This is a genomic window from Stappia albiluteola (genome assembly GCF_014050225.1).
GTDB classification, from domain to species: Bacteria; Pseudomonadota; Alphaproteobacteria; order Rhizobiales; family Stappiaceae; genus Hongsoonwoonella; species Hongsoonwoonella albiluteola.
The window spans coordinates 229,339-276,691 of record NZ_JACFXV010000064.1 but is presented as its reverse complement, the minus strand read 5'-3'; the positions used below and the strand labels follow the sequence as shown (position 1 = coordinate 276,691).

Below are 47,353 nucleotides of genomic sequence, written 5' to 3'. Positions count from 1 at the left end.
CCCGCGCCACGCTCCATCGTCACCCCGGCCCGCATGAGCGCCGGCCGCGCCGCCAGTGCCGGGGCCAGATATCTTCCGCCCGTGGGCCACGGCTTGAATTGGGAAGGAAGCAGGCTCACGCCCGCGCTGATTGCTGGATCCGGGTCATCGTTCGGCTAAGCCTCACTCGCCCGGGATGACGGCCAAGGGCTGGGGCCGGCGCTTGCCGCAGAAACAAGCGTCATCTCGGCGCGGGATCAAGTCGCGCCCCCTTGCACGACGGCCCGCCGCGCACTAATCAAACGGGCAGTGGCGGGACGAACGTCCCTGCGATGCCGGAAGCGGAAATGCTCATGCTGGATGCCGTCGAAACCTCCCGCGACCAGGCCGGCCCCGCGCCGCGCCGTCAGTCGGTCGCCGTCTCCGTCGGCGGGGTCGTCATCGGCGGCGGCCATCCGGTCGTCGTGCAGTCGATGACCAACACCGATACCGCCGATATCGATGCCACGGTGGCGCAGGTTTCGGCGCTGGCCCGGTCAGGCTCGGAAATCGTGCGCATCACCGTCGACCGCGACGAGGCCGCCGCCGCAGTGCCGCGCATCCGCGACCGGCTGGAGCGGATCGGCGTCAACGTGCCGCTCATCGGCGACTTCCACTATATCGGCCACAAGCTACTGGCCGATCATCCGGCCTGTGCCGAGGCACTCGCCAAATACCGCATCAATCCGGGCAATGTCGGCTTCAAGGGCAAGCGCGACACGCAATTCTCGCAGATCATCGATATCGCGCTGAAGCACGACAAGCCGGTCCGCATCGGCGTCAATTGGGGGTCGCTCGACCAGGAGCTTCTGACCCGCCTGATGGACGACAATGCGGCGAGCGACGCGCCGCTGTCGGCTGCCGCCGTCATGCGCGAGGCGATCATCCAGTCCGGACTTCTTTCGGCCGAGCGCGCCGAAGAACTCGGCATGGGCCGCGACAAGATCATCCTGTCTGCCAAGGTCAGCCAGGTGCAGGACCTGATCGCCGTCTACGCCGACCTCGCCAGGCGCTGCGACTATGCGCTCCATCTCGGCCTCACCGAGGCCGGTATGGGGTCGAAGGGCATCGTCGCCTCGGCCGCTTCCATGGGCATCCTGCTGCAGCAGGGCATCGGCGACACGATCCGCGTGTCGCTGACGCCGGAGCCGGGCGGCGACCGCACCCGCGAGGTGCAGGTGGCGCAGGAACTGCTCCAGACCATGGGCTTTCGCGCCTTCATTCCCATCGTCGCCGCGTGCCCCGGCTGCGGGCGCACCACCTCGACCGTGTTTCAGGAGCTTGCCCGCGACATCCAGGAGAGTATCCGCGTCTCCATGCCGCAATGGCGCGAGAAGTATCCCGGCGTCGAGGCGCTCAACGTCGCGGTGATGGGCTGCATCGTCAACGGTCCGGGCGAAAGCAAGCACGCCGATATCGGCATCTCGCTTCCCGGAACAGGTGAAGTGCCGGCGGCTCCCGTGTTCATCGATGGAAAGAAGGTCGCGACGCTGAGGGGCGAAGGCATCGCCGACGCCTTCAAGGAGATGGTCGCCGACTATATCGAGACCCGCTTCGGGCCCGGCGCCTCCGCGCGCCGCTCCGCTTCCTGACGCCCGGAACCTGCATGCTGCCGCCACGCGAAACCGCACCCGCCGCAAGATTTCAGCCCCGCCCTCCCGTCATCGTGGTCACTTCGCAAGTGGTCAACGGCGCGATCGGGGGCAGAGGCGCCGTCTTCGCGCTGGAGCGTCTGGGCTTTCCCGTCTGGTTCGTGCCGACCATCCTGCTGCCCTGGCATCCGGGTCAAGGCCCGGGCACCCGCATCGTGCCGCCGGCGGAGGATTTCGCAAGGCTCATCGGCGACATTGCGGGCGGGACCGGATTGGGTTCCTGCGCGGCGATTCTCACCGGCTATCTGGGCGAGGCCGGCCAGGCGGCGGAGGTTGCGAAGCTGGTCGATGCGCTGAAGGCCGCCAATCCGAAGGCCTGGCACATCTGCGATCCCGTGATCGGCGACGGCGCCGGCCTCTACGTTCCCGAAGCGACTGCCAACGCTCAGCGGGAGCACCTGATTTCGCGCGCCGATATCGCGACACCCAACCGCTTCGAGCTTGCCTGGCTGACCGGATTGCCCGTCGAGACGGAGGCGGAGGCGATCGTTGCCGCCCGCACGCTCGGGCCGGAGCGTGTGATCGTTACCTCGTCGCCGGCCCTTCGGCGCAATTCGGTCTGCAATCTCCTGGTCGGACCGGGCGGCTCGCTTGCCGCCGAACACGGGCTCGTCATCAACGCGCCCCACGGCACGGGCGATCTTTTCTCCGCTCTCTTCACCGCAAGGCTGCTTGAAGGTCATGGCGAGGAAGGTGCGCTGAAACGCGCCGCGGCCTCCACATTCGAGCTCGTCGCCCGCAGCGTGAAGCAGGGGTCCAGCGAGCTGCTGCTTTCGTCCGAACAGAGCTCGCTCGTCGGACCGATGGCGCTCGTTTCCTCGCGCCGCATCCTCGACCGGCCGAAACCGGCCTGACGGCGAGGGAAGCGGATGCTGGTTGCGGGCGTGGATGGCGCAAGGGCTGGCTGGATCGCCGTTCTCCGCGATCTTGCCTCGGACGCGTCGCCCGACGTGCTGCTGGTGCCGCGCTTTGCCGACCTGCTCGAACGTCCCGAAAGCCCGACACTGATTGCCGTCGACATGCCGATCGGCCTGCCCGAACGCGCGGGATCAGGCGGACGCGGGCCCGAGCGGTTGGTGCGCCCGCTGCTGGGCGAGCGGCAATCTTCGGTCTTTTCGATCCCCTCTCGCGCCGCCGTCTATTGCGACGACTATCGCGAGGCCTGCCGCGTGGCGCTGGAAACCTCCGACCCTCCGCGCAAGGTTTCAAAGCAGGCCTTCAATATCTTCCCCAAGATCCGGGAGATCGATGCGCTGATGTCGGCGCAGATGGAAGCCGTCATCTACGAGGTCCATCCGGAAGTCGCCTTCTGGCGGTTGAATGGCGAAAGGCCGATGTCGCTGCCGAAGAAGGTCAGGAGCCGAGCGAACGGGCCCGGCCTCGACGAGCGGCGCGACTTGCTTGAACGCCACGGCTTCGAGCGCGCCTTTCTGGATCAACCGCCACCGCGCGGCGCCGGCCGCGACGATTTCATCGATGCCTGCGTCAACGCGCTGATCGCGGAGCGCATCATGCGGGGATTGGCGCGGCCCTTCCCGGAGCCTCCCGAGAGGGACGCACGCGGCTTCAGGATGGCGATCTGGGCGTAAGTCCCGTCAAGGCTTCGCGTCAGGCTTGGACTGCGGCGCTGGTGCCGCGGCAAGCGCGGGATCGGGAGCGCTTCTTTCCTCGTCATCGCCGCCGATCAGCCCGAAAGTCGGGATGAAGCGGGTGAAGAAGCCGCCTTCGTCCGAAGGCTTCTTGGCTTCGGGCGCGAAGGCAGTTGCCGTCGGCACGCCCAGGCGCTCGGCCTCCGGCTTTCCGCCGCGCTGATCGCTGTTGGTGGCAATTGCGGCGATGGCTTCGCTTGCCGATGCCGGAGCGGTAACCTTCGCCGGCTCGCCGGCCGGGTTTGCGGCTGGCGCGGCAGCAACCGTGACGGGAGCCGTCGCGGCATCACCCTCGGTCTTCTGCGCCGTTTCCTCGTCGGAGCCGAAGATCGCGGCGAACTGCTTCTTGCGTTCTTCAGAGCGCTCGATGCTGGCGACGATCTGGTTGAACTTTTCCTCGTCCTTGCGTTCCTTCGCCGCGACCGCCTGCTCCACTGCGTCCGGCACGTCGAGATCCGGGCACTTGCCGACGGCATTCAGCGGCACGCCCTCCACGACCTGCGTCGCGTCGAAGACATAGCGTTTCTCGCAGACGCCGATTTGCGGCGGAACCTTGGTCACCTCGAAATGATCGGTGCCGCGCTTCAGCATCTTCCAGAATTCGAAATGCTCGCTGTCGCGGTGCTTGACCATGTTTTCCGGCGTCATGCGGAAGGGCAGGGCCTGGACCTGGAACGAGCGCTGGCCGCCCCGGAAGGAGTCGCGGGCGAGGGCGTAAATATCCTGGATCTGCTCGTCCGTCATCGCGTAGCAGCCGCGCGACGAGCAGGCGCCGTGCACCATCAGGTGGGAGCCGGTGCGGCCATAAGCCCGGTCAAACTTGTTCGGGTAGCCCATGTTGAAGGCGAGATGATAGCTGGAATTCGGGTTCATCAGGGCCGGCGTGATCTCGTAGAAGCCTTCCGGCGCCTGGCGGTCGCCTTCCTTGATCTTCGGTCCCAGCTCGCCGGACCACTTGCAGATCTCGAAGCTCTTCAGCAGCGCGTAGCGCCCGCTCTTGGTCTGCTTCCAGACCTCCAGCTCCGAATCCTCCTTGTAGATGCGGATCATGATCGGCGACTCGGCCTTCATGCCGAGCTCCTGCATCTTCTCCTTGATGGAGGCGCTGACGGGGCGCAGGTGCTTGGGACCAGACGACACGAATTCGTCCGCCTGACAGGCGGCGAGCGTGAAGCCGAGCGCCACGGCCATGCCGAGTTTCAGCCAGCGCGTCTTAAGGGACTGATGAACCGCCATCTCAAGAACCTTCGCTTGTTGCGGTTTTCCCGCATGCAACCTTGATAGCCCGTGCCCCCGGATCGGCCAACTCCGAGGCTACTCAATCATGGTTGAGGAGTGGTTACTCCGCTTGTGCCGATGCAATCGGCGACCCATGCGGGGTGAATCCGGCGATTTGGCGGCAACCGGCGGAAATCGGGCGAAGCCATGTCGATTTGCGGCGCACTGATGCGCCGCATCAACAAAAACGGGACCTTAGAGCGTCCGGCCGATCTTCAGGAACTTGTCGCGGCGATGGCGACGGATGTCCTGCGCGGACCAGCCGTCGAAGCGGGCCAGCGCCTTCTCGATCACCGACCCGGCACGGTTGATCACCGTTTCCCTTGCCCGGTGCGCACCGCCCAGCGGCTCCTCGACGATCTCGTCGACGATGCCGAGCTTGATGAGATCCTGCGCGGTGATCTTCATGTTGGTGGCCGCGTCCTGCGCCCGGGCGCTGTCGCGCCACAGGATCGAGGCGCCGGCTTCCGGCGAGATGACGCTGTAGATCGCATGCTCCAGCATGGCGACGTGGTTGCAGGTGGCGATCGCGATCGCCCCGCCCGAGCCACCTTCGCCGATCACCAGCGCAACGTTCGGCGATTCAAGCGCCAGGCAGGCATCGGTGGAGCGAGCGATCGCCTCGGCCTGACCGCGCTCCTCCGCACCGATACCCGGATAGGCACCGGCGGTGTCGACGAAGGAAATCACCGGAATCTCGAAACGGCCGGCCATCTCCATGATGCGCACGGCCTTGCGATAGCCCTCCGGCCGGGCCATGCCGAAATTGTGCTTCAGCCGCGACTGGGTGTCATTGCCCTTTTCCTGTCCGAGGACCGCGACCGAACGGCCGCGGAAACGGCCGAAACCGGCGATCACCGCCGCATCCTCGGAATATTTGCGGTCGCCGGCCAGCGGCGTGAAGTCCTCGATCAGGCCGTTGACGTAGTCGGCGGCATGCGGACGGTCGGGATGGCGGGCGACCAGCGTCTTCTGCCAGGGCGTGAGCTTGGCGTAGATGTCCTTCAGCGCCTGGTCGGCCTTCACCTGCAGCCGGGCGATCTCCTCGTCGACATCGACCGCCTCGCCGCTGTCGGCCAGCGCTCTCAATTCGTGGACCTTGCCGGCGAGTTCGGCGACCGGTTTTTCGAATTCAAGGAAGCTGTGCATGGCCTGATTGTCTCGTTCTTGCGCCGGCTCGGCTTTTGCCAACCGGTGTTCGCGCCGGATCTGCGTCCCTCGCCGCGACCGCATCGCGCGGGGGAGCGAAAACGGCCGGAGACTGGCGACAGCAGCCGCCTGTGTCAAGCCGCCCGTTCCGTCTGCGAATTATCGATGGTCAGCGCCAGGCCTGGTCGCTCACCGCACCCGAAAGTTTCAGCGCCTGCGGCTCCACCACCAGCGTGCCGGAGCGCGTCGCCATCTGGATGCGGTAAGGCACGAAGAGACGGCCGGCGGCAAGCGGCGCGAGCCAGGCCTCCATGCTGTCCTTGTTCTTCATGTAGCTGGCATTCGCCCGCGAGGGGCGATGGCCGGCCACCGGCACCCAGCGCGCCTGGCAGACGATCACCGGGCCATCATAGCCGTGGCCCGAAACCTCGCGCGTTTCCTTGTAGGAAAGTTCGATATCGAAGCGCGTCCAGCCGTCGAAGACCGGGATCTTGCGATTGCAGGCCGCGTTTTCGGGACTGCTCTTGCTCCGACCAACCGGCAGCAGGATCGCGCTCAGGGGATCGACGATCTGGCGGGTATGCGCGTCCGTGATCTTGATGCGCTCCGGGTTCGGCTTGAACTTGGGGCTGACTTCCATCGCCTTGACGTTTCCGGAGCCGAGCGAAAGATCGACGTAGAAGTCGCGGTTGGACGCTCTCGAAGCCATGGTGTAGCGCGACGGGCGAACCTTCGAGCCGCTCAGCCAGCCGGAGGCTTCCGCCCCGCCCTTGCCGGTCGAAAACAGCGTGCCGATGCCGGCCGGTTCCATGCCGGCCTTGGCCGAATAGGCATTGCCCTGCACGACCAGAGACAGCGAACCGCGCGCCACCGTGAAACCAGCGACCGATATGTCGTAGACGCCGCCAAGGCGCTGCGTTTCCGCCGCCACCGAGGCTGGCGCAAGGGAAAGTGCGAAAACCGCCGCCGTCGCGAAACCCGCGGCGCGGCTGAGAATACCGTTCTTGAACGACGACGAAAGCCTGGGCACCCTGTTACCCTCCTGACGTCGCGCATGGCCCGGCGATCATGCCGTACCGATCCGCGACCGACGCGAATACTCCGCCTTTGCTGCCCTGCCCTCTACGGGGCTTGGACGGCGGCGATACGGGAGCGGCGCACCCCCCGCAACTTCGATCCGCCGCCCGCAGTTTGTGCCCAGCCCGGTAACCGTATGGTTAATGTAATCCAAACGGCACCACCGAGGCCATGACACTCCACGATTTCCCGCGCGCCCCTTTCAAGATCGCTTGACCTTGGAAGGCGCGCCCCTTATACGATGCCGACTTTCCAATCAGCGCCGGCGCGAGAACGCCGGGTCTGAAGCGGATTTCGCCGACGGAAAAACCGCTTGGCGAAGACTGCCGCAGTCAGCACCCGCGCCGCACCGGAACCAACCGCAGAATGCCGGTTTCGTCAGAATAGCTGAAAGACGGGCATTCAGGAACACGACAGTAACAAGAAGGTGATACCATGGCCCGCCGTTGCGAACTGACCGGCAAGGACGTGATGTCCGGCAATAACGTCAGCCATGCCAACAACAGGACGCGTCGGCGTTTCCTGCCGAACCTGTGCAACGTGTCGCTGATCTCCGACACGCTCGGCCAGACCTACAAGCTGCGCATTTCCGCGCACGCGCTGCGCTCGGTTGAGCATCGCGGCGGTCTCGACGCTTTCCTCATGAAGGCGTCCGACAGCGAGCTTTCGCCGCGCGCCCGTCTGCTGAAGACCGAGATCCGGCGCCGCCAGGCCGAGGCCGCCTGATTTAACCGATCAGTACGCACGGGATGCAAGAGGCGCCTCACAGCGCCTCTTTTCGCATGCCTGCGCGGCCGCGGATCGCGCCCTATTGTTTGCAAAATAACCAGTCGGAATTCGACCATGACCCCGTCCGCACGCTTCTCTCCCCTTGCCGCCCTGACCGCCATGGCGGCGATGGTGGTGGTTGTCGTTTCCGCCAATATCCTGGTCCAGTATCCGGTCAACGGCATGCTCGGCCCGATCAACCTGGCCGATATCCTGACCTGGGGCGCCTTCACCTATCCGGCCGCCTTCCTCGTCAACGACCTGACCAACCGCCGCTTCGGCCCGGCTGCCGCGCGCAAGGTGGTGCTGGTCGGTTTCGTGCTTGCCGTCGCGCTTTCCTTCCTGCTGGCCGAGCCGCGCATCGCGCTCGCCTCGGGCAGCGCCTTCCTGCTCGCCCAGCTTCTCGACGTGACGATCTTCGACCGCCTGCGCGCCTCCGCCTGGTGGAAGGCTCCGGTCGTCTCCTCCATCATCGGCTCGGTGCTGGACACGGTGCTGTTCTTCGGCCTTGCCTTTGCCACGGTCTTCACGCCGGTGCTTGGCGCCGACAATCCGTTCGCCACCGAAAGCGCGCCCTTGTTCGGCGTCTTCGCGCTTGAAGCCCCGCGCTGGATTTCCTGGGCACTGGGTGATTTCGTGGTGAAGCTGCTCGTCGCCGGCGCGCTGCTTGCGCCCTACCGGGTGCTGCTGGCCGTATTCGGCATGTCGCCGCGCCCGTCCGTCGCCTGAGATGTCCGTCGCCTGAGGGGCAACCCTTATTCGGCGAGCCTGAAACGCAGGAGCAGCGTCCGCTGCAGGATCGACCGGTTGTCGTCGGAAATGACCGTCAGGATGACGTCACCCGCCGGCAACCGATGGACGGCCAGTCCTTCCATATTGTCGATCTGATGAGTGAAACCGGCCTCGATCAGCACATCCCCGTCGACGACCGCACCTGGCATCAGGCTTGCAGCCGCAATCCGGCGGATGCGCATGCCGATGCCGTGGCGCAGGTTGAAGCGTCGCTCCAGCAGCAGCAGGTCGCCATCCGGCAAAAAGGCGGCGTCGGTCGCATCGAAGTCGCCGCTGCGCCGGACGGTGAACTGTCCGGGCCTTGCTCCCCCGACCAGAAAGCCCGGCATGTCGTCGTCATAGCTCTGGCCGCGCTCGGCAATCGCTACCAGCGCGCCCTTGAGCGGGCCAGACGACGGGCTTGCCGCCAATGCTTCCAGCCCCTTGTTGTACCTGAGCTTCGAGATTCCTTGAGGCAGGGCGATCGGCCGCGCGCGCTCGTTCAAGTCGAAGGGGGCAGGGAAGGCCAGGATCGAATGCCGCCCTTCGACGGAGACGAAGACCTCGCCCTTTTCATTACGGGTCACGGCTTCCGTGTCGGCCAGGCCACCCGAAAGCAGCGGCTTGCCGTCCGGCCCGACCATCGGCGCGATCGAGGCATTGCGGATGGCAAGCGGCCTAGCCGCGGCGTCCTGCTCCAGCTCGGCGCGAAACCACAGGCCGTTGTCGGTGACCGCAAGCAGCGATCCGCCGTCCGGGCTGACCACCAGTCCGGACAAGCCGCCGACATGGCGGTTGCCCGCCAGCAATTCGATACCGCCCAGATAGTCGAGCTTGCCGAAGCGAACCTGCTCGGCCCGCCCGATCCCGAAATTCAGGATCGGCTCGGCTGCCACCGTGACGTTCTCGTTGACGATTCTGGGCGCGGCCGCCGCCCCGCCGCCCACAATCGCCAAAAGGCAGAGGGAGGCGAGGAGCGCTTTTCTCATCGCCGTCCGGCGTGCATCCGGCCACGGCGCGCGTGGCTTGCCTGCATCGCTTCCTCGTCGAAAAGGTCGGCAAGCTGGTTTGTCATCGCGCCCGCCAGTTCTTCCGCATCGACGATGGTCACCGCGCGGCGGTAATAGCGGGTGACGTCATGGCCGATGCCGATGGCGATCAGTTCCACCGGCGAGCGGGTCTCGATTTCCTCGATCACCCAGCGCAGGTGCCGTTCCAGATAATTGCCGGGATTGACGGAAAGCGTGCAATCGTCGACCGGCGCGCCGTCGGAGATCATCATCAGGATCTTGCGTTGTTCGGGGCGCGCCAGCAGGCGATGATGCGCCCAGTCCAGCGCCTCGCCGTCGATATTCTCCTTCAGCAACCCTTCGCGCATCATCAGGCCGAGATTGCGCCGCGCCCGCCGCCAGGGCGCGTCCGCCGCCTTGTAGACGATATGCCGGAGGTCGTTCAGGCGCCCGGGTTGCGCCGGCTTGCCGGCCGCAAGCCAGGCTTCGCGCGCCTGCCCGCCCTTCCAGGCACGGGTCGTGAAGCCAAGGATCTCGACCTTCACGCCACAGCGCTCCAGCGTGCGGGCAAGGATATCTGCGCAAGTGGCGGCAACTGTGATCGGCCGGCCGCGCATCGAGCCGGAATTATCGAGCAGCAGCGTCACCACCGTGTCGCGGAAATTGATGTCGCTTTCCTGCTTGAAGGCGAGCGGCTGCATCGGGTCGGTGACGACGCGCGTCAGCCTCGCCGTGTCGAGCAGGCCTTCCTCGAGATCGAAATTCCACGAACGGTTCTGCTGCGCAAGCAGCTTGCGCTGCAGGCGGTTGGCAAGCCGCGCCACGGCGCCCTGCAGGTTGGCGAGCTGCTTGTCGAGATAGCCGCGCAGCCGATCGAGCTCGGCCTGGTCGCACAGATCCTCGGCCGTCACCACTTCGTCGAAGGAGCGGGTATAGACCTTGTAGTCGGGCCCAGGCGGCTGGTTGGAGAACGGCAGGTCGCGACGCGGGCTTTCGCCCGGTTCCTCGGCCTCCATGTCAGCCGTATCGTCCATATCCTGGAAGTCGCCGTCGAGCGCTTCCGTCTCGCCGGCTTCCTGCTCCTCGCCGGAGCTTTCCATCTCCTGCGGCGCGCCCTCTTCCTCGCCACCTTCCTCTTCGCCCTCGGCCGACGTCTCGGCGCGCTCGTTGCGGCCTTCTTCGTCGTCGCCCTCTTCCTGGTCCTCGTCCATGTCGCCGCCGAACTCGTCTTCCATGTCGAGCGCGGTCAGGACGTGCTTGAGTTCCTTGGCGAAGGCCGACTGGTCCTCGAGCCGGGAGGCGAGGCGGTCGAGATCGGCACCCGCCTTGTCCTCGATCCACTCGCGCCACAGATCCACGACGCGGGAAACGGCGATCGGCGGCCGGCGGCCGGTCAGCCGTTCGCGCACGATCATCGCCAGCGCGTCCTGCAACGGCGCATCGGAACGGTCCGTCACCTCGGCGAAGCCCGCCTTGGCGTAGCGTTCCTGCAGCATGGCGTCGAGATTGGAAGCGACGCCCGGCATGCGGTTGGCGCCCACGGCATCGCAGCGCGCCTGTTCCACCGCCTCGAAGATCTCGCGGCCCATCTGGCCATGCGGCATGAACTTGCGGTGGATCGCCTCGTCATGGCAGGCGAGCTTCAGCGCCATGGAATCGCCGAGGCCGCGGGTCACCGCGATCTCGGCGGCCGACAGCCGGCGCGGCGGTTCGGGCAGGCGTGCGGTATTGCCGATCAGCGACGGCCGGTCGGAGGAGAACAGCACCTCCAGTTCCGGCTCGCCGGCGATCGCCCGCATGGCGCCGGCGACGGCCTGCTTCAGCGGCTCCGTCGTCGGCTGCTTGGGCTTCTCCGAGGGTGGCTGGCGCATGGCGCTTCCGTCAGCTCATCACCACGTTGGTAGCCGATTCCGGCAGGTCCTCGCCGAAGCAGCGCTGATAGAACTCGGCCACGAGGGTGCGTTCCAACTCGTCGCACTTGTTGAGGAAGGTGACGCGGAAGGCGAAGCCCATGTCGCCGAAGATCTCGGCGTTCTCGGCCCAGGTGATCACCGTGCGCGGGCTCATCACCGTCGACAGGTCTCCGTTGATGAAGGCGTTGCGGGTCATGTCGGCCAGCCGCACCATCTTGGAGACGATCGCCCGCCCTTCGGTGCCCTGGTAGTGCTTGGCCTTGGCCAGCACGATCTCCACCTCGTTGTCATGCGGCAGATAGTTCAGCGTGGTGACGATCGACCAGCGGTCCATCTGGCCCTGGTTGATCTGCTGGGTGCCGTGATAGAGGCCGGACGTGTCGCCGAGACCGACGGTGTTGGCCGTTGCGAACAGGCGGAAGGCGGGGTGCGGACGGATGACGCGGTTCTGGTCGAGCAACGTCAGGCGGCCGGACACTTCCAGTACGCGCTGGATCACAAACATCACGTCCGGGCGGCCGGCATCGTATTCGTCGAAGACCAGCGCCACGTTGTTCTGCAGCGCCCAGGGCAGGATGCCGTCCCGGAATTCGGTGATCTGCTGGCCGTCGCGGATGACGATCGCGTCCTTGCCAACAAGGTCGATACGGGAGATGTGGCTGTCGAGGTTGACGCGCACGCAGGGCCAGTTGAGGCGGGCGGCCACCTGCTCGATATGGGTCGATTTGCCGGTGCCGTGGTAGCCGGTTACCATGACGCGGCGATTGCGGGCAAAACCGGCGAGGATGGCGAGCGTTGTCGCCCGGTCGAACAGGTAGTCGGGATCGAGGTCGGGCACATGCTCGCTCGCCGTCGAAAAGGCCGGAACGACCAGGTCCGACTGGATTCCGAACACGTCCTTCACCTTGATCTTCGTATCGGGCAGGCCTTCAACCATCGTCGTCTTCTCAGTCATCGTACCTCCGCTGCCCCGGCCCGTTCGCTGCGGGAGGGCGCTTTATCAGACAAGGCGCAAGCGCACGAAGACGCACGCATGCGCGAAACCGCGATCGGCGGTTCTAGATCACGATGAGATTGGATGGAATCGATCCAATCTCATGAAACGTGATCGATACTAATAATTTAGAGCGGGATTTTAGGCGAAAACCGCTCACACTTTTCGCCATCCCGCTCTAACAAAAGCCGGCCTTCTTCAAGAGGGTGTAGGCCTGAATGATCTGGCGAAGCCGCTCTTCCGACGACCGGTCGCCGCCATTGGCGTCCGGGTGGTGCCGCTTCACCAGTTCCTTATAGCGCGACTTGATCGCAGGGCCACGCGTGTTTTCGGCAAGGCCGAGGGTTTCGAAGGCGCGTGCCTCCAGCGCCTTCAGCTTGGGCTGGCGCGGTTCAGCGGACTGCCGGCGCCAGGTTCCATAGGCATGGGCACGACTGAAGCCGCCATTTGCGGAAGCGTTCTGCGCGTTGACGCCTTCCGCCTTGGCGTTGACGCCCATCTTCCAGGTCGGGCGATGGCCGGTCAGGGAATCCTTCTGCCAGGCACGCACGCGATCATCGTCCATGCCGATGAAATAATTGTACGACTTGTTGTATTCGCGCACATGGTCGAGGCAGAAGTGAAAATACTCGCCCTCGCGGTCGCGGCCCTTCGGCGCGCGATGCGTACCCGGCTTGTCGCAGTCGCCGAACTCGCACTGCGGATGCAGATCGGCATTCAGCCGATCCTGATCCGGCTTCACGCGGATGCGGTCGAATATTTTCGAGTCGAGCTTCATGTGCCGATTATGGAGACCCTGAAAGGTAGGAACAAGGCGGGCGATGCCAGCACGTCCATCCGGTCGGATTGATAAGCCTTCGCATCCTGCTTCGGCAAGCCCGCCTGCCCTCCGCGGACCGGCGCCTCTTGACGGAATGAGACGGAAGTGGACAAAAAGCGACATGACAATGCGCCAAATAATCACTGAAAAGCTGACCCGGACCTTCTCACCCGAGACACTTGAGGTCATCGACGAGTCCGAACGCCATCGCGGCCATGGCGGCTGGCGCGAGGGTGGGGAAACTCACTTTCGCGTGCGCATCGTCGCCGAGGCCTTCGCTGGCAAGAGCCGCCTCGACCGGCACCGGGCGATCAACGCCTGCCTCGATGACGAGTTGAAGGGCGGCGTCCATGCGCTGGCGGTCGAGGCCCGTGCACCGGGAGAAGCCGATCCGCGCCAGGCGAGCGTTTCGCCTCCGAAAGATTAGGCCGCCTCAGATCGTCGCGGCCTTGGGCATCGGCGGGGTCGCCTGGCGAATGCTGAACACCTTGCCGGTTTCCGAAAGCGGCATGATGCGCAGCCGCGTAATGCGGTTCTTTTCGCGCCGCAAGACGGTGAAGCGGAAGCCGTAGAAGGTAAACACCTGGCGTTCTTCGGGAATCATCCGCGCTTCGTGGATGACGAGTCCCGCGATCGTGGTCGCTTCCTCATCCGGCAGGCTCCAGTCCGTCGCCCGGTTCAGGTCGCGGATCGTCACCGATCCGTCGACGATGACCGAACCGTCCGGCTGCGGCCTGAGGCCTGGAACCTCGACGTCATGCTCGTCGGCGATCTCGCCGACGATCTCTTCCAGAATGTCTTCCAGCGTCACCAGTCCCATCACCTCGCCATATTCGTCGATGACGAGGGCGAAATGGGCCTTGCGCTTCAGGAAGGCGTTGAGCTGATCCTGCAGGCTGGTCGTATCCGGGACGAACCAGGGCGGCGTCATGATCTCCTCGATCTCCAGCGCATCGGCCTTGCCGTCGGCCTTGGCAAGCGCCCGCAACAGGTCCTTGGCGTGCAGCACGCCGATGAAATTGTCGCTCTGGCCCCGCCACAGCGGCAGGCGCGTGAAGGGGCTCTTCAGCGCCTCCTCGACGATCTTTTCGGCCGTATCGTCGGCATTGAGCGCCATCATCTTGGTGCGATGGACCATCACGTCGGAAACTTCGAGCTCCTTCAGGTCGAGCAGCCCGCCGATACGGTCGCGCTCGTCCTTGAAGAGGCCGCCTTCCATATGCTGCAGATCGACGGTCCCCCGCAGTTCCTCATGCGCCGAAAGGACCGCCTGCCCGTCGGTCACGTCAACACCGAACAGGCGCAGGATGAAGCGCACGATCGCCTCGACCGCGACCACCACCGGCCCGAAGACGCCGACGACGATACGGACGATCGGCGAGACGGCCAAAGCGAAACGGTCGGGCCGCGAGATCGCCCAGGTCTTCGGCAGCACTTCGGAAAAGATCAGGACAAGCATGGTCATGACGAGCGTCGCATAGACCACGCCGGCGTCGCCGAAGACGTTCAACAGCACGTTGGTAGCGAGCGCCGAGGCCAGGATGTTGACGAGGTTGTTGCCGAGCAGTAGGGCGCCGATCAGCCTTTCGCGCGCGGCGATCAGCGTCGAGACGACCCGCGCGCGACGGTTGCCGGACTTCTCCAGCTGGAGCATGCGCGCGCGCGACGCCGCCGTCAGCGCCGTCTCAGAGCCCGAGAAGAAGGCGGACAGCACCAGTAGCACGAAAATCGCCGCAACCGAGATCCAGAGTTGGGTGTCGCTCATGGCAATCCTTGTCTATCGATCAGCCCGCTAGTGGTCCTTTTGAATTTGACATTTGAGCGAGAGCCTCGCTGCAACCGGGACTCAAATGTCAAATTTGCTCCACTAGCTCCTCAGTCAGGAAGCTCAGCACTTCCTGAGGGTCGACGCCCTTTTCCACGAAGGAGCGACCAATCCCGCGCGTCAGGATGAAGGTCAACGCGCCGCGTGTCACCTTCTTGTCCTGCGCAATGATGTCGAGCAGCGTCGCCGCTGGCGGCAACTGGCCGGGAATGTCCTTCATATGGGTAGGCAGGCCCACAGTTTTTAGATGCGCCTCGACGCGGGCTACATCTTCTTGCGGACAAAGGCCGAGCCTTGCCGAAAAGGCATGGGCAAGCCGCATGCCGATCGCCACGCCCTCGCCATGCACGAGCCTGGCGCCGTCGTAATCGACGGCTGATTCAAGCGCGTGACCGAAGGTATGGCCTAGGTTGAGCAGGGCACGATTGCCGGCCTCGAATTCGTCGTCGGCGACTACGCGGGCCTTGGCGCGGCAGGAAGCGGCAACCGCCTCGTCGCGGGCGGCCCCACCGGCGAAGATTTCCCGGTGGTTGGCCTCCAGCCAGGCGAAGAAGTCAGCGTCGTCGATGAGGCCGTATTTGGCCACCTCCGCATAACCGGCGCGGAATTCGCGCGGGCTCAGCGTATCGAGCGCGGCGGTATCAGCGATCACCAGGCCCGGCTGGTAGAAGGCGCCGATCAGGTTCTTGCCATGGCGCGAATTGATACCGGTCTTGCCGCCGACCGAACTGTCGACCTGCGCAAGCAAGCTGGTCGGCATCTGGATGAAGCGCATGCCGCGCCTCACGCTTGCCGCCACGAACCCGGCCAGATCGCCGACGACTCCGCCGCCCAGCGCGACGATCGCATCACCACGCTCAAGGCGGGCCTCCAGCACCTGATCGCAAAGCTGCTCGAATGTCGAGAACCGCTTCGAGGGCTCGCCCGGCTTCACCGCGAAGGTGACGTGGCCGATCCCTGCGGCGTCAAGCGATGCCTTGAGCGCCGGTAACTGGGCCTTGGCGACATTGTCGTCGGTGATCACGGCGACACGCCCGCCGGAGAGCAGACGCGCGATCTCGTCGCCGGCCGAGGCGATCAGGCCGCGGCCGACCAGGATGTCGTAGCTGCGCTCGCCGAGTTCGACCCGCACGGTCTGCGCGCCTTCGCGCGCGGTGGAGGCTTCGGCCGGGGCCGTCATTTGCTCAGATCCACTTCTTCCTTGAGGCTTTCCAGACCGAGATGGGTCTCCAGCGCCTCGATGATTTCCAGCACAACCAGTTCATGCGGCACGTCGCGCGACTGGACGGTGATGTCCGCCATCGCATAGACGGGGTAGCGTTCGGCGATCAGGCGCCGCATCACCTCTTCCGGATTGCTCTGCTGCAGCAACGGACGGTTGGAGCGCTTGCGCACCCGCGCCATCACCACGTCGAACTCTGCCTTCAGCCAGATGGCAATGCCGCCGGCGCGGATTTCCTCGCGCGTATCGGCATTCATATAGGCACCGCCCCCGGTCGCCAGCACTTGCGGGCCCTCCTTCAGCAGGCGGGCGATGACACGTTGCTCGCCGGCGCGGAAATAGGGCTCGCCGTGGATCGCGAAAATCTCCGGGATCGTCATGTTGGCGGCGGTCTCGATCTCGGTATCCGCATCGACGAAGGACAGGGCCAAGGTCGCGGCAAGCCTGCGACCGACGCTCGACTTCCCGCAGCCCATGATGCCGACAAGCACGATCGATTGCCCGCCGATCGCGGTCCTGAGGCGGCGTATCCGCTCGCTCGACGCATCAGGAAGGGCAATTGCCGCCGTCAAGGCCTGGTCTCCGCTTCGTCTCCACCCATGGCGTTTGATAGCTTCGCGCCGAACCTGTCAAGCCGCCGCCCCGGAAGACCGCCATTTTCCTGTATCCCAGCCTTGCAAGGCGCGGCCGGATCGCCCACAAGAAGAGCCGAGCCATACCCGCCCGAGAGCCTTACCCGGACGATGCCGACACTGTTCCGCCTGATCACGACGCTCACCATTGTGGCCGGCCTTGGCTACGCGGCCGTCTACGCGCTCGGCACCTTCTACGAACCGACTCCGCGCGACATCACGATCCGGGTGCAAAAGGAAGGCTTCGGGCGCTAAACTCGGGCCTCCAAGAATCACACCCTCGGAGACCAGGCGCGTGGCGCGTGACGCGGTGCATTTCGATAGCTTTCTGGAAATGCTCGCGGCGGAGCGGGGCGCTGCCCTCAACACGCTGGAAAGCTACCAGCGCGATCTCGACGATTTCAGCGAGTTCCTTGCCGTCGATGCCCTTAGGGCCAGTGGCGAGGATATTGCCGCCTATATGCAGGACCTGGCCCGGCGCGGCTTCGCGCCAAGCTCTCAGGCCCGGCGCCTGTCGGCGCTGCGCCAGTTCTACAAGTTCCTCTATTCCGAAGGCCTGCGCGCCGACGATCCGACCAGAACGGTGAAGCGGCCAAAAAAGCGCGCGAAGCTGCCGGGCGTACTCAGTGTGGAAGAGGTGGACCGCCTCCTTGAGGCAGCCCGGTTCAATGCCGGGCTGGATCATGAAACCGCGGCGCAACGGCTTCGGGCCAACCGTCTCCACACATTGCTGGAAGTGCTTTACGCGACCGGGCTGCGCGTGTCGGAGCTGGTGAGCCTGCCGGTTGCCGCCGCACTCAGGGCCGAGCGGCTGATCACGGTGCGCGGCAAGGGCAACAAGGAGCGCGCCGTGCCGCTGTCCGCCCGCGCAGGAGAGGCGATGCGGAACTATGTGGCGCTTCGCAGGGCGGAAGGCGCATATGCGGCAAGCCCGTGGCTCTTTCCCTCGCATGGCGAGAGCGGCCACTTCACCCGGCAAGCCTTCGCGAGAGATCTGAAGGAACTGGCCGTAGGCGTGGGGCTCGACCCGCGCGGTGTCAGCCCGCATGTCCTGCGCCACGCCTTCGCGTCGCATCTCTTGCAGAACGGGGCCGACCTGCGCGTCGTACAGCAGCTTCTGGGTCATGCCGACATTTCGACCACCCAGATCTACACCCATGTGCTCGACGAACGCCTGCGTGCGCTCGTCGAAGGCCACCATCCGCTGGCGGAGGGGTGAGGACGCGGGTTGATGAGCGCCGTGGGGAGGCGCACGGACTCTCCACCCGTCTTCGCCGGGCCTGACCCGGCGATCCATTCCTGACGCGCGACAACTGGCAAGACTGCATGGATGCGCGGGTCGGGCCCGCGCATGACGAATCGACGACCTCGACAAAGGGGCAGCCCCTATTTCACGACCAGCGCCCAGTAGTCGAAATCGAGGATCACCTCCGGCAGATAACGGCCCTCGCCGTCGATCAACGGGAAATCACTGCAAGGCCGGTTCTTCGTCGCGATCGTGCGCAGCCGCAGCGCACCGACATCGTAGCGGCCCTCGATTTCCGCCGCCTCCAGCACCTGGCTCCAGGCAAAAACCGTATCTCCGGCAAAGAGCGGTGCGACGTGGCGTCCGCCATTGATGGCGGCAACATGAAAGGCGTTGCCGAGCCCGTTGAAGGAGAGAGCGCGGGCGAGCGAAATCACATGGCCGCCATAGATGAGGCGACGGCCGAAGCGGCCCTGCCCTTCGGTGAACTGGTTGAAATGCACCTTGGCGGTATTCTGGTAGAGGCGGGTGGCGAGCTGGTGTTCGGCCTCTTCCACGGTCATGCCATCCACATGGTCGATGCATTCGCCGATCGCATAGTCGGCGAAGCGATGGCGCGATCCTGAAAGGTCCGCATCCCAGGAACCGTTGTCGATCAGCGGACAGGCGTCGCCCAGCGCATCCGGATCGATGGCATCGGGCAGGACGGGAACGACGGGATCCGGCGCGGGCGAAGCCTCGTTTCGCTTGTTGACCATCACCCAGCGCACATAGTCGAGCACTTCCGTGCCGTCGGACTTGTAGCCGGTGGACCGCACATAGACGACGCCCGTCTTGCGGTTGGAGTTTTCCTTCAGCCCGATCACTTCGGAAACGGCGGAGAGCGTGTCGCCCGGATAGACCGGGGCGAGGAAGCGGCCGCCGGCATAACCGAGATTGGCAACGGCATTCAGCGAGATATCCGGCACCGTCTTGCCGAAGACGACATGGAAGACGAGGAGATCGTCGACGGGCGCGCGCGGATAGTCGATCGATTGGGCGAAGGCGTCCGACGACTGAACGGCGAAGCGCGACCCGTAAAGCGCGCTGTACAGGGCGGTATCTCCAACGGTCACGGTGCGCGGCGTCGCATGGCGGATCACCTGCCCGACGGCGAAATCCTCGAAGAAATTGCCGGGATTGGTCTTGGTCATGAGGTTATCCTTCGTTCCATCCGACATCACGGGTCCGCTGCGGGCGATGAAAGCCGGGATGACGGCTTACCGCAAGTATCCCTATGGGGGTGTGCAAGGCATATCCCCGCGCTAGCTACCCGAACGGCAGTTGAAGATGGCCCTGGTGGTTGACAGCGCCTGCTGCGGCGACGATGAAAAGGGCCGGTCAAACCATTTGTATGAGAAAAGGGGACGGGCATGGCTGGCAGCGAAAAGCCGGAAGGACGCCATCTGATCGGCGGAAAATGGGTCGCAAGCGCCGAAACCTTTAACTCGCAACCGGTTTCTGGATCGGCGGGGACATTTCATCTTGCCGGCAAGGCGGAGGTTGATGCCGCGGCCAAGGCAGCCGAAGACGCATTCTGGAGTTATGGCTACAGCAGCGCCGAGGCCCGCGCCGAATTCCTGAACCGCATTGCCGACGAGATCGAGGCGCGCGGCGCTGCGATTACCGAGATCGGCTGCCGGGAGACCGGCCTGCCCGCCGCCCGCCTCGACGGCGAACGCGGCCGCACCACCGGGCAGCTGCGCCTTTTCGCCAGCCATATCCTGGAAGGCGGCTATCTGGACCGTCGCCATACGCCGGCACTGCCCGACCGCCAACCCTTGCCGCGCCCCGACATCAAGCTGGTGCAGCGGCCGATCGGTCCGGTCGGCGTCTTCGGCGCCTCGAATTTTCCGCTCGCCTTCTCCACCGCCGGCGGCGACACAGCCTCGGCCCTTGCCGCCGGCTGCCCGGTCGTCGTGAAGGGGCATCCGGCCCATCCCGGCACGGCCGAGATCGTCGCGGAGGCGATTGCCGCCGCGATCGAAGCGACCGGCCAGCATCCGGGCGTCTTCTCGCTCCTGCAGAGCAATACCCGTGAGGCCGGCGAGGCGCTCGTCACCCACCCGCTGATCCGCGCCGTCGGGTTCACCGGCTCGCTCGGCGGAGGCCGTGCGCTCTTCGACCTCGCCCAGCAGCGCCCCGAGCCGATCCCCTTCTTCGGCGAACTGGGTTCGGTCAACCCCGTCTTCCTGCTTCCGTCGGCGCTCGGCGCGCGCGGTGGCGACATCGCCAGGGGCTGGGCCGCATCGCTGACCATGGGCGTCGGACAGTTCTGCACCAATCCGGGCGTCGCCATCGCCATAATCGGCTCCGATGCCGACCGTTTCGAGGAAGCGGCACAGACAGCCCTTTCCGGCGTCGAGGCGCAGGCCATGCTGACGGACGGCATTGCCGCCGCTTACCGGAAGGGCCGCGAGCATCTGGTGTCGCAGCCGGGCGTGCGCTCGCTGCTGCAATCCTCCTGCGCCGATCGCCGCAATGCGCCGGACCTGCTTACGACAACCGGCGAAGCCTGGCTTGCCGACCGCTCGCTTGGCGAGGAGGTCTTCGGCCCTCTTGGCCTGTTCGTGCGGGTGAGCGACGAAAAGGAGATGATCGACGTGGCGCGGAGCCTCGATGGCCAGCTCACCTGCACCCTGCAGATGGACGCGGCCGACGAGCCGATCGCGCGGCAGCTGATGCCGATCCTGGAGCGCAAGGCAGGCCGGCTTCTCGCCAACGGCTTCTCCACCGGCGTGGAAGTCTGCGACGCGATGATGCATGGCGGACCCTATCCGGCCAGCACCAGCGTCTCCTCCACCTCCGTCGGAACGCTGGCGATCCGCCGCTTCCTGCGCCCGGTGAGCTACCAGAACATGCCCGACGCGCTGCTGCCGCGCGAACTGCAGGGATAGCGTCCGGAGCATCGGAGAAGCGCCATGAAGATCATCGGGGTCGAAACGCTTCGCCTTGGCGAGTTTCCCAACCTCGTCTGGGTGCTTCTCCACACAGATGCCGGCCATGTCGGTCTTGGCGAGACCTTCTTCGGCGCGTCGGCGGTCGAGGCCTATATCCACGACTGGTGCGCGCCGAAGCTCCTTGGCCGCGACGCGCTGGCGATCCAGGCGCGCCAGAACGAGATGACCGACTATCTAGGCTGGCGCGGCGCCGGCGTCGAAACCCGCGCCTATTCGGCAATCGACATCGCTCTGTGGGACATCTTCGGCAAGGCGCACGGCCGAGGCATCGCCGACATGCTGGGCGGCCGTTCGCGCGACAGGGTGCGCACCTACAATACCTGCGCGGGCTACAAATATGTCCGCGACGCAAATGCCCAGACCGTCGCCAACTGGCATGCAGGCGAGACCGACGGACCTTACGAGGATCTGGAGGCCTTCCTGACCGATGCAGGCGGGCTTGCCCGCTCGCTGCTCGACCAGGGCATCACGGCAATGAAGATCTGGCCCTTCGACATCGCGGCCGAGCGCAGTGGCGGCTATGACATCTCGCCCGAAGAACTCAAGACAGCGCTGAAACCGTTCGAGCAGATCCGCGAGGCGGTGGGCGAGCGCATGGACATCATGGTCGAGTTCCACTCGCTCTGGTCCCTGCCCATGGCGAGGAAGCTCGCCCGCGCGCTGAGGCCCTTCGACACCTATTGGCACGAAGACCCGTTCCGCCTCGACAATGTCCGCGACCTCGGGCTTTACGCCGCGGACTGCGACGCGCTGGTCTGCGCCTCGGAAACGCTCGCCTACACGCACGCGTTCCGCGAATACCTGGAAACCGGCGCGGCAGGCGTGGTGATGCTCGACCTGTCCTGGTGCGGCGGCATCACCGAGGCACGCAAGATCGCCGGCATGGCGGAGGCCTATCAGGTACCGATCGCGCCGCATGATTGCACGGGGCCGGTCGTTTATGCCGCCTCCTGCCACCTGTCCCTGCATGCGGCCAACGCCTTGATCCAGGAATCCGTGCGCGCCTTTTATACCGGCTGGTACAAGGAAGTGGCGGACGGACTGCCGGCCGTCGAACAGGGCTTCGTGACCGTGCCCGACAAGCCCGGCCACGGCGTCACGTTCCTTCCAGAGGTCTTCGAGCGCGCCGATATCAGTCGGATACTGTCTGGCAAGGCGTCCTGATACGGCCTATTGCGCCGTAACGCCGCCATCGATGACGAATTCGGAACCCGTCACGAAGGCCGCCTCGTCGGAGAGCAGATAGCAGACCATGGCCGCGACTTCGGCGGGCCGGGCGATCCGGCCGAGCGGCACCTGCCCTTCGAGGGTCGCCCGTGTGCGCTGCGGGTCGCTGCTTCGGGCGACCAGTTCTTCCACCATCGGCGTTTCCACGAAAGTCGGGTGGACCGAGTTGCAACGCACGCCGTTCTTCTTTTTCGCGCAGTGCAGCGCGACGGATTTCGTCAGCAGGCGGACGCCACCCTTCGAGGCGTTGTAGGCGGCAAGATTGTGCCCGCCGACCAGCCCCGAAACCGAGCTCAGATTGACGATCGCGCCGCCGCCGCTTTCCTGGACCAGCGCGATGACATGCTTGCAGCCGAGAAAGGTGCCGTCGAGGTTGACCGACATCACCTCCCGCCAGACCTGGAAGCTGGTCTCCTCGACATTCCCCATGCGCAGCAGGCCGGCGGCATTCACCAGCCCGTCCAGGCGGCCGTGACTTTCCTCGATCTCCTCCAGCGCATTGGTCCAGTCGGATTCTTCCCGCACGTCGAGGCGCAGGCCAACCGCCTGCGGACCTATCGCCAGCGCCCGCATTTCGGCGGCGACATGATCGATGTCGGCGAGAATGACGAAGGCGCCTTCCTCGGCGCAACGTTCGGCGCAGGCGGCACCGATCCCGGACCCGCCGCCCGTGATCAGGATCACCCTGCCGCGAAGACGTGATGTCATCCCCAGTCCCCAAGACCTGCAACAGGCACGATCTTAGAGCATATTTTCCAGGGTCGAACGACTTCGTTCTTGCAACAAGAACGGCGAGAAAACCCGCAAGCGAAAGGCACAAAAGAGAACGGGCGCCGAAGCGCCCGTTGCAATCCTGGATTAGTGAGAGACCTTGGCCTTGAGCTCCGGCCAGTTCTTCTCCGCAAGAGCGATGCGGCCATGGAGATCCGCATTGAACTTCTTGCTGACGTCGACATTGTAGTTCAGGTACAGCTTGCCATCGACGATCGTGAAAGCTTCCGGCTCGGTCTTCACAAGGTAGCCGTTGCCGGCGCCGAAGGCGCAATAGCCGCCATAGGCCGGCTCGTACTTCTCGGGATGCGCGGCAAAGAGATCGCGGTTATGAGCAGAAGCGAAGACCCAGGTCGCGCCCTTGTAGTCGAAGTGGTGCTCCTTGCTACCCTTGACCGGCTTTCCTTCCGTGAAATAGGCGACCGGGTCATAGCCGCGGATTGCAACGCCTTCGTCGCTGTAAAGCGTGTTGACGAGGGTCTTGCCGTAGAGCACTTCGTCGGCGCTAGCCTGACCCATCAGGGCAATGGCGAAAGCAGCGGCAACGGCGAATTTGCGGCCGATATTCATGGATTTGATCCTTCGCGTCTGTCGTATGTCGGAAGTTGTTGAAGCATGCCGTGCAATACACCTGCCGACCCCGCAGGGACCGCCAGTCCTCGCCCGCGCTTATTGCACTGCACCTTCAGCGGTTGACGTTAGCTGCGCCTTGCGCCGCAACATAGCTGCAATCCGATGCTTCACGCAGGCTTGTCCAGGGCGCACGAACGCGCGAGCGTCCGGCGGCGCGCTTACGGCGGTGTCTGGTCTTGCGGCTTCGGAAAATGCGACGCCATTTCAACAGTCGCAGCGGCGTCGAAGGCCGCCACCTGCAAGGCGGTCGAAAGAGATGGTGCCCCCTTCCGGGGTCGAACCGGAACTCCCTCACGGGAACTGGATTTTGAGTCCAGCGCGTCTACCAATTCCGCCAAAGGGGCACGTTCGTCGATCTAGCAGATCGCTTCGCGCCTGAAAAGGCTTGCCGTTTCCTGCGCAGCCGCAAACTCAACAGGAAACGCGCGAAAGAGCCGGGCCCGAAAGCCAAGCGTTTACTCACGCTGCGTATTTCCTTGGACTACGACGCCTGCTGTCGTTAAATGTTACAAATCCATGTCAAATGTTACAGAAACAGAACTGAAGATCGAGCTCGATGGCGACGCGCTGCGGCGCCTGAAGAGAAAGGCTTTGCCGCAAGGCTTCACGTCGGGACAGACGGTCACCAGGACCTTGCGCTCGATCTATTTCGACACGCCCGATCAGGCGTTGAAGCGGGCGAAATGGTCTCTCAGGGTGCGGCGGGTCGGCCGGAACTGGGTGCAGACGATCAAACGGGGAACCGGGCTTTCCGGGGGGCTTTCATCGCCCAAGGAGACGGAAGTCAGGGTTTCCGGCCCGATGCCGGACTTCGCACGCATCGGCGACCCCGAGCTTGTCGAACAGCTCAACGGCCTGATCAACGGCCACGACCTCGTGCCGCAATTCGAAACGGTGATCCGCCGCAACGCACGGCAAATCAGCGGCGAGGACGGCACCTCCATTGAATTGGCCATCGACAGCGGGGAAATCGTAGCCGGCGAATGCCGTTCCGAGATCGGCGAGGCGGAATTCGAGCTGAAGGCCGGAAATCCCGGTCAGCTCTTCAAGCTGGCGAAAGGCCTACTGAACGAGCATCCGGTGCGGTTTTCCGGCCAAAGCAAGGCGGAACGCGGATACCGCCTGGCAAGCGGCGGGGAGGACGCAAAGCTTTCCGCGCCTGCGCCGAAGACCGCCGGCGACGTGAAACTTGCCGCCGACCAGGACGCTGGAACGGCGCTGGCGACGATCCTGCAATCCTGCCTCGACCAGATCGCCCACAACCGGATCGCAACGCTCGATCTCGACGATCCGGAAGGCCCGCATCAGCTTCGTATCGGTTTTCGCCGCCTGCGCAGCGCGATCAAGGTTTTCGCCCCGCTGCTGGACGACAAGGACCTGAAACGCTTCAACGAACAGGCGCAGGCCATTGCCGCAGAAGTGGGCGCGCTGCGCGATCTCGACGTGCTGGGCGCGGAGATCGTCGCACCGCCGCAGGCCGTGATGCCCGCGCATGTGGACGCGACCGCCCTGCTGCGCACGATCGGCAAGGCACGCAAGACGACGCGCCGGAAAGTGCGTGAGCTTCTTGCACGACCCGAGATCAACGAGTTCCTTTTCGATCTCGGCGGCTATGCTGTCGCGATCGAACAGGCGACCGGGTCCGGCTCGCCTCTCGAAACTCCCATCGGCGATTTCGCCGCCAAGGCGCTGAAGAAGCGCTGGAATAAGGTCAAGGCATACGGCACGAGGATCGGCGAACTGTCGATCGAGGAGCGGCACGAAATGCGCAAGGCTTTGAAGAAGCTGCGCTATACGGTCGAGTTCTTCCGCTCCCTCTATCCCCAGAAAGCCGTGAAACCGTTTCTTGAGCAATTGAAGGTGCTGCAGGACGTGTTCGGTTATCTGAACGACGTCGCCATGGCCGAGCATATGGTCGACCTGCCGAAGGTCAAAGGCGTTTCGAAGGAAGACGTTGCGCTGGCCAAGGGCTTCGTCATCGGCTGGCACGAAGCGCGCGCCGCGCAGGCCTGGACCAATGCGCGCGGCATCTGGAAGAAGACAGCGAAGGCGAACCGCTTCTGGAGCTAGACGTCTCGGCGCCGAGTTTCACAGGCTCTCGACAATGAGCTGCACCCGTTCGGCTGCGATGCGCGTGCGGGTGAAATGCGTCGGCTTGCCGGAAGGGTCGACGTTGAGGGCCTCGGTGATCAGCAGCGGCTGACCGATCGCGATATTCAGCAGTTGGGCATCCTCGACACGCGCGAGGTCGGCGAGGATCCTCGTTTCCTTGCGCCGATAGTCGGTGACGCCGGCGCGCGCCAGCGATTTGGTCGTGCTGCCGGTCTGCGCGTAGTCGGCGACGAGGCCGGGACAAAGTGCCTTGGGAAACCAGCTCGTCGCGCGGATCAGCGGCACTTCGTCGGCAACGCTGAGCGTCTCGATGCGAATCAGCGGCGTGCCCGCCTCCACTCCCAGCAGGTCCGCCTGCGCGGCGGTCGCAGGTTCTTCCGAGGAGGCAAGCAGCTTGCCGAACGGTTCGCGCGCCTGCGCGGCGATGATCTCCGAGAAACGGGTGCGCGAGGAAATCGGGTAGGTGATCAGGCGCTCGGAAACGAAGGTGCCCCGCCCCTGATCGGCCCGCAGGATGCCTTCCGCCGTCAGTTCCGCGATCGCCCGCCGCACCGTGTGCCGGTTGACGCCGAACCGCGCCGCCAGATCCTTCTCCGTCGGCAGCCGGCCTTCTTCCGTGCCGAGGGCGCCGGAGAGGATATCGCTTTTCAGTTCGTCCGCGATCTGCCGCCACAGGGCCACGCCCTGGCCGCGCGCGACCGGAACGGTATCGAACGGCTGTGTCATGACGCCGTCATAGAGACTCCGCATCAAAATGCAAATTCATCTATACAAATAGACAAATTCTGGTCTATAGATCCAGTCACGATGAAAGACAGGCTCGCCGGGAGACCCTGAAAATGGCGGCAGAGGCAGGAACAGACGGCGACACCGAACCGGAGACCCTGACCGAACGGCGACGCGCCCTGATGGGCCTGCTAGCCGGGGCTCATGTCGGCGAACTGGCGAGTGCCTGGGCGGCGATTGCCCGCCAGCCCGCCTATCGGGTGATCCGTGCGCCGGAAACGGGCCTTGTGATGCTGCGCGGCCGGGCAGGCGGGGGCGGGAAGCCTTTCAATCTCGGCGAGGCGACGGTGACGCGCGCGGTGGTCGCGCTGGAAACCGGCGAGACGGGCTTTGCCTATGCTCTTGGCCGCGACAAGAAAAAGGCCCTGTTCAGCGCCCTGTTCGACGCCTTGTGGCAGCGCGCGGACCATCGCGATGCGGTGGAAACCCTTCTTGCCCGGCCGCTCGCCGAGGCAAGGCGAAAGGCCGATGCGGAAACGAAGAGCGAAACGACGGCCACCCGCGTCGACTTCTTCACCATGGTACGCGGAGAGGATTGAAGATGCCCGCACAGGTCGAACCGGCATTCGCCTCTTCAGCTCCCGCGACCGGCTTCGCCGATCCGGTGCATGACGCGCAACGGGCGTTCCGCGCCATCATGACGGCGATGTCGCGCCCCGGTCATCGACAAGACCTCGACGCCGGCGCCTTACGGCCGCCCGCGCCGCTGACACCTGTTGCGGCTGCGGTCGCCCTCACCCTCTTCGACTACGACACGCCCGTCTGGCTCGATCAGGCGTTGGCCGATACGACACCGGTGCGCCGCTTCCTGAGCTTTCACACCGGCTGCCCGATCACGACGGACCCGTCGGAAGCCGCCTTCGCGCTGATCTCCGATCCCGCGCGGATGTCGTCTCCGGCAGACTTCGCCCAGGGCAGTCTCGAATATCCCGACCGCTCCACCACGCTGATTGTCATGGTGGGGGAGATTTCCGCCGGGCGACAAGTCAGCCTGAGCGGACCCGGACTGAATGCGCCCGTCTCGATCGGGATCGCAGACATCCCTTCGGCAATCTGGCCGCAACTCATCGCGAACCGCGCGCATTTTCCCTGCGGCGTCGACCTTCTCTTCGCCGATCGCGGCGGTCTGGCAGGGTTGCCAAGGTCCACCCGTATTTCTCTCGAAAGGGGCTGAGCCATGTATGTTGCCGTCAAGGGGGGCGAAAAGGCGATCCGCAATGCTCACCGCCTGCTCGCCCACAAGCGGCGGGGCGACCGCACGGTCCCCGACCTGACGCTGGCCCAGATCGCCGAACAGCTGTCGCTGTCGGTCGCTCGCGTCATGGCGGAGGGCTCGCTCTACGACCTGGAACTTGCCGCATTGGCGATCAAGCAGTCGCGCGGCGACCTGATCGAGGCGATCTTCCTTTTGCGCGCCTACCGGACCACGCTGCCCCGCTTCGGCTATTCGCTGCCGCTCGATACGGGCGACATGCTAGTGCGGCGGCGCATCTCGGCGACCTACAAGGACCTGCCCGGCGGCCAGTTGCTCGGTCCCACATTCGACTATACCCACCGCCTGCTCGATTTCAGCCTGGCGGCGGAGGGTGGCGTGCCGCCGGAACGGCCCGAACTGGCGAAAATCGATGACGACGATGCGAAAATCCCCAGAGTAACGGACCTGCTGGGGCAGGAAGGCCTGATCGAGGCGGACCGGCCTGCCGGCGAGACGGATGACGGCGATGTCGGCGACCTGACGCGCGAGCCGCTTTCCTTTCCCGCCGACCGCGATCTTCGCCTGCAGAACCTTGCGCGCGGCGACGAGGGTTTCCTGCTTGCGCTCGGCTATTCGACCCAGCGCGGCTACGGCCGCACGCATCCCTTTGCCGGCGAAATAAGGTTCGGCGAGGTCGAGGTGGAATTCTTCGCCGAGGAGCTTGGTTTCGCCGTCCCGCTCGGGCGGGTGCAGGTCACCGAGTGCCAGATGGTCAACCAGTTCCAGGGTTCGGCCAAGGCACCGCCGCAATTCACGCGTGGCTACGGCCTCGTCTTCGGTCAGAGCGAGCGCAAGGCGATGAGCATGGCGCTGGTCGACCGGGCGCTCAGGGCTGCCGAGCTTGGCGAGGAGGAGATCGCCCCGGCCCAGGACCAGGAATTCGTGCTCTCCCACTCCGACAACGTTCAGGCGACCGGCTTCGTGGAGCATCTGAAGCTGCCGCATTACGTCGACTTCCAGGCGGAACTCGATCTCGTGCGCCGCATGCGTCGGGAATGGCAGGAACGGCAGACCGCCGAGGCCGGAGATGCAAGGCAGGAGGCGGCCGAATGAGCGCACTCGACAACACGGCCCGCGCGGACGGAAGCGAGGGCAGCTACAACTTCGCCTATCTCGACGAGCAGACGAAACGAATGATCCGCCGCGCCATCCTGAAGGCGATCGCGGTGCCCGGCTATCAGGTGCCCTTCGCGTCCCGCGAAATGCCGATGCCCTATGGCTGGGGCACCGGCGGCGTTCAGGTAACGGCGGCCATCCTCGGCTCTGACGACGTGCTGAAGGTGATCGACCAGGGCTCGGACGACACCACCAACGCCGTCTCGATCCGTGCGTTCTTCGAGAAGACGGCAAACGTCGCCACCACGACGCATACGGCCGAGGCGACGATCATCCAGACCCGCCACCGCATTCCGGAACGCCAGTTGGAGGAAGGCCAGATCCTCGTCTATCAGGTTCCGATCCCCGAGCCGCTGCGCTTCCTGGAGCCGCGCGAGACCGAAACGCGCAAGATGCACGCGCTCGAGGAATACGGCCTCATGCATGTGAAACTCTACGAGGACATCGCCCGCCACGGCCATATCGCCACGACCTACGCCTATCCGGTGAAGGTGGACGGCCGCTACGTGATGGACCCCTCGCCCACGCCGAAATTCGACAATCCGAAGATGCACGACATGGCAGCCCTCCAGCTTTTCGGCGCCGGACGCGAGAAGCGTATCTATGCCGTGCCGCCTTACACGAGGGTGGAAAGCCTCGATTTCGAGGACCATCCCTTCCAGGTGCAGCGCTTCGACAAGCCCTGCGCACTGTGCGCAGCCGAGGACGTCTATCTGGACGAGGTGATCCTCGACGACCGGGGCGGGCGGATGTTCGTCTGCTCCGATACCGACCACTGCGAGGAGCGCCGGACGGCCGGCCATCGCGGCGAGATGGCCGGCGAGGAAATCGCGGCCCGCCTCTCTGCCGGCCATGCCTCGGACGGGGAGGACGGGCAATGAGCGGAGCAACCGACCGGAGCGAACTGCCGCTCCTGCGCGCGAACGGGCTGACCCGCTTCTATGGCGAGCGCATCGGCTGCCACGACGTCTCCTTCGAACTTTTTCCGGGCGAGGTGCTGGCGATCGTCGGGGAAAGCGGCTCGGGCAAGACAACGCTGCTGAACTGCCTTTCCACCCGCCTGCCGCCGACGGCCGGCGCCGTGGAATACCGCATGCGCGACGGGCAGATGCGCGACCTTTTCCAGCTTTCGGAAGCGGAGCGTCGCCTGTTGATGCGCACCGACTGGGGCTTCGTCCACCAGAATGCCGCAGACGGCCTCAGGATGACGGTTTCGGCCGGCGCCAACGTGGGCGAGCGGCTGATGGCGGTGGGCGAGCGCCATTACGGTGCTATTCGCGGAACGGCGCTCGACTGGCTGTCGCGGGTGGAGATCGACGAAACCCGCATCGACGACGAACCGCGCGCCTTTTCCGGCGGCATGCGCCAGCGACTGCAGATAGCGCGCAACCTCGTCACGAGCCCACGCCTCGTCTTCATGGACGAACCGACGGGCGGGCTCGACGTTTCGGTGCAGGCCCGCCTGCTCGACCTGATCCGGGGGCTTGTGACCGATCTCGGCCTGTCGGTCGTCATCGTCACCCACGATCTCGCCGTCGCCCGGCTGCTGTCGCACCGCTTGATGGTGATGCGCCACGGCAAGGTGATCGAAACCGGGCTGACGGACCGGGTGCTCGACGATCCGCAGGCGCCCTACACCCAGCTTCTCGTCTCGTCGATCCTGCAGGTTTGAGGTTGAAGATGCGCACCAGGCTTTGTCTTTCGGGCGTCGGCAAGTCCTTCACCATGCATCTGCGCGGCGGCATCCGGCTGCCGGTCGTCTCCCATGTGGATTTTTCGGTCGGGGCCGGCGAATGCGTCGTGCTTGGCGGGCCGTCTGGTGCGGGCAAGAGCTCGATCCTGAAAATGATTTACGGCAACTACGCCTGCGAAACCGGCCAGATCCTGGTGACGGCCGAGGGCGACGAGATCGTCAACATCGCCGAGGCCAGCCCGCGCCGGATGCTGGCGTTGCGAAGGGACACCATCGGCTATGTCAGCCAGTTCCTGAGGGTGATCCCGCGCGTTTCGGCGGAAAACGTTGTTGCCGAGCCGCTGATTGCGCAAGGCGCGACGGAGGGCGAGGCCCTGGTGAAGGCACGCGACCTGCTTTGCCGGCTGAACGTTCCCGAGCGGCTGTGGAGCCTGCCGCCGGCAACCTTTTCCGGTGGCGAACAGCAGCGCGTGAATATCGCGCGCGGCTTCATCGCCCACTATCCGCTGCTGCTGCTCGACGAGCCGACCGCCTCGCTCGATGCCCGTAATCGCGCCGTGGTGGTGGAACTGGTGGAGGAAAAGAAGCGGAACGGCGTGGCGATGCTCGGAATCCTGCATGACGAAGACGTGCGCGAGAGGATCGCCGACCGCATCATCGACGTCGCCTCTTTCAAAGCAGCGGCATGAGGGTCCAGCGATGAGCAAGAGCCTGCCCAAGATCGCCGAAACCGTCATCGATCCGACGGTGCGCCTGCGCGAGGCGAAAATCGGCCAGCGCTGCGAGGTGCTGCGGGAGAGCCGGCTCGAATATGCAAGCCTCGGCGACTATTCCTATCTCGGCGAGAACTGCGAAGTGGCGGATGCGCGGATCGGCAAGTTCACGGCGATCGCCAATTCGGTACGGATCGGCGCACCGAACCACCCAATGGGCCGGGCGTCGCAGCACCGCTTCACCTATTGCCCCGAATATTACGAACCCGGCGCAACGCGCGATCACGCCTTCTTCGCGAAGCGCCGCGCCGCCGTCACCGTGATCGGCAACGACGTGTGGATCGGCCATGGCGCGATCATCCTGCCTGGCGTCGAAGTGGGCGATGGCGCGGTAATCGCGGCGGGCGCCGTGGTGAGCCGCACTGTCGGGCCCTACATGATCGTCGGCGGCGTGCCGGCGAAGACGATCCGCGAGCGCTTTTCCCGCGCCGTCGCGGAAAGCCTGCGCCGGATCGCCTGGTGGGACTGGCCGGAGGCGGAGATCTTCGAACGGCTGAAGGAATTCCAGTCCGACGACATCGGCGCCTTCTGCGCCAGATACGACCCGGCATTCGGCGAAGCGCGAAAGGAGGCCCTGCAACAAACGTCATGAAGACGACACCGGCTTGCCACAAGGCGGTGCCACCACAGAGAGGGGCGGGAATGCCCCCGCGAGGTATTTCAATCGATGCGTTATGCGATCTATTTCACTCCGTCCTACGACGATCCTCTGACCCGGCTCGGCAGCCAGTGGCTCGGACGCGACGCCTTTACCGGCGAGGCGCTTGGCCAGCCGGTGCTTGAGGAAATTTCCCGCGAGCGTCTGTTCGCGCTGAGCGAGGAGCCGCGCCGCTACGGCTTCCACGCCACGCTGAAGCCGCCTTTCTCACTGGCCGAGGGCCGCAGCGAAGACGAACTGCGCGATGCCTTCCTGAGCTTCTGCGAGCACATGCCGGCTATTTCGCTGCCAGGTCTCAAGGTCGCGCGCCTCGGTTCCTTCCTGGCGCTGACCCTGTCGGCCCCCTCCGACGCCCTGGACGTGCTGGCGGCAAGCTGCGTGGAGACCTTCGACCCCTTCCGTGCGCCGCTGAGCGACGCCGATCGCGCCCGGCGGCTTGCAGCGGGCCTGAGCCCGCATCAGGCGGAACTGCTCGAAAAATGGGGCTACCCGTACGTCTTCTACGAATTCCGGTTTCACATGACGCTGTCGGGCAGGCTCGGCGACGCCGAGGAGGCCGAATGCCTGACGCGCGACGCGACCCGCTATTTCGCCTCGCTGACCGACCGGCCGCTGAAAATTTCGACGATCGCGCTTTTCGTGGAACGCGAAAAAGGCGCACCCTTCACCGTTCTCGACCTCAAGCCGCTCGGCCGCGACGCGTCCGAAGGCGGCAGGCCTGTCTCCCGGGAAAACGCCAATGCCTGACCGCGACCACATATTCCTGAATGCGAAGATCGTCCTGCCCGACCAGGTGATCGACGGCGGCCTTTCGGAACGCGGCGGCCGGATCGCGGCCATTGCCGAGGGACCGACGGCGGCAACCGGCCATGACTGCGAAGGCGATTTCCTGATCCCTGGCCTGGTGGAACTGCACACCGATCATCTGGAAACCCACTACGCGCCGCGCCCGAAGGTGCGCTGGCACCCGGTCGCCGCGGTGCAGGCGCACGACGCGCAGATTGCCTGCGCCGGCATCACCACCGTCTTCGACGCGCTTCGCGTCGGCATGGACGACGAGGCGGACCTCAAGGTCGCCGACATGCGCAAGCTGGCCGATGCGATCGAAACGGGGCTTTCCGAGGACCGGCTGCGCGCCGACCATTTCATCCATCTGCGCTGCGAGGTTTCCGCGCCCGACGTGATGGGCTCCTTCGCCTGGTTCGACAACGACGCCCGGGTGCGGCTGGTGTCGCTGATGGACCATACGCCGGGCCAGCGCCAGTTCACCTCGCTCGACGCCTATCGCATCTACTACCAGGGCAAGAAGGGCTTCTCCGACGAGGCGATGGACGCCTATATCCGCATGCGCCAGGAAAAGGCGAGCAAGGTGACGCCAGAAAACCGCCGCGCCATCGCCGATGCCGCCCGGGCGCGCGGCATCATCGTTGCGAGCCATGACGACGCTACGTTCGAGCACGTGGAGGAGGCGGTGGAACTTTCGACCGCCATCGCCGAGTTCCCGACCACGGTGCAGGCGGCGCGCGCCTCACACGAGGCCGGCATGAAGGTATTGATGGGCGCGCCGAACGTGGTGCGCGGCGGCTCGCACTCGGGCAATGTCTCCGCCCGCGAACTGGCGGAGAATGGCCTGCTCGACGTGCTGTCCTCCGACTATATCCCGGCCTCGCTGCTGCAAGCCGCCTTCCAGCTGGCCGACGAGATCGAAGCCATCTCCCTGCCGGATGCCATCGGCATGGTGTCCCGGACGCCGGCGGAGGCCGTGGGCCTCACCGACCGGGGCGCGATCCTCGAAGGCCGCCGGGCCGACCTTGTGCAGGTGCGGCTCGTCGGCAATGTGCCGGTCGTGCGCGGCGTCTGGCGCGAGGGCCGCAGGGTTGCCTGAGGCCTGGCGATGACCGCGATGACGAAAAGGCTAGGGCCGGGCCGGCTGGTGCTGGTGGTCGGCCCGAGCGGGGCGGGCAAGGACACGCTGATGAGCGCGGTCAGGATCCGCCTTGCGGCCGACGGCCGCTATCTCTTCGCCCGCAGGCTGATCACCAGGACGGCCGATCCCGCCGCCGAGGACCACGGCACCATCAGCGAGGCCGAGTTCGAGAGGCTGGCGGCGGCCGGCGACATCGGGCTTTGCTGGCGTGCGCACGGCCTTGGCTATGTGCTGCCCTCGTCGGTCGACGATGCGATCCGGCAGGGGAAGACCGTGATCGCCAACGGCTCGCGCAAGGCGCTCGTCGCAGCGCAGGCGAAATACGAGCGGCTGACCGTGCTTCTCATCACCGCGCCGCGTGAGATACTGGCGGCCCGGCTTCTGGCGCGCGGACGCGAGACGGCGGAGGAAATCGGGCGCCGGCTGGACCGCGCCGATCTCGACCTGCCGGAGCTGGACCGCTCGGAAGAGGTTCTGCGCGTGATCAGCAATACCGGCACCGTCGAGCAGGCAGTGGCTCAGATTCTGGCGGCGATCGCCGGCGAGTAAAGGGAAAGCCGGGAGCGCTGGAGGCGTTCGACCTTCCGCTATTGCGCCGGCTGCGCGTCGGTCGGGGCCGTATCGGCCTTTTTCTTGCTCCCGCCGAGCCCGAACGAGCCAAGCAGACCCTTTGGAAGGCCGAAGCCTTCCTCCACCGCCTGAAGCACGTCCGTATCGTTCGCTTCGCCTTCGATGACTTTCTGAACGTCGATATTCACCTTGCCGCCGGTTGCCTGTTCGATGACCTTGTTGGCCTGCTGGGCAAGACCCTCATCGGGCTTGGCATTCAGCGCCTTTACCAGCCCACCGCCGAGCGTTTCCAGCTGCTTGTAGGCCGCCTGCGGGTTTTCCAGGATGCCCTTGATATCGGGATAGATCTGCGGCTTCGCCCAGGGGCCGCGCACGACGACCGGCACGCCGATGCCGGCGAGTTCCCGTGTCTCGCCCTTCTCCGTCGGCACGGGCGCCTGGCCCTCCAGCGTGGGAACCACTTTCGGCTCGAAGCGCCAGTCGAGGGTCTGCGACGGCATGTCGACCGAACCCGCGCCGGTCATGCGCAAGAGCGGCCCGCTCATGGCGAGATCATCGGAACGGGCAATGCCGTTCTCGATGCGGAAACTTGCCGTCAGCGCGTTGAAGTCGGTCTTCTGCTCCTTGGCATCGGCCCAGCCGAGCAGGGTTTCCACGGTGAGGCCGCGCACCATTTTCGGAATGTTGATGCCGAGGATCGCGCCATCGGCGAAATCGAAGCCGGCCGCGCCGGAAAGCGCCGAAACGAACTCGGCCTGGCTCTTGCCGCTCGCCTTCAGATCGAAGGAAGTCGAAAGGCGGCCATCGATGTAATCGAAACCGCCCGCCGCATCGAGGAAGGGCCTCGCCTTGAGGCCGGAAAGCTTGAAATCGGCTTCGACGGAGGGGACCGCGTTTGCGCCGTTGAGCCGTATCCTGCCGGTGCCGGTGCCTTCGTACAGGGATAGCTCGGTCAACTCCGCGGTGAGGGAGCCGGACTTGACGGTGACCGTCAGCCGGCTGCGGCCGGTTTTCAGTTTGTCCCAACGAATTTTCTGGGCCGAAAGGTCGAGCGAGGCATCGACCGCGCGAAGGCCGGAAAAGTCGATCGGTTCCGTGCTCCAGCCGTCGCCGGCGCGGCGGGCCTTCTGCGGCTTGTTGCCGCCGGCAGTTGCACCCGCGCCGGTGTTGCCGCCGAGATACGGATCGAGCGCCAGTTCCTCGAGCGCCAGCTTTGCCGTGACCTGCAGGGGAGACGCTAGGACGAGCCTGCTCTCGCCCTTGCCTCTGGTGTCGTCCAGCTCCAGCGTCGCATCGCGAAAGCTGACCGTGTTGCCTTCCGCCGCCAGCTTGCCGGCAATACGGAAGTTCTTCAGCCCGTCGCCCGGAGCGATCGGCTGGCCGAGCCAGCCGGCAAGGCCGCGCAGATCCGGCGTGGAGAAGAGCACGTCGCCGTCGATGCCGCCGCCGTTTTCCAGCGAACCTTCGAAGCCGAAGCTCGCCCGCTTGCCGGAAAGGGTGACGGAAACGGGAGCGCCAAGGCCGGCGAGGTAGGGAGCCGGCGTGGCCGAGCCCTTCAGCGCGAAGGGTTCGCCCTTCCAGGTGAGGCCGCCTGTCGCGGCAACAGGTTTGTCGAGACCGTCGAAGACGACGCTGGCGTTGAGGTCCTTCAGGCTGTCGGCCGACGTATCGCCGCCAAGGCTTTTCGCCAGCCCGAGATTGCCGATAGTTCCGTCGGCAAGCGAAATGCGGCCGCGAATATCGAGCGACCCGAGGATCGTGGCGGCATCCGAGCCGGTTCCACGCAATGTCAGGTCGGTCGAAAGCCGGCCGGTCGCCGGTTCGTCGCGGCCCGCCAGCCGGAGCACCTCTTCCAGAGCGATACCGTCGGAAACAATATTGCCGGCAAAGGCCGGCAGCGCGCCGGAGAGATCGACCTTGCCCGATCCCCTCGCGGTAATCCCGCCGAGGGATGCATTCAGCCCTTCGAGGACAACATCCTTGCGGCTCGCGACGAGCGAGGCATCCAGCGAATAGGCGCCAAGCTCCTTCGCGCCGGCGAGACCGAGGGCCGCAAGAAGCGAGGCCGACGCCGGTCCGCTTGCCGTGATCTTCAGGTTCCCCGAGGGAGCCGGCGATACACGGCCCGCGACTGCGAATTCACCCTCCAGCGCCTTCACCGTCAGCGCGACGTCGCTTTCCTCGCCGCGCGAAAGGGCGAGAGGCGCGGCGACGGAGCCCGCGACCTCGACGCGAACCTGTTGCCAGGTCAGCGCGCCGTCGAGTTCCGCCGGACCGGAAAGCGACGGCAGCCGCACCGCCAGATCGACATCGTCCACCTGATGACGCGTTCCGGCTTCGCGGTCGGCGTAGATCACGCGCCCGTCGGCAATTGAAAGCTCGTCGACTCCGATCCGCTCCAGGAGCGCCAGTCCACCGTCCGATGTGGAAGCGCCTTTTGGCTCAGCAGGAGCGTCATCGGCCTCGCCGTCCTTGCCGGCATCGACCGCCACGTTCCAGCGATCGACCGGGAAACGCCGGCGCGGCGCGAAGCTCGTGCGGCCGTTCGGACCGATTTCAAGGAAGATCTCGGGAGCGTCGAGCGCTACATGCGTCACCTGGACATTGCCGCCAAACAGCGCGCCCCAGGACAGGCCGAAGTCGATTTCCGCCGCCTTCAGGAACTCGATGCCGTCGGCGCCCGCTTCCCCGGAAATTCCCACATCATCCGCGATAAGCCGAAAGCCCGGCACGAGGCCGAGGCTTACGGACCCGTCGAGCCGCAAATGCCAGCCGGTCGCCTTCTCGATCTCGGCGACGACCTTCTCCTTGATCGTTTCCTTCGGCAGCAGGAAGGGCACGACCAGCACGACGACTGCGAGAAGAAAGATCAGGCCGGCAAATCCGACGAACAGCCGCTTCACGTAGCGCTCTCCAAGAATTTCGAATCAAATGCAGTTTAGGCCAAAGCATGGCCGTAAGGTGACATACAGCATATCCCGTCAAATCCGAATCGGATTTGGCGACAAGGATATGCTCAAAACATTGATTCTGGAGCGATGTCTTATCGACCGGATGATCGCATCCGGTCGGAAAGCGCTCTAGCATCGAACTCGCCGGGCGGCGCGAAAAACTGCAAGGCCGCCGCCCGTTATACTTCTCCCGATACGGACCGCCCTCTATGCCTTCGCGGCTTCGCGCTTCAGCGCGTTCAGCCAGCGGCGGGCCTGCTTGCGGACATTGGCGGGCGCGGTGCCGCCGTAGCTGACGCGGCTGCGCACGGACTTGTCGACGGACAGCACCGAGAAGATCTCGTCCGTGATGCGCGGCTCGACGGCCTGCATGTCGGCAAGCGGCACCTTGTGCAGCTCGATACCGCGCTCGACGGCAAGCGCCACGATCCGGCCGGTGACGTGATGGGCTTCGCGGAAGGGCAGGCCGAGGACGCGCACCAGCCAGTCGGCGAGGTCGGTCGCCGTTGCATAGCCGGAGCCGGCCGCCTTCTTCATGCGCTTCGTATCGGGGGTGAGGTCGCGCACCATGCCGGTCATGGCGGCAAGCGCCAGCGACAGGTTGGAAAGCGCGTCGAAGGCCTGTTCCTTGTCCTCCTGCATGTCCTTGGAATAGGTCAGCGGCAGACCCTTCATCATCACGAGCAGGCCGGTCAGGCCACCATAGATGCGTCCCGTCTTGGCGCGCACCAGCTCGGCCGCATCCGGATTCTTCTTCTGCGGCATGATCGAGGAGCCGGTGGAGAACTTGTCCGACAGTTTCACGAAGCCGAACTGTGCCGAGCACCAGATGACGATTTCCTCGGCAAGACGCGACAGGTGCATGGCGGCGATCGAGGCGGCGGCAAGCGCTTCGATGGCGAAGTCCCGATCCGACACGGCGTCGAGCGAATTGGCGGAAGGGCGGTCGAAACCGAGCGCGGCAGCCGTCATGTGCCGGTCGATGGGGAAGGAGGTGCCGGCAAGCGCGGCGGCGCCGAGCGGGCATTCATTCATGCGCACACGCGCGTCGCGCATGCGCGAACGGTCCCGGGCAAACATCTCCACATAGGCCATCAGATGATGGCCAAAGGTGACCGGTTGCGCCGACTGGAGATGGGTGAAGCCCGGCATGATGTCGCCGGCATGCTGCTCGGCGCGGGTCGCCAGCGCCAGCATCAGCTCGGTCAGCTGCCCGTCGAGCGTGTCGACCGTATCGCGCACCCAGAGCCGGAAATCCGTCGCCACCTGGTCGTTGCGCGAGCGCGCCGTGTGGAGGCGGCCGGCGGCCGGGCCGATCAGCTCGGCAAGGCGGGATTCCACGTTCATGTGAATGTCTTCGAGCGCCCGCGAGAAGGTAAATGTATCGGCCTCGATCTCCGCGCGCACCTTGTCCAGTCCGGCCGCGATCTTGTCAGCGTCCTCGCCGGACACGATATTGCGTTCAGCCAGCATGCGGACGTGGGCCTTGGAACCCTCGATATCCTGCCGGTAGAGCTTGCGATCGTAATCGATGGAGGCGTTAATCTCCTCCATGATGGCGTCGGGCCCTTCGGCGAAACGGCCGCCCCACATGCGGTTGCTCATGAATTTGCCCCTCGGGATGGAAGTGACTGGACTGAGATGACGAAAGAGTTGAAAGCGCGCGCCCGCCGAGCCCCCGCACTTGCCGCGATCGGCGGCGCGGCGCTCGTTGCAGGACTTGCGGCGGTATACGTGATCGGCGGGGCAAATGGCAATGTCGGCGAGAGCGGGCAATGCGCGGCGGCCCTTGCGGCCGGTCAGGCCGCCAAGCCCTTTGCCAGAGGCGAGCTTGCCGGCTTCCTTGCATCGCAAAAGCCGCTTTCCGTCGCCGACCTGACGTTCAGCGGCGAGGGTGGAAAGCCGCTTTCGCTCGCCGACTTCAAGGGCAAGACGCTGCTTTTGAATATCTGGGCGACGTGGTGCGCGCCCTGCCGAAAGGAAATGCCGGCGCTCGACCGGCTGCAGGCGGATCTCGGCGGCGAGGATTTCGAGGTGGTGGCGGTCAGTGTCGACCGGGGCCCCGCCGACAAGCCGAAGAAATTCCTGGCGGAAGTCGGCGTCGACGACCTCGCCTTCTACGCCGACAACACGATGGGGGTCTTCAATGCCCTGCGTGCCCGCGGCCGGGCTACCGGCCTGCCCTCGACCATGCTGATCGACAAGGAAGGCTGCGAGATCGGTTCGATGTACGGTCCGGCGGAATGGTCGTCCGAGGAGGCAAAGGCCCTGATACGGGCCGCTATGGGCGGCCCGCAGGGGTGATAAGAGCCTCCGTCAAACGGTAACGTCTACCGAGTGACCCAGCCCTGCGGGCGCGGCGGCCTTGGCGTTCGCCGCCCCCTGTTCCACGACCGCGGCAATGGCGGAAGCCTGATCGGCATTCTGCTTGACGAACTCGGCCGACAGCTGGGACCGGGTTTGCGCGGCGGATGCGGCGGACAGACTGCCAGCGACGGAAGAAACGGACATGAAAGGGCTCCTGGAGCAGGTCCCGCCAATTCTGAATCGAATTTGGCAGCAAGGATATGCTCAAGCTGTTGATCCTTGGGCGCTTTCCAAGAAAACGTCCTCGAGTTAGCGCCGAGTTTCGCAACCTGAGGGTGAAAGAAAGGTTAATTCCGCTTCAATTCCCGCCTCAGGACCTTGCCGCTCGGGGTACGCGGCAGGGCCTCGACGAAGCGATAGACTTTGGGCCGCTTGTATTCGGCAAGCCGCGCGGCGGCGTGAGCGGCAAGTGCCGTTTCGTCGGCCTGCGCGCCTTCCCGCAGCACCACGAAGGCGGTGACGAGGGCAATGCCGGGCGCAGTCTCGACATCGGTCACGGCGACCTCGGCAACGGACGGGTGGGAGCCGAGGGCCTGCTCCACTTCCTGCGGTGCGACCCGATAGCCGAAAGCATTCATTACATCGTCCGAGCGCCCGCCATACCAGACATAGCCATCGGCATCGATGGAGGCGAGATCGCCGGTCAGGAACCAGTCGCCGCGAAAGGCCGATCGCGTTTCGGCGGGCAGGTTCCAGTAGCCAAGCATCATGCCGGGATCGGACCGATGCACCGCGAGGATGCCGGTTTCCTCCGCGGGCAGCGGCTCGACGCTCCCGGATTCCGCTTCGAGAATGGCGATCTTCCGGCCCGGCTGCGCGCGCCCCGGGCTGCCGGGGCGGGTCGGCGTATCCGGACCGCTGGAGATGTAAGTCGAGATCTCGCTCATGCCGAGCGCCTCGTAGAGCGGACGGCCGCTTCGCTGCATCCATTCGCTGTGCAGGGCTTCCGGCAGCGCCTCTCCGGCCGTCAGTCCATGACGCAGCCGCGGGAAGCTTTGCCGGCTCACCTCGCCGTATTTCAGGATCCTTCGATAGAGGCTCGGCACGGCGGCAAAGAGCGTCGCCTCGGCCTTCTCCATCAGCCCCGGCCAGATTTCGGGATCGCGCGGACCGTCATAGACGATGCTGGTCGCGCCGTTCGCCCAGGGATCCATCAGCCCGACGCCGAGCGTGTAGGTCCAGTTGAAGGCGCCGGCATGGAGGAGGCGATCCGCTGCGGTCATGCCGTACCAGCCGCGATACATCGGCGTGCGCCCGATGGCCGCCCGCTGGGCGTGCAGCACACCCTTGGCGCGGCCGCTCGTTCCCGACGTGTAGATCAGAAAGGCCGGGTCGTCCGCCCCGGTCGGCGCGAAGTCGACCGCTTTCGACGTCCTCAGCCGCGCAAGCTCCGCCGCGCCAAGAAAACGAATGCCCTCGCGAGGCACCGGCAAGGCGGTATGCCCGTCATGCACCACCAGCTTCGCGCCGGAATCGGCCAGGATGGTGTCGCATTCCTCCGACGTCAGCATCGCGGAACTGGGGATCGGCACCAGGCCGGCGGCAATCGCACCGAAGAAAGCCAACGGAAAATCGACGGAATGGCCGATGCGCAGCAGAACGCGGTCGCCACGCTCGAGGCCGTACCCCGTCAGACCGCCCGCGACGGCAAGGACGGCGGCGGCGAGCTCGCCATAGGTCCAGCGCTCGTGCAAGCTGCCGCCTTTGCCCAGCACCACGAGCGCTTCGGCGGACGCTTCCGGCCGTGCATTGGTGAGGCAATAGCGGGCGAGGTTCATCGGCTTGCACCTCGGGGTTTGAGGAAAGGGCACCGGTCCAAGGCATGCCCTGCCATGAAAAAGCCCTCGCGACGCATCGGAGGGCTCACTCAGTCTTGCCGTGTCGACCCACGATATCAGCGGGTCGGGACCGGCGTTTCGCCCCGATAGTCGTAGAAGCCGCGCTGCGTCTTGCGGCCGAGCCAGCCAGCCTCGACATATTTCACCAGCAGCGGGCAGGGGCGGTACTTGGAATCCGCCAGCCCCTCGTAGAGCACCTGCATGATCGACAGGCAGGTATCCAGTCCGATGAAGTCGGCGAGCTGCAGCGGGCCCATCGGATGGTTCGCACCGAGCCGCATGGCGGTATCGATGGCTTCCACCGATCCCACGCCCTCATAGAGGGTATAGATCGCCTCGTTGATCATCGGCAGCAGGATGCGGTTGACCATGAATGCCGGGAAATCCTCGGCAACTGCAATGGTCTTGCCGAGATTGGCGACGAATTCGCGGGACTTTTCGAAAGTCTCGTCCTCGGTCGCGATGCCGCGCACCAGCTCCACCAATTCCATCAGCGGCACCGGATTCATGAAGTGAATGCCGATGAAGCGCTCCGGACGGTCGGTGGAAGCGGCAAGACGGGTTATGGAAATCGACGAGGTATTGGTGGAGAGGATCGCCTCGGGCTTCAGCAGCGGGCAGAGTTGGGCGAAGATCTTGCGCTTCACCTGCTCGTTCTCCACCGCGGACTCGATCACCAGATCCACGTCGGCGAGCTGGTCGATGCTGTTGGCAGCCTTGATACGGTCGAGGGCGGCGGTCCGGTCGTCTTCCTTGATGATCCCCTTCGACACCTGGCGCGCCATGTTGCCATTGATCGAGGCAAGGCCCGACTGGATGCGATCCGTCGAGATATCGTTCAAAGCCACGTCATAGCCCGCAAGCGCACAGACATGGGCGATGCCGCTGCCCATTTGGCCCGCGCCAATTACCCCGACCTTCTTGATTTCGACCACCATCGTTTAACCCGGTTCTGTTCTTGGAGCCCGACTTGCTGGCTCTGGAGTGTTTTCCGATCGGATGGTTCCATCCGATCGGAAAACACTCTCACTCGGCTATCATTCGGTTCATTGGGCCTGGGCCGAGACGGAAAACCGGTTCCGGGCGCTCCCCGTTCCTGTACCCGTCCATGTCAGCGAGGCGTTATTCTTCGCAACTTCGTCGCCGAACCGCAAGAACCCCAACAAGCTTTTTTGCAGCGCGAAGATTAACATAGCCCAACGGAAAGGCCCGCCAAGAGGCGGGCCTTCGTTAATTTGTCGCGGTAGAGGCCGGAATATCGGCCTCAGCCCTTGAGCTTTTCGACTTCCGCCTTGAATTCCGGCAGCACTTCGAAGAGATCCGCAACCAGCCCGTAGTCGGCAACCTGGAAGATCGGTGCCTCCTCGTCCTTGTTGATCGCCACGATCACCTTGGAGTCCTTCATGCCGGCCAGGTGCTGGATAGCCCCCGAAATACCACAGGCAATGTAGAGATCCGGGGCCACGACCTTGCCGGTCTGGCCGACCTGCAGGTCGTTCGGCGCATAGCCGGCATCGACTGCGGCGCGCGAGGCGCCGACTGCCGCGCCCAGCGCGTCGGCGACCGGCATCAGCACCTCGTTGAACTTCTCCGACGAACCAAGCGCGCGGCCGCCCGAGATGATGATCTTCGCCGAGGTCAGTTCGGGACGGTCCGACTTGGAAAGCTCCTCGCCCTTGAAGCTGGAAAGCGCGGACGAGGCGGCGTCGACCGTCTCGATGGCCGCCGAACCGCCTTCGCCGGCGGCCGGGAAGGAGGCGGTGCGCACCGTCACGACCTTCTTGGCGTCCTGCGACTTCACCGTCTGGATGGCGTTGCCCGCATAGATCGGGCGCTCGAAGGTCTCGCCATCGAGGACAGCCGTGACGTCGGAGACCTGCATCACGTCGAGCAGGGCGGCGACGCGCGGCATGATGTTCTTGCCGTTGGCCGTGGCCGGAGCGACGAAGGCATCGTAATTGCCGGCAAGCGACACGATGAGATCAGCGGTGGCCTCCGCCAGCTGGTGGGCGACGCCGTCGCCATCCGCCACCAGCACCTTGGCGACGCCGGCAAGCCTGGATGCCGCGTCGGCGGCACCCTTGCAGTCCTTGCCCGCGACGAGGACGTGAACGTCGCCGCCGAGAGCGGCGGCGGCCGTCAGGGCCTTGGCAGTCGCGTCATTGAGAGCGGCACCGGAATGTTCGGCAACAAGAAGCGTGGTCATCGATCGGTTCTCCTTGTCGTCTCTCAAAGCACGCCGGCTTCGGATTTCAGCTTCTGGACGAGTTCGGCCACCGAAGCGACCTTGACGCCCGCCTGGCGCGCCGGCGGCTCCTTGGTCGAGACGACCTGCAGGCGCGGCGTGATGTCGACGCCGTAGCTGTCCGGCGCCTTCTCGTCGATCGGCTTCTTCTTGGCCTTCATGATGTTGGGAAGCGAGGCGTAGCGCGGCTCGTTCAGGCGAAGGTCCGTGGTCACGATCGCCGGCAGCTTGAGCTCGACCGTCTGCAGGCCGCCGTCGACCTCGCGCGTCACCGCGACCGAGCCCTCGCCAACCTCGACCTTCGAGGCGAAGGTGCCCTGCGCCCAGCCGAGAAGTGCTGCGAGCATCTGGCCGGTCTGATTGCAGTCGTCGTCGATCGCCTGCTTGCCGAGAATGACGAGACCCGGCTCTTCCTCGGCAACGATGCCCTTGAGGATCTTGGCGACGGCAAGCGGCTCGGTGGTCGCGTCGGTCTTCACCAGGATGCCGCGGTCGGCGCCCATGGCAAGTCCGGTGCGCAGGGTTTCCTGGGCCTGCTGCGGACCGACGGAAACGACGACGACCTCGCTGGCCTTGCCGGCTTCCTTCAGGCGGATCGCCTCTTCGACGGCGATTTCGTCGAAGGGGTTCATCGACATCTTCACATTGGCGAGGTCGACACCCGATCCGTCGCTCTTGACCCGGACCTTGACGTTGTAATCGATCACCCGCTTCACGGGGACGAGGATCTTCATGAGCTCTTGAACCTCCCGTTCACACGGCAAACAGCATGCCGTGCTTCAGATGGTGGCGACCGGTTGGCGCCGGCATTTGGAAACGGCCAGGGGCATATATCGTCCGGACCGAAACAGCCCGGAAACCGCCCTTCCCGACGATTGGGCGGCGACCGTACTGACGCTAAGGGCAGGTGTCAACGCTGCCCTAAGGTAGGTGTTGTCGCAAATGCGACCTGCCGTCACCCGGCGCTGGCTAAAGACCCCTGTCGAAGAGAGGAACGCCCCGCCTGCGCATGGGAACGATCAGCAGCGCGCCGGCGAGAAAGCCACCGATATGCGCCCACCAGGCCACTCCGCCGCCGACATCGCCGAGGGCCTTTGCGACCTGGAAACCGAACCACGCGACCAGCGCCCAGCTGGCCGGAACGCGCAGGGGAATCCGGCCGAGCGCGAGTACCCAGACTCGGACGCGCGGATGCAGCACCAGATAGGCGCCGATGATGCCGGCGACCGCACCCGATGCCCCGACGATCGGCACGGTGGAACCCGGATCGATCGCCGCCTGCACGAAGCCGGATGCGGCGGCGCACAGGAGGTAGAAGACGGCGAAGCGGCCGTGACCCATCGCGTCCTCGACATTGTCGCCGAAGACCCACAGGAAGATCATGTTGCCGCCAAGGTGAAGCCAGCTTCCATGGAGAAACGCGTAGCTCACGATCGACAGGCTTTCGGGAATGACGGCAAGTTCCGGCGTCAGTTCCCTGAGGTCGAAGAAGACCGCCGGCACCAGTCCGTAGGACAGGGCGGAGGTGGCGAGCAGCGCCGAGGACAGGCCGCCGCCTTCCACCAGAAGGAAGACCGCCACGTTCAGGGCGATGATCCCCCATGTGACATATTGTCGCCGGACGTGGACCAGCGGATTGTGGTCATGCAGGGGGATGAACATCCGGCCTCCCGAAAGTGCCGCTTCAAGGACCTGTGAGGATCAGCGGTTCTTGCCGGGCACCCACAGCACGTCGGCCTTGCCCTGGTCGTTCACCCATCGCGCCGCCACGAAGAAGAAGTCCGATAGCCGGTTCATGTAGATCAGCGCCTGCCGGTTGATGTCCTCCACGCCGGCAAGCTCGGTCATCAGCCGCTCGGCGCGGCGGGAAACCGTACGCGCGTGGTGGAGATGCGCGGCGGCGGCCGAACCGCCCGGCAGCACGAAGGATCGCAAAGGTTCCAGATCCGCGTTAAAGTGGTCGATCGCCGCCTCGATTGCCTTGACCTGAGCTTCCGTCACCCTGAGAGGTTCGTAGCCCAGATCCTCGCCGGTTTCGGGCGTCGCGAGGTCGGCGCCGAGATCGAAAAGGTCGTTCTGGATGCGGCCAAGCACCTCATCCAGCTCGGGAAAGTCCTTGCCGGTTGCCAGCCGGACAAGGCCAAGGACGGAATTGGTCTCGTCCACCGTTCCATAGGCCTGGACGCGAAGGTCGTGCTTGGGCCGCCGCTCGCCGCTGCCCAGCGCCGTCGTGCCGGCATCGCCCGTCTTGGTGTAGATCTTGTTCAGAATGACCATATCCGCCTCGCTTCTGCCGGGGATTGTCGGATCAGGGCCGCACCCCCATGAAATAAAGCGCGGTCATGATGACGATAATGGCGAAGAACTGCAGCCCCACGCGCCAGCGCATCAGGCTCTGAGAACGCGACGAGGAGCCGCCGCGGAACATGTTCCAAAGCCCCAGCAGCAGCACCACCGCGACCGCGCCGACGGCGACGGGCACCAGGTTGTAGAAGAAGTCGCCCAAGAATTTTCTCCAATCTCACATTCGATACGGCATCGGTCAGCGGGCCTTTTCCTCCGCTCCGGACGCTCGCGCAAGGACGCTGTCCAGCGCCCGCGTGGAAAGCAGGCGGCGCGCCAGCGCCATGACCTTGGTCGGCGTCGTCACCCGGTAGCGGGCCCGGGGCTTCGGGTCTTCCAGCGCGTGGATGAGCTCCCTGACCACCGCCTCGGGCGGCAGCTTGAAAGGCGAGGGTTCGCCGCCCGCCATGCGCTTCAGCCGCCTTTCGTAGACCTTGCGATAGGGCGAACTTTCCATGCCGGCCTTGCCGATCACGCGATGGAAATTCGCCATGGCGTTTTCGGTGAAGCGGGTGGCGATAGGCCCGGGCTCGATCAGCGAGACATGGATGCCGGTGCCGGCCAGTTCCATCCGTAACGTGTCCGAATAGCCTTCGAGTGCGAATTTCGACGCGTTGTAGGCGCCGCGATAGGGCATGGCGATGAAACCCAGGATCGACGAACACTGCACGATCCGCCCCTGGCCGGCCCGGCGCATCGCCGGAAGCACCCGCCGCGTCAGGTCGTGCCAGCCGATGAAATTCGCCTCGAAAAGCTCGCGCATCGCGCTGGTGGGCATGTCTTCCAGCGCGCCGGGAATGGCATAGGCGCCGTTGTTGAAGAGCGCATCGATCCGCCCTCCCGTGCGCTCCAGAACGGCGGCGACGGCCATTTCGATCGAGTCTTCGTCCTCGTAGTCGAGGCGATGGCTCTCGAAGCCTTCCGCCCGCAACCTTTCGACATCCGCTTCCTTGCGCGCGGTAGGAAACACCCACCAGTCCCTGCCGCGCAGGGCATGCGCCGCCGCGTAGCCGATACCCGACGAGCAGCCCGTGATCAGCACCACTTTCTGCGGCCGTTCGGCAA

At 65.1% G+C, this 47,353-nt stretch carries 47 protein-coding genes and 1 tRNA gene (1 of these 48 cut by a window edge); 22 read left to right on the top strand and 26 right to left on the bottom strand.

The genetic code is table 11. The annotated features are described in order from the left end of the window. Positions 1 to 332: 332 nt before the first annotated feature. From ispG to H2509_RS17810, 3 genes are read left to right on the top strand one after another with little or no spacing between them, the layout of a single operon-like run. Positions 333 to 1,610: a flavodoxin-dependent (E)-4-hydroxy-3-methylbut-2-enyl-diphosphate synthase gene (gene ispG, locus H2509_RS17820; RefSeq protein WP_182167798.1), complete on the top strand. Its 1,278-nt coding sequence runs from the start codon at positions 333 to 335 to the stop codon at positions 1,608 to 1,610. A 14-nt stretch (positions 1,611 to 1,624) separates the two neighbouring features. Beyond that, on the top strand, positions 1,625 to 2,524 hold the full coding sequence (pdxY, locus tag H2509_RS17815) for a pyridoxal kinase (protein WP_182167797.1): 900 nt from the start codon (positions 1,625 to 1,627) through the stop codon (positions 2,522 to 2,524). Positions 2,525 to 2,539: 15 nt separating this feature from the next. Next, entirely contained in the window at positions 2,540 to 3,259 is a 720-nt protein-coding gene (locus H2509_RS17810; protein WP_182167796.1) for a DUF429 domain-containing protein, read from the top strand. A 6-nt stretch (positions 3,260 to 3,265) separates the two neighbouring features. Here the strand turns inward: H2509_RS17810 and H2509_RS17805 are convergent, their stop codons facing one another. From H2509_RS17805 to H2509_RS17795, 3 genes are all read right to left on the bottom strand, one after another. After that, positions 3,266 to 4,555, bottom strand: a complete 1,290-nt coding sequence (locus H2509_RS17805; protein WP_182167795.1) for a L,D-transpeptidase family protein — start codon at positions 4,553 to 4,555, stop codon at positions 3,266 to 3,268. Between the two features lie 237 nt (positions 4,556 to 4,792). After that, positions 4,793 to 5,746 (bottom strand): acetyl-CoA carboxylase carboxyltransferase subunit alpha, encoded by a 954-nt coding sequence (locus tag H2509_RS17800; RefSeq protein WP_182167794.1) that lies wholly within the window; start codon positions 5,744 to 5,746, stop codon positions 4,793 to 4,795. A 169-nt stretch (positions 5,747 to 5,915) separates the two neighbouring features. Further along, entirely contained in the window at positions 5,916 to 6,776 is an 861-nt protein-coding gene (locus tag H2509_RS17795) for a DUF3108 domain-containing protein (RefSeq protein WP_209002031.1), read from the bottom strand. Positions 6,777 to 7,258: 482 nt separating this feature from the next. On the opposite strand from H2509_RS17795, the gene rpmB reads away from it, so the two are divergent. Together rpmB and H2509_RS17785 are read left to right on the top strand one after the other, a co-directional pair. After that, entirely contained in the window at positions 7,259 to 7,549 is a 291-nt protein-coding gene (gene rpmB / locus H2509_RS17790; protein WP_182167793.1) for a 50S ribosomal protein L28, read from the top strand. Between the two features lie 117 nt (positions 7,550 to 7,666). Further along, positions 7,667 to 8,320: a VUT family protein gene (locus H2509_RS17785; protein WP_182167792.1), complete on the top strand. Its 654-nt coding sequence runs from the start codon at positions 7,667 to 7,669 to the stop codon at positions 8,318 to 8,320. A gap of 26 nt (positions 8,321 to 8,346) precedes the next feature. On the opposite strand, the gene H2509_RS17780 is transcribed toward H2509_RS17785, so the two are convergent. The 4 genes from H2509_RS17780 to H2509_RS17765 all read right to left on the bottom strand — a co-directional run bounded on the left by H2509_RS17780 (position 8,347) and on the right by H2509_RS17765 (position 13,057). After that, positions 8,347 to 9,351, bottom strand: coding sequence for an esterase-like activity of phytase family protein (locus H2509_RS17780; protein WP_182167791.1), 1,005 nt, complete (start codon positions 9,349 to 9,351; stop codon positions 8,347 to 8,349). Further along, the gene (gene cobT, locus H2509_RS17775; protein WP_182167790.1) at positions 9,348 to 11,243 is read right to left on the bottom strand and encodes a cobaltochelatase subunit CobT; all 1,896 of its coding nucleotides are present in this window, start codon (positions 11,241 to 11,243) and stop codon (positions 9,348 to 9,350) included. The genes H2509_RS17780 and cobT overlap by 4 nt, the downstream gene beginning before the upstream one ends. 10 nt (positions 11,244 to 11,253) lie before the next feature. Further along, positions 11,254 to 12,240, bottom strand: a complete 987-nt coding sequence (cobS, locus tag H2509_RS17770) for a cobaltochelatase subunit CobS (RefSeq protein ID WP_182167789.1) — start codon at positions 12,238 to 12,240, stop codon at positions 11,254 to 11,256. 217 nt (positions 12,241 to 12,457) lie between these two features. Continuing rightward, positions 12,458 to 13,057 (bottom strand): J domain-containing protein, encoded by a 600-nt coding sequence (locus H2509_RS17765; protein WP_182167788.1) that lies wholly within the window; start codon positions 13,055 to 13,057, stop codon positions 12,458 to 12,460. A gap of 169 nt (positions 13,058 to 13,226) precedes the next feature. On the opposite strand from H2509_RS17765, the gene H2509_RS17760 reads away from it, so the two are divergent. Continuing rightward, entirely contained in the window at positions 13,227 to 13,526 is a 300-nt protein-coding gene (locus H2509_RS17760) for a BolA family protein (RefSeq protein ID WP_456243050.1), read from the top strand. 6 nt (positions 13,527 to 13,532) lie between these two features. Here H2509_RS17760 and H2509_RS17755 read toward each other — a convergent pair whose 3' ends face one another. The 3 genes from H2509_RS17755 to H2509_RS17745 all read right to left on the bottom strand — a co-directional run bounded on the left by H2509_RS17755 (position 13,533) and on the right by H2509_RS17745 (position 16,718). Continuing rightward, complete coding sequence (locus tag H2509_RS17755) at positions 13,533 to 14,864, bottom strand: HlyC/CorC family transporter (protein ID WP_182167786.1); 1,332 nt, start codon at positions 14,862 to 14,864, stop codon at positions 13,533 to 13,535. 88 nt (positions 14,865 to 14,952) lie between these two features. Then, complete coding sequence (aroB, locus tag H2509_RS17750) at positions 14,953 to 16,104, bottom strand: 3-dehydroquinate synthase (protein WP_182167785.1); 1,152 nt, start codon at positions 16,102 to 16,104, stop codon at positions 14,953 to 14,955. Continuing rightward, a complete protein-coding gene (locus tag H2509_RS17745; protein ID WP_182167784.1) occupies positions 16,101 to 16,718 on the bottom strand; it encodes a shikimate kinase in 618 nt (205 codons plus the stop codon). The genes aroB and H2509_RS17745 overlap by 4 nt, the downstream gene beginning before the upstream one ends. Before the next feature lie 171 nt (positions 16,719 to 16,889). Here H2509_RS17745 and H2509_RS17740 point away from each other — a divergent pair, with 171 nt between their 5' ends. After that, positions 16,890 to 17,033, top strand: a complete 144-nt coding sequence (locus tag H2509_RS17740; protein ID WP_182167782.1) for a hypothetical protein — start codon at positions 16,890 to 16,892, stop codon at positions 17,031 to 17,033. A gap of 79 nt (positions 17,034 to 17,112) precedes the next feature. Then, complete coding sequence (locus H2509_RS17735; protein ID WP_182167817.1) at positions 17,113 to 17,997, top strand: site-specific tyrosine recombinase XerD; 885 nt, start codon at positions 17,113 to 17,115, stop codon at positions 17,995 to 17,997. A gap of 167 nt (positions 17,998 to 18,164) precedes the next feature. Here H2509_RS17735 and H2509_RS17730 read toward each other — a convergent pair whose 3' ends face one another. Continuing rightward, entirely contained in the window at positions 18,165 to 19,217 is a 1,053-nt protein-coding gene (locus tag H2509_RS17730; RefSeq protein ID WP_182167780.1) for a MaoC family dehydratase, read from the bottom strand. A gap of 219 nt (positions 19,218 to 19,436) precedes the next feature. On the opposite strand from H2509_RS17730, the gene H2509_RS17725 reads away from it, so the two are divergent. Together H2509_RS17725 and H2509_RS17720 are read left to right on the top strand one after the other, a co-directional pair. Continuing rightward, positions 19,437 to 20,960 (top strand): aldehyde dehydrogenase (NADP(+)), encoded by a 1,524-nt coding sequence (locus H2509_RS17725; protein ID WP_182167778.1) that lies wholly within the window; start codon positions 19,437 to 19,439, stop codon positions 20,958 to 20,960. 24 nt (positions 20,961 to 20,984) lie between these two features. Further along, a complete protein-coding gene (locus H2509_RS17720; protein ID WP_182167776.1) occupies positions 20,985 to 22,187 on the top strand; it encodes a mandelate racemase/muconate lactonizing enzyme family protein in 1,203 nt (400 codons plus the stop codon). Between the two features lie 6 nt (positions 22,188 to 22,193). Here the strand turns inward: H2509_RS17720 and H2509_RS17715 are convergent, their stop codons facing one another. From H2509_RS17715 to H2509_RS17705, 3 genes are all read right to left on the bottom strand, one after another. Beyond that, the gene (locus H2509_RS17715; RefSeq protein WP_182167774.1) at positions 22,194 to 22,958 is read right to left on the bottom strand and encodes a glucose 1-dehydrogenase; all 765 of its coding nucleotides are present in this window, start codon (positions 22,956 to 22,958) and stop codon (positions 22,194 to 22,196) included. Positions 22,959 to 23,108: 150 nt separating this feature from the next. Beyond that, on the bottom strand, positions 23,109 to 23,591 hold the full coding sequence (locus H2509_RS17710; RefSeq protein WP_182167772.1) for a YHS domain-containing (seleno)protein: 483 nt from the start codon (positions 23,589 to 23,591) through the stop codon (positions 23,109 to 23,111). Positions 23,592 to 23,911: 320 nt separating this feature from the next. After that, a tRNA-Leu gene (locus H2509_RS17705) sits at positions 23,912 to 23,998 on the bottom strand. A 172-nt stretch (positions 23,999 to 24,170) separates the two neighbouring features. Between H2509_RS17705 and H2509_RS17700 the strand changes: the two genes are divergently transcribed. Next, a complete protein-coding gene (locus H2509_RS17700) occupies positions 24,171 to 25,724 on the top strand; it encodes a CYTH and CHAD domain-containing protein (RefSeq protein ID WP_182167770.1) in 1,554 nt (517 codons plus the stop codon). An 18-nt stretch (positions 25,725 to 25,742) separates the two neighbouring features. Here H2509_RS17700 and phnF read toward each other — a convergent pair whose 3' ends face one another. Beyond that, on the bottom strand, positions 25,743 to 26,492 hold the full coding sequence (gene phnF, locus H2509_RS17695; RefSeq protein ID WP_182167768.1) for a phosphonate metabolism transcriptional regulator PhnF: 750 nt from the start codon (positions 26,490 to 26,492) through the stop codon (positions 25,743 to 25,745). Positions 26,493 to 26,605: 113 nt separating this feature from the next. On the opposite strand from phnF, the gene phnG reads away from it, so the two are divergent. The 10 genes from phnG to phnN all read left to right on the top strand — a co-directional run bounded on the left by phnG (position 26,606) and on the right by phnN (position 34,523). After that, positions 26,606 to 27,091, top strand: a complete 486-nt coding sequence (gene phnG / locus H2509_RS17690) for a phosphonate C-P lyase system protein PhnG (protein ID WP_209002030.1) — start codon at positions 26,606 to 26,608, stop codon at positions 27,089 to 27,091. Between the two features lie 2 nt (positions 27,092 to 27,093). Next, positions 27,094 to 27,726: a phosphonate C-P lyase system protein PhnH gene (gene phnH / locus H2509_RS17685; protein ID WP_182167766.1), complete on the top strand. Its 633-nt coding sequence runs from the start codon at positions 27,094 to 27,096 to the stop codon at positions 27,724 to 27,726. Positions 27,727 to 27,729: 3 nt separating this feature from the next. After that, positions 27,730 to 28,860, top strand: coding sequence for a carbon-phosphorus lyase complex subunit PhnI (locus tag H2509_RS17680; protein WP_182167764.1), 1,131 nt, complete (start codon positions 27,730 to 27,732; stop codon positions 28,858 to 28,860). After that, positions 28,857 to 29,804 carry an alpha-D-ribose 1-methylphosphonate 5-phosphate C-P-lyase PhnJ gene (locus H2509_RS17675; RefSeq protein WP_182167762.1) on the top strand — a complete coding sequence of 316 codons (948 nt, stop codon included), beginning with the start codon at positions 28,857 to 28,859 and terminating at the stop codon, positions 29,802 to 29,804. The genes H2509_RS17680 and H2509_RS17675 overlap by 4 nt, the downstream gene beginning before the upstream one ends. Further along, the gene (gene phnK / locus H2509_RS17670) at positions 29,801 to 30,595 is read left to right on the top strand and encodes a phosphonate C-P lyase system protein PhnK (protein WP_182167760.1); all 795 of its coding nucleotides are present in this window, start codon (positions 29,801 to 29,803) and stop codon (positions 30,593 to 30,595) included. The genes H2509_RS17675 and phnK overlap by 4 nt, the downstream gene beginning before the upstream one ends. 8 nt (positions 30,596 to 30,603) lie before the next feature. Further along, on the top strand, positions 30,604 to 31,305 hold the full coding sequence (gene phnL / locus H2509_RS17665; protein ID WP_182167758.1) for a phosphonate C-P lyase system protein PhnL: 702 nt from the start codon (positions 30,604 to 30,606) through the stop codon (positions 31,303 to 31,305). A gap of 10 nt (positions 31,306 to 31,315) precedes the next feature. After that, complete coding sequence (locus H2509_RS17660) at positions 31,316 to 31,981, top strand: DapH/DapD/GlmU-related protein (RefSeq protein WP_182167756.1); 666 nt, start codon at positions 31,316 to 31,318, stop codon at positions 31,979 to 31,981. A gap of 75 nt (positions 31,982 to 32,056) precedes the next feature. After that, entirely contained in the window at positions 32,057 to 32,794 is a 738-nt protein-coding gene (locus H2509_RS17655; protein ID WP_182167754.1) for a DUF1045 domain-containing protein, read from the top strand. Further along, positions 32,787 to 33,932 (top strand): alpha-D-ribose 1-methylphosphonate 5-triphosphate diphosphatase, encoded by a 1,146-nt coding sequence (locus H2509_RS17650; protein WP_182167752.1) that lies wholly within the window; start codon positions 32,787 to 32,789, stop codon positions 33,930 to 33,932. Before H2509_RS17655 ends, H2509_RS17650 begins: the two co-directional genes overlap by 8 nt. A gap of 18 nt (positions 33,933 to 33,950) precedes the next feature. After that, positions 33,951 to 34,523 (top strand): phosphonate metabolism protein/1,5-bisphosphokinase (PRPP-forming) PhnN, encoded by a 573-nt coding sequence (gene phnN / locus H2509_RS17645; protein WP_182167750.1) that lies wholly within the window; start codon positions 33,951 to 33,953, stop codon positions 34,521 to 34,523. A gap of 38 nt (positions 34,524 to 34,561) precedes the next feature. Here the strand turns inward: phnN and H2509_RS17640 are convergent, their stop codons facing one another. Continuing rightward, on the bottom strand, positions 34,562 to 37,447 hold the full coding sequence (locus tag H2509_RS17640; protein WP_182167747.1) for an AsmA family protein: 2,886 nt from the start codon (positions 37,445 to 37,447) through the stop codon (positions 34,562 to 34,564). A gap of 255 nt (positions 37,448 to 37,702) precedes the next feature. Continuing rightward, on the bottom strand, positions 37,703 to 39,100 hold the full coding sequence (argH, locus tag H2509_RS17635) for an argininosuccinate lyase (protein ID WP_182167744.1): 1,398 nt from the start codon (positions 39,098 to 39,100) through the stop codon (positions 37,703 to 37,705). A gap of 36 nt (positions 39,101 to 39,136) precedes the next feature. Here argH and tlpA point away from each other — a divergent pair, with 36 nt between their 5' ends. Next, positions 39,137 to 39,799 carry a thiol:disulfide interchange protein TlpA gene (tlpA, locus tag H2509_RS17630; protein ID WP_182167742.1) on the top strand — a complete coding sequence of 221 codons (663 nt, stop codon included), beginning with the start codon at positions 39,137 to 39,139 and terminating at the stop codon, positions 39,797 to 39,799. A gap of 12 nt (positions 39,800 to 39,811) precedes the next feature. On the opposite strand, the gene H2509_RS17625 is transcribed toward tlpA, so the two are convergent. The 9 genes from H2509_RS17625 to H2509_RS17585 all read right to left on the bottom strand — a co-directional run. Then, positions 39,812 to 40,006: a hypothetical protein gene (locus H2509_RS17625; RefSeq protein ID WP_182167740.1), complete on the bottom strand. Its 195-nt coding sequence runs from the start codon at positions 40,004 to 40,006 to the stop codon at positions 39,812 to 39,814. 143 nt (positions 40,007 to 40,149) lie between these two features. Beyond that, positions 40,150 to 41,640 (bottom strand): acyl-CoA synthetase, encoded by a 1,491-nt coding sequence (locus H2509_RS17620; RefSeq protein ID WP_182167738.1) that lies wholly within the window; start codon positions 41,638 to 41,640, stop codon positions 40,150 to 40,152. 116 nt (positions 41,641 to 41,756) lie between these two features. Further along, positions 41,757 to 42,638: a 3-hydroxybutyryl-CoA dehydrogenase gene (locus H2509_RS17615; RefSeq protein ID WP_182167737.1), complete on the bottom strand. Its 882-nt coding sequence runs from the start codon at positions 42,636 to 42,638 to the stop codon at positions 41,757 to 41,759. 326 nt (positions 42,639 to 42,964) lie between these two features. Next, a complete protein-coding gene (locus H2509_RS17610) occupies positions 42,965 to 43,906 on the bottom strand; it encodes an electron transfer flavoprotein subunit alpha/FixB family protein (protein WP_182167735.1) in 942 nt (313 codons plus the stop codon). A 23-nt stretch (positions 43,907 to 43,929) separates the two neighbouring features. Then, positions 43,930 to 44,679 carry an electron transfer flavoprotein subunit beta/FixA family protein gene (locus H2509_RS17605; protein ID WP_182167733.1) on the bottom strand — a complete coding sequence of 250 codons (750 nt, stop codon included), beginning with the start codon at positions 44,677 to 44,679 and terminating at the stop codon, positions 43,930 to 43,932. Positions 44,680 to 44,914: 235 nt separating this feature from the next. After that, entirely contained in the window at positions 44,915 to 45,607 is a 693-nt protein-coding gene (locus tag H2509_RS17600; RefSeq protein ID WP_182167731.1) for a rhomboid family intramembrane serine protease, read from the bottom strand. Positions 45,608 to 45,646: 39 nt separating this feature from the next. Further along, positions 45,647 to 46,222, bottom strand: a complete 576-nt coding sequence (locus H2509_RS17595; protein ID WP_182167730.1) for a cob(I)yrinic acid a,c-diamide adenosyltransferase — start codon at positions 46,220 to 46,222, stop codon at positions 45,647 to 45,649. Positions 46,223 to 46,253: 31 nt separating this feature from the next. After that, on the bottom strand, positions 46,254 to 46,451 hold the full coding sequence (locus H2509_RS17590; protein ID WP_182167728.1) for a twin transmembrane helix small protein: 198 nt from the start codon (positions 46,449 to 46,451) through the stop codon (positions 46,254 to 46,256). Between the two features lie 36 nt (positions 46,452 to 46,487). Next, positions 46,488 to 47,353: the 3' portion of an SDR family oxidoreductase gene (locus H2509_RS17585; protein ID WP_182167727.1), read on the bottom strand. 46 nt of this gene lie beyond the right edge of the window; only the last 866 of its 912 coding nucleotides appear in the window; its start codon lies off the right edge, out of view; it ends in the stop codon at positions 46,488 to 46,490.

Bases quoted from the DNA above. Each gene is read 5' to 3' on its own strand.
- H2509_RS17730 (WP_182167780.1), bottom strand. From the start codon at position 19,217: ATGACCAAGACCAATCCCGGCAATTTCTTCGAGGATTTCGCCGTCGGG.
- H2509_RS17715 (WP_182167774.1), bottom strand. From the start codon at position 22,958: ATGACATCACGTCTTCGCGGCAGGGTGATCCTGATCACGGGCGGCGGG.
- H2509_RS17620 (WP_182167738.1), bottom strand. From the start codon at position 41,640: ATGAACCTCGCCCGCTATTGCCTCACCAATGCACGGCCGGAAGCGTCC.
- H2509_RS17655 (WP_182167754.1), top strand. From the start codon at position 32,057: ATGCGTTATGCGATCTATTTCACTCCGTCCTACGACGATCCTCTGACC.
- H2509_RS17625 (WP_182167740.1), bottom strand. From the start codon at position 40,006: ATGTCCGTTTCTTCCGTCGCTGGCAGTCTGTCCGCCGCATCCGCCGCG.
- H2509_RS17615 (WP_182167737.1), bottom strand. From the start codon at position 42,638: ATGGTGGTCGAAATCAAGAAGGTCGGGGTAATTGGCGCGGGCCAAATG.
- H2509_RS17765 (WP_182167788.1), bottom strand. From the start codon at position 13,057: ATGAAGCTCGACTCGAAAATATTCGACCGCATCCGCGTGAAGCCGGAT.
- H2509_RS17735 (WP_182167817.1), top strand. From the start codon at position 17,113: ATGCTCGCGGCGGAGCGGGGCGCTGCCCTCAACACGCTGGAAAGCTAC.
- H2509_RS17710 (WP_182167772.1), bottom strand. From the start codon at position 23,591: ATGAATATCGGCCGCAAATTCGCCGTTGCCGCTGCTTTCGCCATTGCC.
- H2509_RS17760 (WP_456243050.1), top strand. From the start codon at position 13,227: ATGCGCCAAATAATCACTGAAAAGCTGACCCGGACCTTCTCACCCGAG.
- pdxY (WP_182167797.1), top strand. From the start codon at position 1,625: ATGCTGCCGCCACGCGAAACCGCACCCGCCGCAAGATTTCAGCCCCGC.
- H2509_RS17700 (WP_182167770.1), top strand. From the start codon at position 24,171: ATGTCAAATGTTACAGAAACAGAACTGAAGATCGAGCTCGATGGCGAC.
- tlpA (WP_182167742.1), top strand. From the start codon at position 39,137: ATGACGAAAGAGTTGAAAGCGCGCGCCCGCCGAGCCCCCGCACTTGCC.
- H2509_RS17610 (WP_182167735.1), bottom strand. From the start codon at position 43,906: ATGACCACGCTTCTTGTTGCCGAACATTCCGGTGCCGCTCTCAATGAC.
- phnK (WP_182167760.1), top strand. From the start codon at position 29,801: ATGAGCGGAGCAACCGACCGGAGCGAACTGCCGCTCCTGCGCGCGAAC.
- ispG (WP_182167798.1), top strand. From the start codon at position 333: ATGCTGGATGCCGTCGAAACCTCCCGCGACCAGGCCGGCCCCGCGCCG.
- phnN (WP_182167750.1), top strand. From the start codon at position 33,951: ATGACGAAAAGGCTAGGGCCGGGCCGGCTGGTGCTGGTGGTCGGCCCG.
- H2509_RS17660 (WP_182167756.1), top strand. From the start codon at position 31,316: ATGAGCAAGAGCCTGCCCAAGATCGCCGAAACCGTCATCGATCCGACG.
- H2509_RS17780 (WP_182167791.1), bottom strand. From the start codon at position 9,351: ATGAGAAAAGCGCTCCTCGCCTCCCTCTGCCTTTTGGCGATTGTGGGC.
- H2509_RS17725 (WP_182167778.1), top strand. From the start codon at position 19,437: ATGGCTGGCAGCGAAAAGCCGGAAGGACGCCATCTGATCGGCGGAAAA.
- rpmB (WP_182167793.1), top strand. From the start codon at position 7,259: ATGGCCCGCCGTTGCGAACTGACCGGCAAGGACGTGATGTCCGGCAAT.
- H2509_RS17595 (WP_182167730.1), bottom strand. From the start codon at position 46,222: ATGGTCATTCTGAACAAGATCTACACCAAGACGGGCGATGCCGGCACG.
- phnL (WP_182167758.1), top strand. From the start codon at position 30,604: ATGCGCACCAGGCTTTGTCTTTCGGGCGTCGGCAAGTCCTTCACCATG.
- argH (WP_182167744.1), bottom strand. From the start codon at position 39,100: ATGAGCAACCGCATGTGGGGCGGCCGTTTCGCCGAAGGGCCCGACGCC.
- phnH (WP_182167766.1), top strand. From the start codon at position 27,094: ATGCCCGCACAGGTCGAACCGGCATTCGCCTCTTCAGCTCCCGCGACC.
- H2509_RS17785 (WP_182167792.1), top strand. From the start codon at position 7,667: ATGACCCCGTCCGCACGCTTCTCTCCCCTTGCCGCCCTGACCGCCATG.
- H2509_RS17650 (WP_182167752.1), top strand. From the start codon at position 32,787: ATGCCTGACCGCGACCACATATTCCTGAATGCGAAGATCGTCCTGCCC.
- phnG (WP_209002030.1), top strand. From the start codon at position 26,606: ATGGCGGCAGAGGCAGGAACAGACGGCGACACCGAACCGGAGACCCTG.
- H2509_RS17605 (WP_182167733.1), bottom strand. From the start codon at position 44,679: ATGAAGATCCTCGTCCCCGTGAAGCGGGTGATCGATTACAACGTCAAG.
- H2509_RS17600 (WP_182167731.1), bottom strand. From the start codon at position 45,607: ATGTTCATCCCCCTGCATGACCACAATCCGCTGGTCCACGTCCGGCGA.
- H2509_RS17810 (WP_182167796.1), top strand. From the start codon at position 2,540: ATGCTGGTTGCGGGCGTGGATGGCGCAAGGGCTGGCTGGATCGCCGTT.
- H2509_RS17740 (WP_182167782.1), top strand. From the start codon at position 16,890: ATGCCGACACTGTTCCGCCTGATCACGACGCTCACCATTGTGGCCGGC.
- H2509_RS17755 (WP_182167786.1), bottom strand. From the start codon at position 14,864: ATGAGCGACACCCAACTCTGGATCTCGGTTGCGGCGATTTTCGTGCTA.
- cobS (WP_182167789.1), bottom strand. From the start codon at position 12,240: ATGACTGAGAAGACGACGATGGTTGAAGGCCTGCCCGATACGAAGATC.
- H2509_RS17675 (WP_182167762.1), top strand. From the start codon at position 28,857: ATGAGCGCACTCGACAACACGGCCCGCGCGGACGGAAGCGAGGGCAGC.
- cobT (WP_182167790.1), bottom strand. From the start codon at position 11,243: ATGCGCCAGCCACCCTCGGAGAAGCCCAAGCAGCCGACGACGGAGCCG.
- H2509_RS17800 (WP_182167794.1), bottom strand. From the start codon at position 5,746: ATGCACAGCTTCCTTGAATTCGAAAAACCGGTCGCCGAACTCGCCGGC.
- H2509_RS17720 (WP_182167776.1), top strand. From the start codon at position 20,985: ATGAAGATCATCGGGGTCGAAACGCTTCGCCTTGGCGAGTTTCCCAAC.
- phnF (WP_182167768.1), bottom strand. From the start codon at position 26,492: ATGACACAGCCGTTCGATACCGTTCCGGTCGCGCGCGGCCAGGGCGTG.
- aroB (WP_182167785.1), bottom strand. From the start codon at position 16,104: ATGACGGCCCCGGCCGAAGCCTCCACCGCGCGCGAAGGCGCGCAGACC.
- H2509_RS17805 (WP_182167795.1), bottom strand. From the start codon at position 4,555: ATGGCGGTTCATCAGTCCCTTAAGACGCGCTGGCTGAAACTCGGCATG.
- H2509_RS17680 (WP_182167764.1), top strand. From the start codon at position 27,730: ATGTATGTTGCCGTCAAGGGGGGCGAAAAGGCGATCCGCAATGCTCAC.